A 55373-nucleotide genomic window follows, 5' to 3' on the forward strand; every position below is an offset into this window, starting at 1 on the left:
TCCGCGCAGAGCGCGGCGATGGCATCGTCGATCACCGCCGCCAGCACCTCCTGCCCGGCAGCGTCGCCGGCCAGCCGCTCGGCCGGGGCGGCGTCGAGCCGGATGGTCGCGACCGGAATTCCGTCATAGCCGACCACCCCGTCTCGCGTGACGCCGGCCGCCGCGCCATCGACCAGGAACAGCGCGGTGCCCCGATCGGTCGCGGCACTCACCACCAGTTCGTCGGCATCGGCCCCGTGCAGCACCGCGATCTTGGTTCCGGTCAGCGACCAGCCGTCGCCTTGTAGCGCGGCGATCGTGCCGCTGGCCTCCAGCCTGTGGCGCGGCGCGTCGGGCTCGGCATGGGCCAGCGCCATGACATGCTCGCCCGCGACGATCGCCGGGATGCGCGCCGCCCGTTGCGCGGCATCCGCGCCGCGCCGCAAAGCGCCGCCCGCCAGCACGGTCGTCGCCAGCCAGGGTTCGAGCGACAGGGCGCGGCCCAGCGCCTCGGCCACGATCATCGCCTCGACGCCGCCTCCACCGAAGCCGCCATCCTCCTCGGCGAAACCCAGGCCGAGCAGGCCGAGATCGGCCATGTTGCGCCACAGCGTCCGGTTCCACCCCTGCCCTTGGCGCAGGATGTCGGTCCGCGCCTCGAAACCGCCGTGATCGGCCATCAGCCGCCCGACGCTGTCCGCCAGCAATCGCTGATCGTCGTTCAGATCGAAATCCATGCCGTCACAATCCCAATACGCTCTTGGCGATGATGTTCTTCTGGATCTCGTTCGCGCCTCCGTAGATCGAGACCGCGCGCTTGGAGAAGTAGAAGGGAGCGGCCGTGCCGATCCAGCTATCCGGGGCACCCGCGCCATGATCGCCCGCGCCGAAGCCGGGGGGCACGGCGAGCCCGGCCGGGCCGGCCAGTTCGAGCAGCAATTCGGTCATCCGCTGTTGCAGCTCGCTGCCGCGGATCTTGAGGATCGACGCCGCCGCTGCCGCCCCGCCCCCCTGCGCATCGGCGGCGACGACGCGAAGCTGGGTCAACTCCAGCGCCCGCAACTCGACCTCGACCTCGGCGAGTTTCCACGCCAGCCTTTGTTGTTCGGCGGTGTCGAGCATGCCGCGCGCCGTCAGGTCCGCCTGGACTTGCCGCAACTGAAGCAGCCGCTCCTTCGACAGGCCGATGCGCGCGATGCCGCTGCGTTCGTTGCCGAGCAGGAACTTGGCATAGTCCCAGCCCTTGCCTTCCTCCCCGATCAGATTGGACACGGGCAGGCGCACATCGTCGAAGAAGACCTCGTTGAGATCCTCGACCCCGTCGATCGAGCCGATCGGGCGCACGGTGATCCCCGGCGTCTTCATGCCGAGCAGCAGGAACGAGATGCCCTGCTGCTTCTTCACGTCCGGGTTCGTCCGCGCGAGCAGGAACATCCAGTCGGCATATTGCGCCTGCGTGGTCCAGATCTTCTGCCCGTTCAGCACATAGTCGTCGCCGTCGCGCACCGCCCGCGTCTTCAGGCTGGCCAAATCCGAGCCCGATCCCGGCTCCGAAAAGCCCTGGCACCACCAGATGTCGAGATTGGCCGTCGGGGCCAAGAACCTGGCCTTTTGCGCCTCGCTGCCGAAGCGGCACAGGATCGGGCCGATCATGTTGATATTGAACGGCAGCCATTCGGGAGCGTGGGCCAGCGCCATCTCCTCCTGGAAGATGTAGCGCTGCGCCGGGGACCAGCCCATGCCGCCATATTCGACCGGCCAATTGATCGTCGCCCAACCCTGGCGGTTGAGGACCCGCTGCCAGGCGACATAATCGTCGCGGGTCAGATGCCCGCGATCAATCATCTTGGCGCGAAGTTCGGGGGTGAGGGCCGACGCGAAGAACGCGCGGATCTCGGCGCGGAAAGCGCGCTCTTCGGCGGTGAAGCTCAAGTCCATGACAGCGGCTGTGCCCGCACGCGGCGGGGGAATCCATCGCCCGCCCCATTCCATCGCATCCGTGAAAAGAGCGCGTGGCGGTTGCCGAGCCCCAACGAAAGGCGGACGGTGCGCGCTCCAATCATGGGAGAGGCTCGTTGACCGATACGGCGCAACCGCAGGATCTGGCCGCCTTCGTCCGCGAGATGAAGGACCGGCACGAGATCGGGGAATGTCTGCTGCGCTATACGCGCGGCGTCGACCGGTTCGACTGGGACCTGATGCGCTCCGCCTATCATGACGATGCGTGGGATCAGCATGGAGTCGCCTCGGGCGATCCCGACAGCTTCTGCCGGTGGGCGATAGATTTCCATGACAAGGCGCAGACCAGCCATCATCACATGGTTTCGAACATGGTGATCGACCTCGATGGCGATACCGCGCATGTCGAAAGCTATTATCTGTTTGTCGGCGACAATCGCAGCGGCCCGCCGACCCTCTCCTATGGCCGCTATGTCGACCGGTTCGAACGGCGCGCCGGCGACTGGCGGATCGCGCACCGCGTCTGCATCATCGAATATTCCGGCTTCTTCGGCGAGACGCGCGTGCCCGATGCGGTGCAAGCGCGCATCGCGCTGGGCCCGCCCAGTCGGGATCGGAACGATCCGTCCTATCACCGGCCGCTCGGCCGCGTGCCCGAACCCGCCGGATGACGGCTTGCCGCACGAGAAGGCGCGCCGCAGCATGACCGGCAAGGACGGGGGCAGAGAAGGACGGGAATGACCATCGCATATTCGGTTCAGGACGGGATCGCCCGCCTGGTCATCGACCGGCCGGAGCGGCGCAACGCACTCGATGCGGAGATGCGCGTCTGGATGGCGGGTCGCATCGACGAGGCGGCGGGCGACCCGAATGTCCGCGTGCTGGTCATCAGCGCGAGGGGGGACACCTTCTGCTCCGGCGCGGACCTCAGCCAGTTCAAGGGCGAGTCGATCCCGTCGTCGCGCCGCCGGATGCTGCATGGCGGCCTGCGACTGGTGCGCGGGTTGTGGGAGATGGATAAGCCCGTGGTGGCGGTGGTCCGCGGCGCGGCGGTCGGCCTGGGCGCGGCGATCGCGCTCGCCTGCGATCAGATCGTCGTCGATTCCACCGCGCGTTACGCCTTCACCTATGCACGGGTCGGATTGGTGCCCGATACCGGCGTCGCCTATCTGCTGACGCGGCAGATGGGGCTGCTGCGCGCCAAGTCGCTGCTGTTCTCCAGCCGCTTCGTCGATGCGGCGGAGGCGCTGTCCCTGGGGCTGGTGAGCGAGGTCGTCGCGCCGGAGAATCTGACCGCTCGCGCCGACGCCATCGCACAGGAACTGGCCGCCGGGCCGACCTTCGGATTGGGCATGATGAAGCGGCTGCTGCACCGCTCGGCCGATCCGTCGCTGGCCGATTTCATGGAATATGAAGCGCTGATCGCACCGCAGATGCGCTTCACCGAGGATTATGTCGAAGGCACGAGCGCCTTCCGCGAAAAGCGGGCGCCGCAATTCAAGGGATATTGACGATGGGTGTGCGGATCGAACGCGATGGCCGGGCGGTGATCGCCACGCTCGACTGGCCCGAGCAGCGCAACGCGATGGGCCCCGACGAATGCCGCGAACTGACCGAGGCGCTGACCGGCATCGCGGACGATCCCGACATCCACGGCGTCGTCATCACCGGCAACGGCGCCTTCTGCGCGGGCGGCAACATCAAGGGCGCGGTCGCCCGGCGGGACATGTCGCCCGAGGAACGCAAGTCGATCGTCTATGCCGCCTATCAGGGCATGATCCGTTCGATCATCGCCATCCCGGTGCCCACCGTCGCGGCGGTCGACGGTGCGTGCGTCGGCATGGGGCTGGACATCGCGCTGGCCTGCGACAGCCGCTTCTTCGGCCCAAAGGGCTGGTGCATCCAGGGCTGGGGTCGCGTCGGCCTGATCCCCGGCACTGGCGGCGAATGGCTGTTGCGTCTGAAGGCACCCGGCCTGTTATGGAAGTTGCTGGAGGAACAGGAACGGCTCTACGCGCCTGAGGCCGCCGCCCTCGGCCTCGCCGAGATCGCGGGCGAGGCTGGCGCGCTGCCTCGTGCGCTGGCGCGGGTGGAAAAGCTGGCCAGCATGGGCCGCCGTCCGCTGGAAGGCTATGTCGACCTGTATCGCGGCGACCTGCGGGACGGGCTGGAGGCGCATCTCGAAGCCGCGGTCGATCGCCAGATCGCGCTGCTGCAAAGCCCCGGCATCACCGACCGCGTCGAAGCGATATTGGGCCCCGTCGGCTAGGTCCGGCGCGGGCGGCGGCGCTACAGCGTCGCCGCCGTTCCCAGCACGACCGTCGCCTGGCTGGACAACACGCCGCCATTGCCGTGCGCCAGCGCGATGTCGGCATTCGCGACCTGCCGCTCGCCAGCCTCGCCACGAAGCTGTCGCGTCGCCTCGACCAGCAGGAACAGACCGTACATCCCCGGATGGACGCAGGACAGGCCACCGCCATTGGTATTGACCGCCAGCCGCCCGCCCGGCGCGATCGCCCCGTCGGACACGAAGCGACCGCCCTCCCCCTTGGGACAGAAGCCCAGATCCTCCAGGAACAGGATCGGCGTGATCGTGAAGGCGTCGTAGAGCATCACGACGTCGATATCGGTGATGTCGACGCCCGCCTGCGCGAAGGCCTGCGGCCCGGTGATCGCCGCGCCGGTCACGGTCAGGTCGGGCATCGAGCTGATCTCGCGATGCGTCACGGTGCTGGCCGCGCCGAGCACGAAGACGGGCGGCCGGGCAGCATCGCGCGCCCGGTCCGCGCGGGTCATGACGATCGCGGCGGCACCATCGTTGAACAGGCACGCGTCGCGCACGCTGAGCGGGTCCGACAACATGCGCGCTCCGAGCACGTCATCGATCGTCAGGGGATCGCGCACCGCCGCCTCGGGATTGCGCTGCGCCCAGCGTCGGGCGGCCACCGCCACCTCGGCCAGATCGCGGCGCTTCGTGCCGTACAAATGCATATGGCGACTGGCGGCGAGCGCATAGGAAGAGGCCGGGGCGATCGGCCGATAGGGTGCCTCCCACTGGCTTTGCCGCGACATGCCGACGGACCCCGGCGGATTGCTGGCGGGGTTGGAGCCATAGGCGATCACCGCGCAGTCGATCAGGCCCGCGTCCAACGCCAGCGCCGCCTGCTGCGCATAGACCTCGAACGCCGATCCCCCGGTCCGATTGCAGTCGGTCACGCGCGGCCGGATGCCCAGATACTCGGCAAGTTCCATGCCGCCCAGCGCCTCATAGGGGGCCGAGGTGTAGAGCGCATCGACATCGGCAAGCGAAAGTCCGGCATCGTCCAGCGCCATCAGCGACGCCCGCGCCGCCATATCGACGGCCGACACGCCCGGACAGCGACCGATGCCATAGGTCGCGGCCCCGACGATCGCCGCACGGCCACGGGGAAAGGCGTCAGCCATCGATCGCCTCCCGCACGAAGACGAGGCGTGGCACGGGCCCGTCGCGATCGATCCGGGCACGGACGGCCATGCCGATCGCCACCGCATCGGGCGCGGTGTCGACCACCTCGCTCATCAACCGGACGCCCTCCTCCAGATCGACGAGCACCACATTATAGCTGGGCTCAGGGGGCTTGCGCCGCACCACTGTCGTGGCGTGCACCGTCCCCCGCCCCGACGCCCTGACCCATTCGAGATCGCGGGCACCGCTGCCCGGCGCGGCGATGCGGGGATAGAACAGGAAGCGCCCGGTCGAACGGCTGCGTTGCAGCATCAGCCGCCCCTCCGCAAGATGCGCCTGCCACTCCTCGACCGGTCGTGGAAACTCGCTCATGCCCTGCCCTTCCGCCGTTCGCGCGATGATGGAACGCCGCGCTTCCTTCACCCTGCCGCATCCGGCGTCAAAGGCGACGCGCGCGGCATCATGGATGCGATAGTCGCGCCCGTCGCCGGGTTCGGGGGCGCGCAACGCTTGGCAGCCGCTCAGTACCGCCGATAGTCGCAGGCGATATTCCTCCATCGGGACAGCATCGACCATGAAAGAAGCCGCGATCGTCGCCACCGCGCGCACCCCTATCGGCAAGGCGTTCCGAGGCGCGCTGAACAACGTCCATGGCGCGACGCTCGCCGCCCATGTCATCCGCGCCGCCGTCGAGCGGGCCAGGCTGGACCCCGGCGAGGTCAGCGACGTGCTGCTGGGCGCGGCGCGGATAGAGGGGGCGGTCGGCAACAACATCGCCCGTCAGGCCGCGATCCGCGCCGGCCTGCCCGACAGCGTGCCGGGCGTATCGCTCGATCGCAAATGCTCCTCAGGGCTTCAGACCATCGCCATGGCCGCCCAGCGGATTCGCGCCGGCGAAGGCGGCATCATGGTGGCGGGCGGGCTCGACTCGGTATCGCTGGTCGAACCGCACCGGAACGTCTTTCGCTTCGAGGACGAATGGCTCGCGGCCGAGCGGCCCGACGTCTATCTGCCGATGATCGACACCGCCGATATCGTCGCGCGGCGCTATGGCATTTCGCGCGAGGCGCAGGACGAATATGCGGTCGAAAGCCAGCGCCGCACTGCCGCCGCCGTCGAGGCGGGTCGGCTCGATGCCGAGATCGTCCCGATCACCACGACCAGGAACATCGTCGACAAGGCGGGACAGATCGTCGGGCAGGAGGAGGTCACCCTGACCCGCGACGAAGGCAACCGGCCCGGCACGACGATCGAGGACCTCGCCCGGCTGAAGCCCATTCGCGACAACGGCTTCGTCACGGCGGGCAATGCCAGTCAGTTGTCCGACGGGGCCAGCGTATGCGTGGTGATGGACGCGGACGAGGCGAGTCGGCGCGGGCTGCCCATATTGGGTCTCTATCGCGGGTTCGAGGCGGTGGGCTGCGCGCCCGACGAGATGGGGATAGGCCCGGTGCTGGCGGTGCCCAAACTGCTCGACCGGCTGGGCCTCGGCATCGACGATATCGATCTGTGGGAGTTGAACGAGGCGTTCGCCAGCCAGGTCCTGTATTGCCGCGACAGGCTGGGCCTTCCTCAGGATCGCTTCAACGTCGACGGGGGCGCCATCTCGATCGGCCACCCCTATGGCATGTCGGGATCGCGCCTGACCGGCCATGCGCTGATCGAGGGCAAACGGCGCGGGGCGAAGCGGGTCGTGACGACCATGTGCGTCGGCGGCGGCATGGGCGCGGCGGCGGTGTTCGAGATCGCCTGACGGGGCCCCCGCGTCGGTCCGTCCGCATCGGGGGCGCCCCCTCCTTCATCACGCATGGGATATGACACGGCGACCCGCACATCCGCTCCGCCCGCGTGTAGGATCGCCCGACAAGACCGACGCAGGAGAGGAAGTCATGGCATCACTTCCCGAGATTCGCGACTTCGACGATCCGACCTATGATCCGATGGACCTGGACGCCCTGTCCTTCGGCCGACACGAAGACCCCTATCCGCTCTATCACCGGATGCGCGCCGCGGGGCCGGTTCACGAGATCGGCTTCCGCGAGGCGGTGGGGTTGCAGGACAAGGTGTTCGGCGGGCGCAAGTCCTTCTGCGTCGTCGGGCATGACGAGGTGGGCAAGGTGCTCGTCGATCCGGTCCGCTTCTCGAACAAGGCTTATGGCGAGAATCTGGGCCGCGCCTTCGGCCAGTCGATCACGATCATGGACCCGCCCGACCATACGCGCTGGCGGCGCATCTTCCAGAAGATCTTCCTGCCGCAATATGTGATCACATGGGGCGAGACCATCGTCGATCCGGTGGTCGACGATCTGATGTCCGCCTTCGAGCCGAGCGGACGCGCCGATCTGGTCGCGCAGTTCACGCACCTCTATCCGTTCCACGTCATCTACCGGCAACTCGCCTTGCCGGAACGGGACATCGGCCTGTTCCACAAGCTGGCGATCGCACAGACCGACTATGTCAACATGGACAAGGCGGTCGAGGCGGGCGAGAAACTGGGGGCCTATTTCGCCGCGATCGTCGCGCAGCGTCGCGTCCAGCCGGGCGACGACCTTATCTCCCGGCTGGCGCTGACCGAACAGGATGGCGAGTATCTGCCGGAGGACGTGCTGATCTCCTTCCTGCGGCAATTGATGAACGCGGCCGGGGACACGACCTATCGCGGGACCAGCGTCCTCCTGACCGCCCTGCTCCGGAACCCGGACCAGATGGAGGCCCTCCGCCAGGATCGATCCCTGATCCCCGCCGCCATCGAAGAGGCGCTGCGCTGGGACGGGCCGGTCGGCATGCAGACCCGCATGGCCACCACCGACGTCGAACTGGGCGGGGTGTCTATTCCGGCGGGCTCGATGGTCTTCGTGCTCGCCGCCGCCGCGAACCGCGATCCGGCGGTCTGGCCCGATCCCGACCGGTTCGACATCTTCCGGCCGAAAAAGCCGCACTTCTCCTTCGCGCGCGGGCCCCACATGTGCGTCGGCCAGCATCTGGCGCGGGTCGAGATGACGCGCGCCCTCCATGCCGTGCTCGATCGGCTTCGGGCGTTGCGGCTCGACCCGGACCGACCGCCGCCGCGACTGCACGGCGCGATGATGCGCGTACCCGACCATCTTCACGTCCGCTTCGAACCGCGCTGACGCCCCCCCCGCTCGGTCAACTCAGGAGGATATCCATGGCCCGTACACACGTGCTCGACCGCATCACCGTTCCGAAACCCGACCATGTCCCGGCGGACCGGGTGGTCGATTTCGACTATTACAACCATGTCAGCGGCGACGACGACGTCCATCTGGCATGGAAGCGCCTTCACGACGGGCCGGATATCGTGTGGACGCCGCATAATGGCGGCCACTGGATCTTCACCCGGTTCGAGGACATCAAGGCCGTCCAGATGGATCACGCGCATTTCTCGATGCGCAACACCGCCGCGCCCTATTCCCCGTTGAACTTCAAGCCGATCAATCTCGATCCACCGGAGAGCGCCCCCTATCGCCGCCTCATCACGCCGCATTTCATGCCCAAGCAGGTGGACCGGCTGGAGGGCGTGGCGCGCGAGACCGCGATCAAACTGATCGAAGGGTTCATCGCGGACGGCGAATGCGACTTCATCCCCGCTTTCGCCAAGATCCTGCCCGTCACGATCTTCCTCGGCCTGGTCGACCTGCCCGCGTCCGATCGCGCCCGGATCCAGCCTTATGCCGACCAGGTGACGCGCGGCACGCAACAGGAGCGCGCCAACGCCCATCGCCAGATGGCGGCCTATCTGAGCGAGAAGCTCGACGAGCGCATCGACAACCCCGGCAACGACCTGTTCGGACAGATCATCAAGTCGGAGGTCAACGGCGCACCGATCACGCGCGAGGACCTGATGAGCGTCTGCCTGCTGCTGCTGTTCGGCGGGCTCGATACGGTGGCGTCGATGCTGGGGTTCATCGCGCGCTTCCTCGCCATGCATCCGGACCATCGCCGTCAGTTGGTCGAGCGCATCGACGACGTCCCCTTCATCCGCCACGCGGTCGAGGAACTGATCCGCCGCCACGGCGTCGCCAACACCAGCCGCCTCGTGACGATGGATTATGAGTATAAGGGCGTCCTGCTGCTGGAGGGCGACATCGTCCAGGCGCCCAATCCCTTTGCGGGGCTGGACGACCGGGTGGTGCCCGATCCGCTGACCGTCGATTTCTCCCGCAAGTTTCCCATACCCCATGCCGCCTTCGGCAACGGGCCGCACACCTGCCCCGGCGCGGTCCTGGCGCGGCGTGAGATCGAGGTGTTCCTGCAGGAATGGTTGCGCCGCATCCCCGATTTCGAAATGGCGGGCCCGGCGCGGATGGCGTCGGGCGCGGTGAACGGCGTGGAGTCGCTTCCGCTGCGCTGGCCGTCGCGACGCGACTGACGGATCAGACCGTGCTGGACGGAACGCGGAACCGGGTTTCGCCATAGCCCGCCTCCTCGGGGATCGTGATCTCGATCCCCCCGTCCACCGGCGTCAGGATCGGCCGCACGGCAAAGGGTTCCCGCAGGCGCGCGCGGGTCATGGCCTCCTCGACCGAACCGCTTTCGGCCAATCGCCGAAGGTTCATCAGCGTGGGGAACAGGAGTTCGCGCTCGCCACGCGCGACGCCCTCCAGCAAGACGCGCGGCGCCACCCATTCGAAGGCCACCGTCTCGCGGCCATCGGCGCGCGGCTGCTGCCCGGCGGGCATCCGGGCGAGGAAGAAATGCGTGTCGAACCGCTTGGGCCGATGCGCCGGGGTGATCCAGTGACCGAAATGCACCAGCCGGTCGAGTGCCAGCGGTTCGCGGCCCGCCGTCACCAGGGCGCGAAAGTCGACCGAGTCCGCCGACGGCCCGGCGCGCGGCCCCAGCAGGACGCCGCATTCCTCATAGACCTCGCGCAGCGCCGCGATCCGCAGTGCCCGTTCGTCGACGTCCAGATCGGCGGGCGCCACCCAGGCGCGCCACCCTTCCGAGGCGTCGGCGGGATCGACCGTTCCGCCGGGGAAGACCAGCGCGGACGCGAACGACTGGGCCGCATGGCGGCGCACCATCAGCACCTCGAACGGATCGTCGCGCAGCACCAGCACAGATGCCGCCCGTCGCATCGCCTTGGCGTCCACGCCGCTCACCGCGCCAGGGCCGCCACCGGCACGGGACGGGTGGTGAAGCGGTTCAGGCGATCGGCGATGATCGCCTCGGCCTCCGCGACCATGCGCGATACCAGTTCGGCGCATGTCGGTATGTCGTGGATCAGTCCCTGCACCATGCTGGCCCAATAGACGCCCGCATCCAGGTCACCGGTCTTCAGGACGATCCGCCCCGCCGCCCCGGCGACCAGCGGCGCGACGTCCTGAAACGTCGACTCGGGCATGTTCAGCCGCTGGACGACCTCGTCCGACACCGCGCTCTTGGCGACGCGGGCGGTGTTGTGGAACTTGCGCAGGATCAGGTTCGTGCCGCGCTCGTCATTGGCGAGCATCGCCCGCTTCACATTCTCGTGAATCGGCGCCTCCACCGTCGCGCAGAAGCGGGTGCCCATATTGACCCCCTCCGCCCCCAGCGCCAGCGCGGCCACCAGTCCCCGGCCATCGCCGATGCCCCCGCTGGCCAGCATCGGAATCTTGACCCGATCCGCCGCCGCCGGGATCAGGACCAGCCCGCCGATGTCATCCTCGCCGGGGTGCCCGGCGCATTCGAACCCGTCGATCGAGATGACGTCGACACCCTTGCTCTCCGCCGACAGGGCGTGGCGCACCGAGGTGCATTTGTGCAGGATGCGGATGTCCGCCGCCTTGAACATCTCCCACAATCCCGCGACGGCGGAGGTGCCCGCGGTTTCGACGACGCGGATGCCCGCGTCGATGATCGCCTGGGCATAGGCCCGGTAATCGGGCGAGTTCATCGTCGGAAACACCGTCAGGTTCACCCCGAACGGCCGGTCGGTCATGCCACGACAGCGTTCGATCTCGTCCCGCAACGCCTGCGGACTGGGCTGGGTCAGCGCGGTCAGCATACCCAGCGCGCCCGCGTTGGAGACCGCGCTCGCCATCTCGGCCAGACCGACCGACTGCATGCCCCCCTGGACGATCGGATGCTCGATGCCCAGCATTTGCGTGATACGTGTCGTCAATGCCATGCTGCCAACCACCCCGTCATTAACCGCCATTGTCGATGGGGTTGATGCCAGACTGGCCGGTCGCCGTTAACGTCCGACGGCCCGGCGCAACGCGTTAGCACATATTTGATGACGTATCCGACGCGCTCGCTTCGCTTGCATCGGCGCGTCACCTTCGTTGCAACCGGAGCGACATGCGGGAATGAAGGTGCCATGACCAAGGTTGAGTTCGTCGAGCCCGACGGCACCGTGCGCCGCATCGACGGCCGTGAAGGGCTGACCGTGATGGAGACCGCGACGCGCAGCGGGATCGCCGGTATCGAGGCCGAGTGTGGCGGCGCATGCAGTTGCGCGACCTGCCATGTCGTCGTCGATCCCGACTGGTTCGCGCGCGTCGGCCCGCCGGGGGAGGATGAACGCGAACTGCTCGCCTTCGCCCGTCACGTCACGCCGACATCGCGCCTGTCCTGCCAGATCCGGTTGACCGGCATGCTCGACGGCTTGCGCGTGACGGTGCCGCGCTCGCAACGCTGACCCTTTCCGGGAGTCCCCATGCCTGCCCATTATGCCGATCGGCATGACAGCATCGCGTTCCGCTACGAGGACGGCGTGCTGGAGATGCGTCTCTACACACGGGGCGGGCCGGCGCTCTGGGCCCCCTGGGGTGGACTGCACCGCCAGCTTGGCACCGCCTTTCACGACGTGGCCAGCGATCCAAACGTCCGCGCCGTCATCCTCGCCGGCACGGGCGACGATTTTTGCAGCGGCTTCGACGATCGGGGCGAGGCGATGCCCGCCATGGGGCCGTCGACCTGGGACATATTGTTCACCGAGGGACGGCGCATGGTGCGCGAACTTCTGGCGATCGAAGTGCCGGTGATCGCCGCCGTCAACGGGCGCGCCGTCATCCATGCCGAGCTTCCCCTGTTATCCGATATCGTGCTGGCCTCCGATACCGCCATATTCGCCGACAAGACGCATGCGATCGCGGGGGTCGTACCGGGCGACGGAGTGCATACGATATGGCCGATGCTGCTGGGGCCGAACCGGGGCCGCTACTTCCTGCTGACCGGGCAGGAGATCGATGCGGCCGAAGCGCTGCGGCTGGGGATCGTCGGCGAGGTGCTGGCGACCGACGCGCTGTTGCCGCGCGCCTGGGACCATGCCCGGCGGATCGCCGCGCTTCCGGCGCAGGCGATGCGGTACAGCCGCATCGTGCTCACCGAACGCCTGCGCGCCGAGGTAGCGCGCGACCTGGGATATGGCCTGATGCTGGAGGGGATGGCGATCCTCGGCGCGCGCGAGGCGCGGGGGACGGCGTCCGCCCCCTGACGCCCCGCGCCGCCGCGTCGCCCCCTAGCCTCGCGCGTTGAGCGACACGATGCTGTTGCCGAACGGCTCGTCGCGGTTCTTCAATGCCTGCTTCAACCCGAGCTCGGCCACGTCCTTGCGGAACTGAACGCGGCGCGGCCCCTGCGCCAGATGGGCGCGGGCGTCGAGTTCGGCGGTCAGCCGCATCGCGGTCTTCGCCCCCATCAATTCCATCTGCACGTTGATCGCGCGCTTGTGGGCGGACAGGATCTCCGCATCGACGTTCGAGATCCGTCGCGCCATCTCCGCCACCGCCTCGTCGAGTTGGTCCGCCGGCCAGGAATCGAGCACCAGCCCGATCCGTGCGGCATCGCGTCCCATCAGCGTGTCGCCGGTGAACAGCATCCGCTTCGACCATTGCGGCCCGACATGGTAGAGCCACATGTTGGTCGGCGGTGTGCCGTTGGCGCGGGCGGCGGGGAAACCGATCTTCGCATCGTCCGCCGCCATCACCAGATCGCAACTGAGCGCCAGGTCCGTCCCGCCCGCCAGGCAATAGCCCTGGACCTTGCAGATGAGGGGCTTGTGCAGGTCGAGCAGGATCGCCGTCAGCGCCTGCTGCCGCTCCAGGTGCCAGCAATCATTGTCGATCGTGCCCGACCGGGTGCGATAGCGTTCGGCGTCGAAGTCCGGCTCCGCATCCTTGCCGCCGCCATAACTGCCGGTCAGGTCATAGCCGGCGCAGAAGTCGCGCCCCTCGCCCTGCAGGACGATGACGTTGACCTCGGCCAGATCGTCCGCCTCCAGCAGCGCATCATGGATTTCGCGCAGCATCGGCGCATTGAGCGTATTGCGCTTGTCCGGCCGGTTCAGCGTGATCCACGCCACCCGGTCACGCACCTCGAAGCGCAGCGTCTCGCTGGTCTTCAGCCATTTCGCGCCATGCGTCATCATCTTCTCCTATCGTCGGACCCCATCAAGCGTGAGTCGACGCTGCTATTTTGTCAAACGGTCGCTTAGTTAATCAGTGGGCCATCGTGCCGCGCGGCAGGAACCGGTTCACGATATCACCCACCAGATATTCGCCGCTCCCCGGCGCATCCAAAGCGTCGAGCGTGAAGCCCTCGGCCGCGAAGATCGCCCGGTGGAGTTCGCGCTCCGGGAACACGCCGATCTCGTCGCCCTGCACGAAGAAGTCGCGACCGGAGACATGCGCCGCCGCATCGCTGCACAGCCACACCGCGAGCGCGGCGACGCTGTCGGGCATAGGCATCATCCGGCGAAGCGCCAGCCGACGGTTCCAGTTATAGGTCTGGCCCAGCTCGCGGGAGCGCTGGATGGTCCGCATCACCCCCTCGGTCCGCGTCGTCGTCTGCGCCGAGATCGGCCGGATCATGTTGCAGCGGACGCCGAATTCCCCGAGATCGCGCGCCACCGTGCGGGTCAGTCCGGCGATGCCCTCCTTGGCGGCGGAGTAATTGGCCATGCCGTAATGGCCATAGCCGGAGGTCGAGCCGGTATTGACGATCACTCCGCTCCGCTGCGCGATGAATACGGGCGCGGCGGCGCGGATCGTCGCGAAGCTGCCCTTCAGGCTGACATTTACGACAAGGTCCCAGTCCTGTTCGGTCAGTTCGTCGATACGGCCCGCGCGGAAGATCCCCGCATTGTTGATGAGGATGTCGATCCGTCCCCATTGGTCCATCGCCCTGGCGACGATCGCGGCGCCACCGTCGATGCTGGCGACGATCGCCCCCTCCGCAACGGCTTCCCCACCGGCGGCGACGATCTCGTCGACCACCTGTTGCGCGATGCCTCCATCGGCCACCTCGTCGCCATTGGGGCCGCCGCCCAGGTCGTTGACGACGACCCGTGCGCCTTCCCTGGCCAGCAACAGCGTCTGGGCCCGGCCGATATTGCGCCCCGCCCCCGTGACGATGGCGACCTTGCCCGCGAACCGACCCGGCATGATTGCTCTCCACGCGAAATTCCCGTCAGCGACACGATGCCCGGCACCGAACGCCATGGACACTGCCCAGGCAAAGGCGAGCCGCGCTCATCATGAATGTGGATTTTGGCATGGGACGCTTCGGTTTGCGCCGGAGCCGTCGCAAGGTCATAGGGGTCGCGAAGGAACACGCGACGAACCGCGCGGAAGGGTTAAGGCTATGGGTGCCAGCTTCGACATCGTCATCGTGGGGGCGGGCCATGCCGGGGCGCAGGCGGCGATCGCGCTGCGACAGAACGGCTTTGCGGGGAGCATCGCCATGATCGGCGACGAACCGGACCTGCCCTATGAACGGCCGCCGCTCAGCAAGGACTATCTGTCGCGCGACAAGCCCTTCGAGCGAATCCTCCTGCGCCCGGCGGGTTTCTGGCACGAGCGTGCGGTGACGATGCTGCTGGGCGAACGGGTCGAGACGGTCGATGCCGCCCGCCACCTCGTCACCCGCCGCGACGGCGAGACGATCGGCTATGGCACGCTGATCTGGGCGACGGGGGGCGCGCCGCGCCGGCTGACCTGCCCCGGCCACGACCTGGCCCGCGTCCATTCGGTGCGGACCCGCGCCGATGTGGACCAGATGATGGCCGAACTGGACGACGTGACCCGGGTCGCGGTCATCGGCGGCGGCTATATCGGGATGGAGGCGGCCGCCGTCCTGACGAAACTCGGCAAGTCGGTCACGCTGATCGAGGCGCTCGACCGGGTGCTGGCGCGCGTCGCGGGCGAGCCCGTCTCGCGCTTCTTCGAACGCGAACACCGGGCGCATGGCGTCGATGTGCGGCTGGGCTGCGCGGTGGCCTGTATCGAGGGGAAGGCGGGCGCGGCCTCGGGCGTGAGGCTGGCGGATGGCGAGGTCGTGCCGTGCGACATGGTGATCGTCGGGATCGGCATCATCCCGGCCGTCGCCCCATTGGAAGCGGCCGGCGCGCGGTGCGGCAACGGCGTGATCGTCGACGGGTCCTGCCGCACCATCCTGCCCGACGTCTACGCGATCGGCGACTGCGCCGCGCATTCCAATCGCTATGCCGACGGCGCCGTCATCCGGCTGGAATCGGTCCAGAACGCCAACGACCAGGCCGGGACCGTGGCGCGCGCGATCCTGGGGTCGACCGACGCCTATGACGCCGTGCCCTGGTTCTGGTCCAACCAGTTCGACCTCAAGCTGCAGACCGTCGGCCTTTCGACCGGACATGATCAGGTGGTGATACGGGGCGATCCGGCCACGCGCGCGTTCAGCGCCCTTTATCTGAAGGATGGATGCGTGACCGCGATCGACGCGATCAACAGCGTGAAGGACTATGTCCAAGGCCGCGCGCTGGTCATGGCGCGTGCGCGGATCGACCCCGCGCGTCTGGCCGATACAGACACCCCACTCAAGGCACTGCTGACCGGCTGACCGGCGGCGCGCTCATTCGTTCCGGCGGATCGGCCCGATCTCCGCCTTGCCGATGAAGGTCCGCAGGATCTCGTCCGATCCTTCGAGGATGCGGGCGACGCGCAGGTCGCGCAACCATGCCTCCAGCGGCAATTCCTTGGACAGGCCCATCGCCCCCATGATCTGGATCATGCGGTCCACGGTCACGGCGGCCGCCTCGACCGCCTTCAGCTTGGCGATATTGGCGGCGGTCCGCGCATCCTCGCCCTGGTCGTGCTTCCATGCGGCTTCCCAGGTCAGCCAGCGCGCGGCGTTGATCGCGGCACGACTGTCGGCGATCGCGAACTGCGTCGCCTGTTGCGCGGCGAGCGGCTTTCCGAACAGGTCGCGCTCGCGAGCCCATTCGGTGCCGATCCGAATCGCCTCCTCCGCCACGCCGATCGCCCGCGCGGCATAGAGCAAGCGCGCGCGCAGCACCCACGCCCCCGCCAGCGCCAGTCCGCCACCATCGGGACCGATCAGATTTTCGGCCGGGATACGGACATCCTCCAGCCGCAACTCGGTCGGCCAGTGATCGCGCAGCACCGGGAGTTCGCGGACGACCCCCAGCCCCGGCGTATCCGCCTCGACGAGAAACGCGCTGATCCCCGCCTCGGTCCGGGCATAGACGACGCCGTAATGGGCATATTGGGCATGGGTGATCCACATCTTGGTGCCGTTCAGCACCCAATGGTCACCGTCGCGCACCGCCGTCGTCCGGATCGCACGCATCGGATCGCTGCCGCCGGTCGCCTCGGCGATGGCGGTGAAGCCGTACCAGCCATTCTCGATCGACGGACCGACGAAGCGCGCGATCTGTTCGGGATTCGCCTGATACATCACGATTGGGGGCGGGTGGCCGAAGACGCCGCCGCCCGGCTGGGGAAAGCAGAATTTATGCTTGCTCGCCTGCTCGACCACCACGACGAAGGCGAAGGACGACAGGCCCGCCCCGCCGAACGCCTCGGGCGCGTCGAAGCACCAATAGCCCGCCTCCTTCGCCTTGCGCTGGAGGGGGGCGAGCCGGTCGGGCGGGATATGCCGCGCCTCGGGCGGGAGCGCCGCCTCGACCGGGCGAATCTCCTCCCGCACGAAGCGCTCCACCGCGTCCGAGATCATCGCGAGATCCTCGGGTAGTGCGAAGCCATCGAAACTCATGCCGCTCGTCTCCGAAAGAAGCTGTCGGCGTCTTTCTAAGGCGCGGGACCGAAGGCTGGCCATGCCCGGCGCATGGCCAACGGGGTCTCTCGCCACGCTTATCATATCCACGATCAGGCGCGGCGGGCTCTGGTGCGATCGCGATCCCACTCTATCCCGGACCCGTTCCCCCGCACGATTGCATGGAGATGTGCGTGTCCAACGGCCTCGAAACCCTCATGTCCGCGCGATCGATCGCGATCATCGGCGCGTCGGACGATCCGCAGCGGATCGGCGGCAAGCCCCTCGCCTATTTGTTGCGCGCGGGCTTCAACCGGCCCGTCTATCCGGTCAATCCGCATCGCGCGACGGTGCAGGGCGTCCCCGCCTTCCCCTCGGTCGCCGCGATTCCCCATCCGGTCGATCTGGCGGTCCTGGCGATCCCGGCGGCAGCAGCGGTCGGCGCGGTGCGCGAATGCGCCGAAAAGGGGGTGCGCGTCGTCGTGGCACTGACCGGCGGGTTCGCCGAACTAGGCGAGGCCGGACGCCAGGCGCAGGACGAGATGGTGGCGATCGCCCGCGCCCATGACATGCGCATCCTGGGGCCGAACGTGATCGGCGCGTTCAACCTGGCCGACGGCACCCTCGCCACCTTCATCGGCACCTTTCCCGAACGGCATGGCGACCGGTCGATCGCGCTGGTCAGCCAGTCGGGCGGCTATGCCAGCCATGTGCTGTGGATGGCGCGGCAGCGCGGATTGTCGGTCGACCAGCTCGTCAGCACCGGCAATGAATGCGACATCGATGCGGGCGAGGTCATCGAATGGATGGCGACCGCCCCCGGCGTGGGCCCGATCATCGCCTATGTCGAGGGGGTCCGCGATCCCGTCCGCTTCCGGCGCGCACTGGCGGCGGCCAAGGCGACGCGCAAGCCGGTCATCATACTGAAGGTCGGCGCGACCGAAGCGGGGGCCCGCGCGGCGGCCTCGCACACCGCCGCCCTGGCGGGGGCCGACGGGGCCTATCAGGCGGTCTTCGACGCATATGGCGTCTACCGCGCGCGCACGACGGAGGAGGCGATCGACATCGCCCTGGCCGTCAGCATCGCGCCGCTGCCGCGCGGGCCCCGTGTCGCCGCCATCTCCATGTCGGGCGGCGTCGCGGTCCAGTTCGCCGACGCGATCACCGAAGCAGGGCTGATCATCGCGACGCTGACCGACGAGACGCGGGCGACGCTGTCGCGACTGATCCCGGCATGTTCCCCCGACAATCCCATCGACACGACGGCGCAAATCCTGAACGAACCGGCGAAGTTCCAGGCGTTCGTCCGCGCGATCCTGGCCGATCCGGGAGTGGACGCGCTGGTCGGCTATGTCGGCGTCGCGGTGGACATGGAGAATTCGCGCGCGCTACTGCGCGACTCGCTGCGGCTGTTGCGAACCGAGTTTCCCGATACCCCGATCGCGCTGTCGATGGCCGCGCGGGACGAGATCGTCAGCCCCTATATCGACATGGGGGTGATCGCGGTGGGCGATCCGGCCCATGCGGTGCGCGCGATCGCGGGGCTGGCCGCGCTGCGCACCGGCTTCGACGCCCCCGCCGCTGTCGAGACCGATCCAGACTTCGCCGTCGCGCTCCCCGCCCAGGCGGCGCTCAACGAGCACGCGGCCAAGGCGCTGGTCGCGCAGGCAGGCATCCGCAGCCCCCGCGAGGAGATCGTCGCGACCGCCCAGGCCGCCGGGGAGGCCGCCGACCGGATGGGCTGCCCCCTCGCCATCAAGGTCGTCTCCGCCGATATCGCGCATAAGAGCGATGTCGGCGGCGTGGTCCTCGACATCCGGGGCCGGGCGGCGGCGGCGGAGGCGGTGACCGCCATCGCCGCCTCGGTCGCGGCCCATGCGCCGAACGCGCGGATCGAGGGCTATCTGCTGTCCGAGATGGTGCGCGGCGGCACCGAATTCCTGCTGGGCGTGACGCGCGGCCTGTTCGGACCGATGGTCATGGTCGGCGCGGGGGGCGTCACCACGGAACTGGTCAAGGACGTCGCGTTCGCGCTCGCCCCGGTCGATGTGGAGGGCGCGCGCGACCTGATCGCCCGGCTGAAGACCGCCCCCCTGCTCGACGGCTATCGCGGACGGCCCAGGGGCGATGCGGCGGCGCTCGCGCGCGCGATCGCCGGCCTGTCTCAGCTCGCCGCCGCCAATCCCGCCATCGACACGATCGAGGTGAACCCGGTGCTGGTGATGCCGGACGGCGAAGGCATCGTCGCGCTGGACGCCGTGGTCACGATGACCCCTTAGGTTCTGTCTGCATTCATCGCAACCAGATCATGGCGCATACGAGATGGACGAAGCCCATGAAGGCGGAGATGGTTTTCTCACAGCGCCGGGCGATACGATGGAAGCGTTTGAGCCTGTTGAAGAAACACTCGACTTGATGGCGCTCCTTGTAGATGCGCCAGTCGATGGGAGGCTTGGCGGTGCGGCTGGGATTGGCCTTGATATGGGCGGTTGCGCCAAGGTCGTCGGCGATGAAGCTGCGTAGCGGATCAGCGTCATAAGCGGCATCGGCGATAACGTGGCCGATGCCCTTCAAGCCTGTCAGTAGTGCTTCGGCTTGCGGACGATCGCCCCATTGGCCGGGCGTCGGATGGATGCGGATCGGCAGGCCGATGGCATCGACCGCCGCATGCAGCTTGGTCGTCAGGCCACCGCGCGAACGACCGATCGCGGCAGCTTCAGCCCCCCTTTTGCGCCGGTCGCATCAGCGTGAACCTTCGAGATCGTGCTGTCGATCAGGACGTATTCGAAGTCCGGGGTGTCTGCCATCGCGTGGAACAACCGTTCCCAGACACCCGCATGCGACCAGCGTCGAAACCGCGCATGCACCGCCGTCCATTTGCCAAACACCTCAGGCAGGTCACGCCAGTGCGCGACATTGCCCGCCATCCACAGGATCGCATCCACGAACAGCCGGTTGTCCACCCCACTGCGTCCAGGCAACCCGGCTCGGCCAGGCAGATGCCCCTCGATCCGCTGCCACTGTTCGTCCGTCAATGTCCGTCTGCTCAAGGCTTGGCTCCCTTCGCCAACCTTGAATCAAATCTTCAATTCAAACGGAATCCCTTGAATGCAGACAGCGCCTAGGGCGCGCAGGGCCGACCGGCGGCATCATGCTCTTGATGACCGCGCCCGCGCCCTTGCCGCATGCCCGCCCCGCCGCGCACTCTTCAGCCAAGACGAGGAGCGAGCAACGACATGGGCCAGAGCAAAGCCATCGACCTGCGTATCGACGTTTCGGAGGCGACCGGGTTGGACGACGCACACGTCGCGGTCAGCCTGTTCCTGCCCGATCCCGCCGAGCTTGGCGATATTCCGATCATCCTGTTCGCCGGTCCGGGTGGCGGCTATTCGCGCGGCTATTTCGACATCCATGCCGAGGGTCATGACGGCTATAGCGAGGCCGAATTCCATACCGCCCATGGCTTCGTCTACGTCACCATCGACCATCTCGGCGTCGGCGACAGCACCACCCGCCACAATGCGAAACTGCGGATCGAGACGATGGCCGCAGGTAACGACGCGGTGGTGCGCGAGCTGGTCGCGCGCCTGCGCGACGGCACGCTGGCGCAGGGCTTTCCCGCCGTCCCCGATCCGTTCGTCGTCGGATGCGGCCAGTCGCTTGGCGGCGGCATCACGATGATCATGCAGGGACGGCATCGAACCTATGACGCGATCGCACCGCTCGGCATCAGCGCGATCCATACCCAGTTGCCCCAGCCCAGCCGCGACCTCGAACGAATGACGCGCGCCACCTATTGCTTCACCCGCGCGACCCCCAATCAGGAAATGGTCACAGCGCGGTCGCAACGCGGCCATCCTGACTGGGGCTATGCCTTTCACTGGGAGGAGACGCTCGGAGACATCATCGCGACCGATATGAAGGGCGGCTATCCGAAGCGGGAGACGACCCCGCATTGGGGCAGCCTGACGCTGCCGCCCTGCGCGATCGGCTGCAACTCGCCGCATTTCTTCGCGGCCGAAGTGGCGATGATCGACGTCCCCGTGCTGCTCGCGATGGGTGAGCGCGACGTGTGCCCGGACCCGCACCGCGAACCGGCGGAGTTCACGTCGAGCCCCGACGTGTCGCTCTATATCGTGCCCCGCATGGCGCATATGCACAATTTCGCGCCGACTCGGGCACGGATGTGGCAGCGGCTCAATCGCTGGGCCCGGATGGTGGCCGCCGACGTCCGCGCCGCATCCTGATCGCGCCGCGATCGGCATGGCGGTGCATCATTCACAAGTGTGATGGCGCGGAAGGGTCCATTGCCTGATCGCGGTGCAGCGTAAATAGCCGGGGCCGCATCCATGCCCAGCCGGGCGCGACACCGATCACGGTCAAGACGTCGTGGCGATGCCGAGGCGAAGCGGACGCGGGGGGCGGATCGGGCCCGAGCAGACGAGGTGAGCAAAATGATGAACGATGTTTTCCTGATGTCCGGCGCGCGGACCGCGATCGGCAGCTTTGGCGGCGCGCTCAAGGACGTTCCCGCTTCCACCCTGGGCGAAATCGTAATCCGCGAGGCGCTCGCCCGCGCCGGTTTCGCGCCGGAGACGGTCGGCCATGTCGTGATGGGGAATGTCATCCCGTCCACGCCCGCCGACGCCTATATCGCCCGCGTCGCGGCAGTGCGCGCCGGCTTGCCGGTCGCCACTCCCGCGCTGACGGTCAACCGGCTGTGCGGCTCGGGCCTCCAGGCGATCATCTCGGCGGCGCAGGGGATCATGCTGGGCGAATATGACGTCGCCATCGGCGGCGGCACGGAAAGTATGAGCCAGGCGCCCTTCTACGCCACCGACCTGCGCTTCGGGCGCAAGATGGGCGATGCGACGATGCTCGACGCCCTCACCCGGTCACTCTCCGATCCGTTCGAGGGATCGCATATGGGCGTGACGGCGGAGAATGTCGCAGTCGAATGCGGCATCTCCCGCGAGGCGCAGGATGCGCTGGCGATCGAAAGCCACCGGCGCGCGGCCCATGCGATCGCCGACGGCCGCTTCGCGGACCAGATCGTGCCGGTCCCGGTCCGCAAGCGCGGCCAGACGACGATGTTCCAGGTCGACGAGCATGTCCGGGGCGACACCTCGCCACAGGATATCGCCGGTCTGCGCCCGGTCTTCCAGAAGGACGGCAGCGTGACGGCGGGCAACGCCTCCGGCATCAACGACGGCGCGGCGGCGGTTCTGCTCGCCTCGGGCGCGGCGGTCGAGCGCCAAGGGGCCAAGCCCTGGGCGCGCATCCTCGGCTGGGGCCATGCCGGTGTTGAGCCCCGCGTCATGGGGCTGGGGCCGGTTCAGGCAGTGCCGATCGCGCTGGCGCGGGCGGGGGTCGCACCGGACGCGATCGACGTCATCGAGTCTAACGAGGCATTCGCAGCGCAGGCCTGCGCGGTCGCCGATCAACTTGGTTTCGATGCGGCGCGGACCAACGTCAATGGCTCGGGCATCGCTCTGGGGCATCCCGTGGGCGCGACGGGGGCGATCCTGACGGTCAAAGCGCTTTACGAACTGGAGCGCAGCGGCGGTATGCTCGGCCTCATCACGATGTGCATCGGCGGCGGACAGGGCATCGCAATGGTGATCGAGCGAATCCGATAGCAGCGGTAAGCGAGCTGAGGCTGACGGCAGGGGTAAGGATCCCGCCCATGGGTCCGTGGCTCGTCGGATGTTTGATCGCGGCATTTGATGGTGCATCATCGGCGCAAGCCTGGAAGGATGCATCATGGGACAGGTTCTACACGGGAGCGCCGCACGACAGAGGCAGTCCCCCGGCCTTCGTCGGGGCAGGGTCTGCATCGTCCACCTGTTGCGCAACCCGATGAGCTTTGTGTCGTGGAAGGGCTGCAAGCCGATCGCGCAGGCGCTCCGCAGCGTCTACCGGGCCGAGACGGCCGAGGCCGGCCGGGCGGCGCTGGACGCCTTCGAGGCCAGTCCCTGGTGCAAACACCACCCGGCGATCGCGCAGAGATGGCGGCGCCATTGGGATCATGTGATCCCGTTCTTCGCCTTCCCTGAGGGTGTGCACCGGATCATCTACACCACCAACGCCATCGAGGCGCTGAACTCGAAACTGCGCCGGGCGGTACGAACCCGCGGCCACTTCCCCGGTGCCGATGCCGCGATGAAGCTGCTATACTTCGTGCGCAACACCGCCGCTCAGGAGTGGAAGCGTCCATACCGCGAGTGGTCCGAGGCAAAAACCCAGTTCGCCATCATCGTCGGCGAGCGCTTCGTCATCAGATGCCGGTCATGGCCTACAGCCCGGTCGAGCAAGGCCGCTTGGTGGCCCATCCCGGCCTGCCCAAATGGCCTCGAGCGCGACGCCACGCCCGCGCAACTCGCTATCGCCTGGCTGCTGACGCGGGACGGCATCCTCCCCATCCCCAAGGCCGGGTCCGTCGCCCATGTGCGGGATAACCGGGCGGCGTTGGACCTCACACTATCCGAAGCCGAGCTACGATGCTTCGACGACCTGTTCCCGCCGCCACGCGGCCCCGAGCCGCTCGCGATGCTCTAACCGCAGATGAAGTCGAGGAACGCGCGTAACGGCGGCGGCACGAGACGGCGGCCGGAATAATAGAGGAACGGGCCGGAGAAGGACTGCCACCAGTCGGGCAGTACCGGTTCGAGTGCGCCGCTCCCCAACGTCGGCGCGAGCCAGTCCTCGAACAGGTGGATGATCCCACCGCCTGCCACCGCCACATCGACCAGCAGTTCCACTGCACCGGCGACACCGGCGATCAGCCGCTCGTCATAGCGGATGCTGGCATCGCAGCCCGATGCCACCATATCGACGAAACCGTCCTCGGCGACGATCTCGACCTGAATGTCCGGATATGCTTCTGCGCTTGTCGCGGGGCAGGCAGAAGTCGGCTTTTCTTCGCCCGCGCTGGATCGCTCCGCCGCGGCGATCGCCGAACTGGTGGCAGCAGACATGCTGGTTATCGGCACCCCGATGCATAACTTCACCGTGCCCGCCGCCCTGAAAGCCTGGATCGACCTTGTTGTCCGCCCCTTCCACACCTTCGCACCGGGCGAGAACGGCAAGGTCGGATTGCTCCCCGACAAGCCAGTCTTCATCGCCATCGCGTCAGGCGGACATTTTCATGGCGAGGGCGCAGCGCAGCCGGGCTTTCTGACGCCCTATCTGTCGGCGGTGCTGGGCTGCATTGGCGTCCGCTCCGTCCACTTCCTGCCGTTGCAGCGCACCGCCAGAGCCACGGCGAGCGACCTGGGGCAGCAGACCCATGCGCTCCTCAAACGGGTCGACGACATCCTGCGTCACATGGGAGCGTAGCGACATTGCGCGTGCTACGCTCCCCGGCTTTGCGGCGCGGGCCCAAAGTCATTCCTGATCAGGGACAGCAGGCGCGCAGCATCGCTCGGCATAGTTTCGGCGGCCGCATTGGTGAGGATACGCAGCCGCCTGCGGCGAAGGCGACGGACTTTGACCGGGAACCCGTGATGCGCCGCGTCCATCAGGGTCTCGACCCGGCGGTTCACGCTCATAACAGCGCGAGCTGGCGATCCCGGACGTCGACCAGCGTCGCACGCGCCTGGTGGGCGGCGTCGACAGCCTGACGATAGTGGACCGTCCGGCAGCGCTCGGCCTCCTCGAAGCCGACGGGTGCCCAGTTCTCGGTTGGATAGACCGTGTCTTATATCGCGCATGCCGTCGCACGAAGCGCTGCGTCGTGTGCGAGCTGCATTGATCCTTCCTCGTCTTCGTGGTCATCCCGAATCAGCACTGCGACCCGGCAACAAAGGGGTGGAACAAATAAAGAACATGGTGTAAGGTGCGTGTCGTCGGACGGCATCCTGGTCGGGGTGAACCGCGCTGAGCGGCGACGACCAGCCTTGATCGTGCCGAAATGTCATGCGATCGACTGGGCTGTGATTGTCGTAACGCCGCCAGTTCGGTCTTTAAGGGGTTTTGATCGTGCGAAGCGTCGAATTGTTCACCGGATGCGGAGGCCTCGGCCTCGGACTGGCTCGAGCGGGCTTTCACCATGACCTGATGGTCGAGTGGAACGCAGACGCCGTCGAGACGGTGCTTCACAATCGCGCGAAGGGCGTCGAGCACGTGGCCGACTGGCCGATCGTGCGCAGCGACGTCCGCGAGATTGATTGGCACGCGCACGCCGGCGTCGACCTGGTCGCAGGCGGTCCGCCGTGTCAGCCGTTCAGCATCGGCGGCAAGCATCGCGGCAACGACGACCATCGCGACATGTGGCCGCAGGCGATACGATCGGTACGTGAGATACGACCGCGCGGCTTCATCTTCGAGAACGTGCGTGGCCTCGCTCGGGCCAAGTTCGCCCCGTACCTCCAGTCGATCGTCGATGGCCTGACGCGGCCGGGCGAGGACCTCGCCTACAACGTGCGCGTGACCCTGGTGAACGCTGCCGACTACGGCGCGGCCCAGAAGCGCCACCGCGTCATCATCGCCGGCGTCCGCTCGGACGTGCTGACCAGCCCGGTCGCCGCCCTAAAGCCGACCCATTCGCGCGACCGACTTCTCTGGGAGCAGTTCGTGACAGGCACGTACTGGGACGAACATGGTCTGCGTCGGCAGAAGGAGCCGACCGACTATCTCGACGTCCACACGGTTCGGAAGCTGCGTGCCGCCGGCGTCGAGCCGACCGGGCCGCGCTGGGTGACCGTCCGAGACAAGCTGAAGGGCCTGGGCGAGCCGACCGGCCGCAACAACCACATCTTCCAGGCCGGAGCGAAGGCGTACAAGGGCCACACCGGCAGTCCGCTCGATCAGCCGGCGAAGGCGTTGAAGGCCGGCGACCATGGCGTCCCCGGGGGCGAGAACATGATGGTACTGCCCGGCGGCGGCGTCCGCTACTTCACCACCCGCGAGGCCGCGCGCCTGCAGGGTCTGCCAGACGACTACGACTTCCCGCGCAGCTGGACCGAAAGCATGCGCCAGCTCGGCAACGCCGTTCCGTCCGAACTGGCCGAAGCCGTCGGTCGCTGGATGAGCGGCATCTTGACCAGAGGTGCGGGTGCGTTGCCAATGGCGGCGTGACCGAATCGCAGACACCCGCCGCCACCGTAATCGAGCCCGCGCTTGCGGGTTACAAAGAGTACGAGATCAACATCGAGCAGGTCATGCGCAATGATCTGCCCGGGGTGGTCGCCGACATTCACGCCGCGCCGTTGACCGCCGCGTCGGTCAACGCGATCCCGGAAGGGGCGAAGGGCGCCTATGTCCTCCTCGTCGACGGGTATCCCGTCTACGCGGGCAAGACAGACACGCGGCACGGCTTCCGGGATCGCCTGAACCGGCATGCCTTCTCGATTCAGAACCGGAAGAATCTCGATCCGGCGACGATCACATTCAAGGCGATCCGTATCCTCGTGTTTTCCAACTTCGACGTCGAGGCGATTTTGATCGACGAGATGCGGAAGGCCGACAAGGACGCCCTACGGTGGAATTACAGCGGGTTCGGCTCCAACGATCCCGGGCATCGCCGCGAAGGCCAGCGACCGGCCGAGTTCGACGTGAAATACCCGGTCAATATCGATCGCCCGCTGCATCTGGTGAAGCCTGGCCAGTATCAGCTTCTGTCGCTGCTCGTCCGCCTGAAGGAACATTTGCCGTTCGATCTCAGATACGAAACCGATCTGCAGCCCGGATCCGACGACAAGTACATTGACTACCGGAAAGGGCATGCAGATCAGCGCGAGGCCGGGCCGGTCGACGTGGACGATGACGACACCACCCGTACCCTGCTGCAGAAGATCATGGCCGCGCTTCCGCCAGGCTGGCGGACGACCGTCTTCCCGGGCAGGGTGATCCTTTACAAGGAATCGAACACCTACCGCTACGCGCTGGAGAGCTTCACGGCGTGAAGGCGAAGCGGGCGCCGCTCACGCGCTCGGAGGTCATGTCGCGAGTTAAGGGGCGCGATACGCGACCCGAAATGCGGCTCCGACGCGCGTTGCACGCCGCCGGGCTGCGCTATCGTCTGCAGGCGCGCGAACTGCCCGGCCGGCCGGACATCGTCTTCCGCAGGGCCAGGCTGGCGATCTTCGTCCACGGCTGCTTCTGGCACCGCCATCCCGGCTGCGAGCACGCGCGGATGCCGAAGAGCAGGCTCGAATTCTGGACCGAGAAGCTGGATGGCAACGTCGAGCGCGATGCGCGGCAGCTGGCGCTGCTCAAGGAGGCCGGCTGGACGGTGATGACGTTATGGGAGTGCGAAAGCCGGGATCCGGCCGCGATCGACGCGTTCGTCGAGGCAGTGCGTGCGCGCGTCGTGGACGCGCGTGGCGCCACCGTGGCGCCCTGAGGATCGGCGGGGCGATCGCGCTTTCGTGGGCGTTTCTAAGCGGAGGCGAGTCGAGCGCGGTCGCGCAGCATGGCGGCTGTACGGTCTTCACGATCTGCCACGCCAGCGGCGGGACGAACTGCGTCGTCGAGGGCGACACGGCGTGAGTCGTAGGTGCGACGCGGGCGGTGGCGCAACGCCAAGATCATGGCTTTTCGGCCTCCTCCGGCACAAGTGCGGTGCGGGGAACGAGATACCGAACCCCCGGCACAGGGGACGCGAATAACGGAAGTGCGCGCCAGTCGAAGAGTCGCTCTCTGAGCCAGGCAGGCTGTAGCCATTCGTCCGTGACGTGCCGGCCGACCAGCAGGAACAGCCAGCCGTTGATGAGGTCGTCGTTGATCGGATCGTCTGCCAGATGATAGTCGTGCTGTTGGGACAGGTAGCCGTTGATTGCCCAATGCCGCTCTGCCCAGTGCCACCAAATGCGGCAGCGTTCGTCGTCCTGAAGGATGTCGTAATCCCGATCGATCAGCCGCGACAAGTCGTGGTCGGGCAGGTCCGCGCCGGTCTGGGCGACGATCCTTGCATAGGCGCGGTCGGCCCATTGCCACGTCTCCTCTTCGGCATCGCGTGGGATGTCCCGCATCATCCGGACATGCATTGACAGGTTGGTGAAGCGTTGCTGCGCCTCATTCGCCCAAAAGGCGAATTTTGCGTCCCGCGCGATCATCAGGTCATAATTGCCGAAGCGCGGCATGGGATTGTCCTCCCACTCGAATTCCGACCCGTCGCCGACTGGCAGGTCTAGCGGGCAGTGAAAGGGGTAGGCCCGGACCGCATCCCAATATGGGCGCGGGATCGGCCGGCCGGACCGTTCGAAATCGGCCGGCGGCAGGACGAACCCCGTCGTCAGCGCGCCCAGCGCTCCATCGGTCTCGTCAGCCATCGGCGATATCGACATCCTGCTCGAGCAGGTGCGTGGCGAAACTGTGCCGTAGGGTATGCGGGCTGACCCGCTTGCGGATGCCCGCGGCTTCGGCCGCCTCGTGGACCGCGCGGTGCAGCTGCCGCGTCGAGATCGGGTCGGTGTAGCTGCGGCCCGGGAACAGCCATCCGTGCGGCAGCAGGACGCTACGCCGCTTGCCCTCGCGCCACCAGACCCTGAGCAGTTCGAGCAGTTGCGGCGAGAGCATCGCGTTGCGGTCCTTGCGCCCTTTGCCTTCCTCGATACGGATGAGCATGCGCTTGCTGTCGATATCGTCGGCCTTGAGGTGGGCGACCTCCGACACGCGCAGGCCGGCACCGTATGCCACGCCGAGCGCCGCGCGGTACTTGATGCCCGGTGCCGCCTCGAGCAGTCGCGCGACCTCATCGACGCTCAGCACGTCGGGCAGCTTGCGAGGCCGCGGCGCCAGCACCAGCTTGCGCGACAGATCCGGCCGGTCGAGCGTCACCCCGAACAGGAAGCGTAACGCCGATACCGTCGCGCCGATGACGGACTCGCTGACGCCGTGCTCGCGCTGGTGAACCTGGAAGCACCGCACGTCCTCTGCCGTCGCGGTGGCCGGCGAGCGCTTGAGAAAGGCCGCGAAGGTGCGGACGTGGCGGACATAGTCGTGTTGCGTCCGCGCCCGCATCGAACGCATCGCCATGTCGTCGAGCATCCGCTGGCGCAGCGGGGTGACAGGTGCTTCGGTCGGTGACGTCGTCATGACAAAGTTCCTCTTGTTGAAGGAACCCCATCGTCTGCCTCCGCTGCCGCAGGACAAAACCTCAGCGCTGACGCGTTATCTCACCGCGAACCCCAATGCCGCGCAGCGGCTTCGTGCGTTGGGTCATTCCGCCGGTAGCGGGAAAATGGATGTCGACCGGAGGGAAGTGATTACGGGCCGAGCGCGTGAACGTCAGCTATTGCCATAAATCGCCGTTTCGCGAGCCGGATCGGAATGACAGCTTTGTCCCAATGCCCGTCGCCTTCGCTCCAACGCAGAGCGACATCGGCCAACTACGGCTTCCGGTATCGGGCAGGTGCGCGGCTATGATAGAACCCTACCGGCATCCTCCGGCGCTGGAAGCCAGCACGTCGACCGCCTGCCGAAGAAGCGATAGCGGTTACGGGCGATCCATCGGTAAGCCCGGTCGCGCAACCAGTTCGGCACCAAGCGGGCCACTCCCGCGACGCGCCACGGCCAGCCCAGGCCTGTGTAGATTGCGATCACCGCGTCACTGTCCCGCAGGATATTATCGCCATCGACAACGAGGATCGTGTCGGGATCTGTCGGGTCTATCCCGTGCCGACGGAACAGCGCCGCACCGGCTGCACCCTGCATCGCCGCCAGTCGGAAACGGTGCCGGCGATCGTGGCGTAGGATGAACTGGGCATTGGCCGAGCACAGGACGCATTGCGCGTCGAACAGGATGATGGGGCCGTCAGTCATCGATCCGCTCCATCTGGCCGGTGTAGTGGATGATCCGGCCGAAGGGCCAGAGGTCGACGGGCACGTCGAAGACATAGCACCCGTCGTTTCCATGTTCGCGGGCGTGACAATGCGGGCGCAGGGCGGAAGGCAGCGGGACGCCGAGGAACCTGAAGCCAATCAGGTCCAACCGGAGTGCGCCGTCCTCCACCGACACGCGGAAGATGTTGGTCGCCATGCCCATCCGCTCGATCATCAATCCGTCACGCTCGACCAGCGTGCTGCCATAGCGACGTCCGGCGAAATCGCGGTGCCAGTGTTCGGCGGTGCCGCGCCTCTCGAACCAGACCGTGACCGGGATGGCCGTCCCGGCGGGGGGCAGGCGCATCATGCGGCAGAGCAGCCGCGCCAGCGGGTTCGGGTGCGCCTCGACCTGCGCCACGCCGCGCCAGCGCTGGTCGATCCGTCTGTCATGCGCCTCGCGCAGCACGGGCGGCAGATCATCGATCGGGGCCCCGAGGAGACGACGGAACAGGGGCTGGGTCACCACACGAACTCCGGCTTGGTCACCATCAGCCAGAAGATGACGATCACCCCGATAAACGCCGGCCAGCCGAGCAGGAACCACGTCCGCGACAGCTGGAAATAGCGCGCCGGCAGCGGCATCTCCGCCGGGGTGGCATCGGCGATGCGGCGCATCCGGATCTGGATGCCGACCACCGGCAGCCAGCAGGCGCCGACCATCAGATAGAGCGCGATCGACGCCGCCAGCCAGCCGGTCGTCAGCGAAAAGCCCGCGAGTTGCGCCAGCCACACCCCGGTCACCGGCTGAACGATGACGGCGGGGGTCGTGAATAGCCAGTCGGCGAGGACGACGTTGCGATTGACCACCCGGCGCGCGCCCGCGTCGCCGGAGCGGTTCGCCATCCAGCCATGGAAGGCGGTGCCGAGCCCGGTGCCGAACAACAGGGTCGAGCTGAGGATATGGACGGTTTTCAGCAGCAGATAATCAGCCACGACGGATCTCCAGCGCGTTGACGGCGAGCGACAGGGCGAAGACGGCGACGTTCTTGACGAGCGGACCGAAGGGATCGGCCCAGAGTTCGGGCGCGATATGGGTCAGGATCAGCGTGTAGGTCGCCATCAGGGCGATCCCCGCAAGCGCCGCGCCGCGTATCCTCAGGAGGAGCGCAGCGCCGACCGCGATGTCGGCCAGCGCGCCTGCGCATAAGGCGATCGTCGCCGCACTCCCCGACAGGCCGACCCGCGCCAGCCACGCCATGTTCGTCGCCGCCGGAGTGACGAACAAGGGTATTGCTCCACCGGCGAACCAGACCAGCGCGAGCGCAGTGCGCAGGATCGGCGCGACAGGGGCAAATCGTGCCGTACGCAGGTCGGCCCAATTCGACGGGCGGCGGGCCAAGGCCTGGGCAATCGGTGCCGGACGGAAACCGGTGATGGCGATCAGCGGTTCGACGGACGTCGTGTTGCCCGCCGCCAGCATCGCCAAGCCCTCGCGCGTCACCGGCCCGATACCGAGGCGAGCGACTCCCGCGATCAGCCAGCGCGGCATCGTGACCCGCATCGTGTCCGGCAGGCCTAGCCAGTTGCGCAGGATCGTCACCAGCGCCGACGTGCTCATCGCCTCCGGCCCGACCGCATCGATCCGGACGGCCAGCGGCAGCGGAGCGCGAAGCAGGCGAATCAGTATCCCGACCAGATCGTCGACATGGATCGGCTGCACCAAGCCATCGGCGCGACCGAGGTCCGGCGTGACCGGCAGCGCGGCGAGCGTGGTGAACAGCGCGCTGCTCTGCCCGCCACGGCCGAGGACGAGCGACGGCCGGACGATCGCCCAGCCGATCGCGTCCCCCATCCCCGCCAGATGGTCGTCAGCGGCGGCCTTGCTGCGGTGATAGGCGTTGACGGCATCGGCCGCCGCGCCCAGCGCGGAAATCTGGAGCACGCGGCCAACTCCGGCGGCGCGGCAGGCGTCGAACAACGCGATCGCCCCACCGGCATGGACGCGCGCATAGCCCCGTTCGTCGCCGAACAGCCCTGCGCAGTTGACCACCGCGTCGACTCCCGCCAGCCGCTCGCGCCAGTCCTCCAACCCGTCAGTGGCAAGGTCGCAGCGGATCGCCGCCGCCCTCGGCAGGCACCGCCTCAAGCGATCCGGCGCGCGACCGGCGGCGGTGACACAGGCGCCCTCCGCCACCAGCCGGGCGGCAAGGTGCCGCCCGATAAAGCCGCTCGCGCCCACGATCAGGACATGCATGACGTCTCGCTCCCGTCAGGCATCGGCGCGAGGGCTGCGGCTCCACACCGCCATGCCCATGCCGGCCAGCGCCATCAGGACACCAAGCAGCGCACTGGTCATCGTGCCCTGCACCAATTGGGTCGGCTCCGTGGCCACGCCGCGCCAGGACACGAACAGCATCGGCGTCACGACCATCATCACGGTCGACCACACCGTCCAGAAGCGTGACCGCTCCTCGGTTCCGCAGAGCTCGGCAAGCAGGATTGCCAGCGGGCGCCAGAGCACGACGGCCGCGAGCAAAGAGATGAGCGCGGTCAGCGCATAGGTCAGCAGCAGGGCTGCGATCGGCAGCAACATGGTTCGGTCTCCCTTCGAGTACCTGGCGACGATCGCCCGGCTCGGAAGGAGCATTGCGAATGGCATGCCAATTGCCACGATCGACGGAAATCCGTGCATTTCACCCTTCGGAATTGCGCGCGATGTTTACACCGTGAACGGAAGATGCTGCGATGCTGTCAACGATGGATATAGCTGTTGGCCTCTTCGCCTATATCGGTGCGCTGTCGCTGACCGCGATCGCCAGCGCGTTATTGGCGCTGTTCGTGGCGCTCCGTGCCAGGGCCGTGCCGGGATCGACGCTGCTGGCGGTGTTTCTGCTGGGCGTCGCCCTGTGGAGCATCGCGCAGGTCCTGCCCGCAATCTTCGGCCCGGCCGTTGGGCCGGTGACGACGACGCTGATCGCGCTGTCGCCGCTGCCGGCTGCGGGGTTCGTCCATCTCGCCTTCGCCTTCGCGCTATGCGGCGCGTTGCGGCCCGTCGCCATCGCGGCCTATGCGACCGCCGCCTTCACGACGCTGATCGGGCTGATCTTTGATGTCGGCACGGTCGCGCCCTGGCGCGAATTTCCGGGCATGTTCGTGCCCTCGACGATCGGCTGGTGCGTGCTGGCGGTCGCGGCCATACTGTCCATCGCCGGGCATCTGCGGCTGGCGCAGACCTGGCGCGAGCAGGACGGCCAGCACCGCAGGCAGGCGGGCGCGGTGTTCGTCTCCAGCCTGATCGGGCTCGTCGCGCTGACCGGCTTCGCCTTTCCGGCGTTGGGGATCGACGCCTATCCGTGGCCGGTCCTGCTGCTGCCCTTCTACTCGGTCGCGCTGGTCTATGGCATCGTGCGGCACCGCTTCATGGCCGCGGATGTGTGGGCGCGCCGGGGGCTGGTATGGCTGATGCTCGTCGCGGGCGCGGGCGCGGCGAGCGCGCTGATCGCCTCGCTGCCGCTAGCGCTGGCGGGGCGTCCGGCGGGGCTGTTCGCCACTTGGGCGGCGCTAGCGGCGACACTGGCGCTGGGACTCGCGATCCTTGCGCCATTGAAGCGACTGGCTGACAGGATCGTCTTTCCGGGCGGGCGGATCAGCGAGGCGGACCTGGCCGAATGGCGGGACCAATTGGCGGAGCCCACCGACGAAGCGGCATTGGGTGAGACGGCGCGTTCGCTCCTTCGACAGCGCTTGAGCCTGCCGGCGGATGGCCCGACGTTGTCGATCGACGGCGAGACGGTGACCCTCACCGGCTGGGACGACGCGCCGATCGCCACGCGGCATGTCGCTGAGCGCTTCGCCGGATTGGTGACGGAGAGCGCCCGCCGCCTGAACGTCGCCCGCCAGTTGGTTGAGGCGGAGCGGGAGGCGCGGCTGGCCGAACTCGGCGCGCTGGCGGCAACGGTCGCGCACGACCTGCGCAACCCACTCGGCATCATTCAGATGGCCGCCACCGGCGCGCCGCCCGAGGTGCGAAACGAGGTCGGCGAGCAGGTGGCGCGGATGAACCATCTCGTCACCGACATCCTCGATTATGCCCGTGCCTGGGCGATCGTGCCGCAGCCGTTGATCGTGGCGGACGTGGTCGCGTCGTTGGGCGTGGAGGTCCATGTCCCGGACAGCCTGATGGTGGCGGCGGACCGCCACGCGCTGCTGCGTGCACTCACCAACCTCGTCGACAACGGCCGCGCGCTCGGCACGCGCGTTGCCATCTTCGCGGAGGTCGGGCCGCCGGTCACCATCGACATCTGCGACGACGGCCCCGGCATCGCGCCCGAAATCGCGGACAGCCTGTTTCGCCCCTTCGTCTCGCGCCGTCCCGGCGGCACCGGCCTCGGCCTCGCCATCGTCCGGCGGATCATGGAGGCGCATGGCGGCTCGGTCACCTTGGCCGAGCGACCCGGCTGGTCGACCTGTTTCCGCCTGACCTTCGGAGCATCCCGATGATCCTGCTCGCCGATGACGAACCCGCCTTCCAGCGGCTGACCGGGGCGTGGCTGCGTGGCCTCGGCCACGACGTGGAGGTCGTCGGCGATGGCGACGCGGCGGTGGCGGCGTTCAGGGCCAATCCCACCGACCTCGTCTTGCTCGACCTCGCCATGCCGCCGCACCATGACCCGGTGGCGGGGTTAGCGCTGATCCCCTCCTTCGCCCCCGCCGCGGTGGTGGTGATGACCGGCCATGCCGATCACGCTCTGGCGCTGAAGGCGGTCGAGGCCGGGGCGTGGGACTTTCTCGCCAAGCCGGTCGATCCCGACATGCTGCGCGTCGTCGTCGCCCGCGCGCTGGAGCGGGCGCGGCTCGCGCGCGAGGTTGCCACTCTGCGGGCGCAGGCGGGGGCGGAGGAGGATATGGGACTGGTCGGCACCTCGCCGACAATGGCGGGGTTGCGCGACCTGATCCGCCGCGTCGCGCCGACCCGGCTCCCCGCGCTGGTGCTGGGGCCGAGCGGCACCGGCAAGGAACTGGTCGCCCGCGCGATCCACGCCGCCTCGCCGCGCGCCACCCGGCCGCTGGTTCCGATCCACTGCGGCGCGGTACCGGCCGAATTGCTGGAAAGCGAGTTGTTCGGGCATCTGAAGGGTAGCTTCACCGGCGCCACCGTCGATCGGCCCGGCCTGATCGAGACCGCGCATGGCGGCACACTGTTCCTCGACGAGATCGGCGAGATGCCCGCCGCCATGCAGGTCAAGCTGCTGCGCTTCCTCAACGACGGCAGCTATCAGCCGGTCGGCGCCCGTGCCCCGCGCGAGGCAGATGTGCGGATCGTGGCCGCCACCCATCGCGACCTCGCCGCCGCCGTGGCGGAGGGTAGTTTCCGCGAAGACCTGTTCTACCGGCTTAAAGGCGTGGTGCTGCGCACGCCCTCGCTGGCCGAGCGGGCGATGGATGTGCCGTTGCTGGCCCGCCTGTTCCTGCGGCGGGGTAGCGAAGGCCGAGCCAGCTTCTCGCCGGACGCGCTGGATTGGCTGGCAAGCCGGGCATGGCCCGGCAACGTCCGCGAATTGCGCTCGGCCGTCGAATGCGCCGCCGCGCTGGCGATCCCGGGCGCGGCGGGCACCATCGTCACCGCCGCCGACCTCGCCTTCGCGATCGGCGATATCCCGTCAGAAAGCGTCGTATCCGCCGCCCCTCAAAGTCTCGAAGAGGAAGTCGCCGCGCTGGAACGCCGCCGCATTGTCGAGGCACTGGCGCGCACTGGCCACAACCACACTCATACCGCCCGCGAACTGGGCCTGTCGCGAGTCGGCCTGCTCAAGAAGATGGATCGGATGGGGCTGCGCTGATTCCGTCCTGTAACCACGCCGGTCAGCCTCTCGTCCTCCGGCCCGCCGACTCACGCGTCGGGCGCGCACAGCGCAGATGCTTCGGAAGGAGGTTGATGGTTTCGGGCGAGGGCAGATGCCCAGTGACGATGGGCAGGCGGTCCACGACATCCGCCAGGATCTCCAGCCGCGTCGCTCCCGCATAGCGAACGGCATTTTCGCCGCCGATCTGCTGCCCGAGGAGGTCGGCCCGCGTCTCTTCGAAGGTCTGCAACGCCTTCAGCTCGGTGCTGACCATGTGTCGACCGCTATGTACGGCCTGGCCCGGCTTGATGAGCGTCAACAGCGGCTTGATCTTCAGCCAGATGGTGTTGAAGAACACATCGCCCAACGGTCGGCCGCCCTTGCCGGGCACGATTTCCGGAAAGAGATATTCTTCGCCTGCCGCCCGCATCGCGGCGACGTAGTCCAGCAGGCCGAGCCGACGAAGTTCCGCGCAGATGGGAACCTTCCGAGTGCTCTTGGCGGTCTTGACCCGCCCGGCACGGGTATTGCGGATGTCGAAATAGGGGACGCCATCTTCCTCGCCGATGTCCTCGACGAGCAGCTTGCACGCTTCCTCACGCCGCATACCCGAGTACCAGACGATCGGCATGATCCAATAGGCCGCATCATGCCAGATCCGGCCGCCACTGCCCTTCGCGAACCGGTCGTCCAGCGTCATGCTGCCGGTCCAGATCCTGAGCGCGAACAGTTCCTGACCCTGCTGGATGGTGTAGGGATCTCGCTCCGTCCGTTCGTCGCGCTCCTCTTCCACCAGAATGTAGTCGGAAAAATCGAGCGCCCGCATCGTCGTCTTGCTGGCAAGCCATGTGCACAGCTTTTTCAGGTTGGCGAAATGCCTGTTAATCGTACCGACATCCAAACCAATCGTGAAAGTGATGCGTTCTTTGTGCTTCTCCGCTTCCTCCACCCGGTCGGCGGCCTCGACGCAGATGTCCTCGATCGTCATAGGCTCGTGCCGCGATGACTTGTGGTGCGTGGAAGGCATGCGGTTGAGTTGGTCGTAGAACCGGTTGAGATCCTCCTGCCTCGTTCGCGCCAGCGGCTTGCCGCCATTCGACTTACCGAACAGGAAGGCGGCCGCCTTGAACTGACGCCGTTGACTGTCGCCCCAGGTCTTAGCCTGTGACTTCGATCTGTTAACGCCCGCTTTGGTCGTTGCGACGCGTCCTCGGGCCTTTGGCTTGAGGCTCATATACGCCTCGACGACCTCCAACGGGGTCATGCGCGCATAGCGCTGCCGTTCGGCTTTCTCGTCCTCCCCATCCTCCTCATCCCATTGCTCGGGGTCTGCCGCTACATTCGCTGCGGTGGGCACGGACGTGACACCGGCTGTCGGGGCCACGGTCTGTGAATGGGAAGGAGCCACCATGCCCAGGGGCCGTATAATGGCCGCCGCAACGGCCATCCGGTTAGCCATATCCTGCAACACTGGATCGGCGTACGACGACGCGGCCGCCGCTCGTGCCTGGCACATGATCTGACGGGCCGCCTCACTCCGACCGTCGGAGTCGTCGATCCCCACGCGACGCAACAGGTCACGCGCCTCGTTCCGCAGGTGCTCTGGCAGGTCAGGCGCTCGACCGAGCATCGCGTAGAGGTGGCCGCGCGCTTCGTCGTCCAAGTCGGCGAAGCGGCGATCGAAACCGCCGACATAATCGATCCCCAGAAAATCGCCGAAGCCGTTGGCGGCAAAATCGCGGTTCACCGCGCCATAAATGGCCCGCATCTGCGCGAAGCGTTCCGCGACATCTCCTTCGCCGTCCTGTTGAATCGACTGGTGCTGATAGGCAAGCATGTTCCGGTAGCGGACCATCTCCTCCTGGAACACCGCACTGGCCTGTTCCGCGGTCAGGCCGTCACGCTCGATCTTTTCGTACAGGCTCATCCGTACCGCCTCGCTCCGCCCGGTCATCGCGACCGCGCGTCGACGCGCGACCGGCTGATCCTTCGTCAGAAGGCTGACCATCGTCACAACGGTTATAGGATTTGCGCTCGCGGGCGCCAAACGCAGCCTTCGACGCCACCAATAGACCGCGCTGCGGCGGGTGACGTTCTCGATCGCTGGCATCAGGGACTGGCTCCATCGACTGGCGTCAGTTGACGCCACTGCGATGGTCGAAGTCCCGCTAAGTTACCGAAAACCGCAGTTTTAGGTCCCCTTAGCTGGGGCAATCAGTGACTGGCTGGGGCGGCAGGATTCGAACCTGCGTATGACGGTACCAAAAACCGTTGCCTTACCGCTTGGCGACGCCCCAGTGGAGAGGCGCGCTTATAACCGGCGCGCCGCTCTTGAAAAGCCCTATTCAGTCGAATCTTCAGCCCAGGCGGCGCATCCAGCCATGGGGATCGGGGGCCTGGCCGCGCTGGATCGAGACCAGCTGCTCGCGAAGACGGGTGGTCAGCTGGCCGGGGCCGCCGCTGCCGATGGTGAAGCGGCCCGCCGGCTCCGCGACGCTGCCGATCGGGGTGACGACCGCCGCCGTGCCGCAGGCGAAGGCTTCGACCAGGCGACCGCTGGCGGCGTCGGCGCGCCACTGATCGATGGCATAGGGCTCCTCGCGCACCGTCAGGCCCTGCGCGCGGGCGATGGTCAGGATCGAGTCGCGCGTGATGCCGGGCAGGATCGTGCCGGTCAGCGGCGGCGTCACCAGCGAGCCGTCATCGAACACGAAGAAGACATTCATGCCGCCCAGTTCCTCGACCCAGCGGCGCTCGACCGCATCGAGGAAGACCACCTGGTCACAGCCGTTCGCGATCGCTTCCTTCTGGGCGAGCAGGCTGGCGGCGTAATTCCCGCCGCACTTGGCCGCACCGGTGCCGCCCGGCGCCGCGCGGGTATAGCCCTGGCTGACCCAGATCGACACGGCGGGCGCCCCGCCCTTGAAATAGGCGCCAACCGATGAGGCGATGACCATGTAGAGATATTCCGCAGACGGCTTCACGCCCAGGAACACCTCGCTCGCGAACATGAAGGGGCGCAGATAGAGCGCGCCGCCATCCTGTTCGGGAATCCAGTTCCGCTCGATCTCGACCAGCCGCTCGACCGATTCGAGGAACAGATTCTCGGGCAGTTCGGGCATCGCCATGCGACGCGCCGAATCCTGAAAACGCCGCGCATTCGCCTCGGGCCGGAACAGCGCGGTGCCGCCATCGGCCAGGCGATAGGCCTTCATCCCCTCGAAGATTTCCTGCGCATAATGCAGGACCGAGGCCGCCGGATCGACGCTGAGCGGTGCGCGCGCGGTGATCTGTGCATCGTGCCAGCCCTTGTCGTCGCTATAGCGGATCAGCGCCATGTGATCGGTGAAGACGCGACCGAAGCCCGGATCGACCAGACGCGCCGCCCGCTCGCTCGCCGCAACCGGAGTCGCGCAAGGATCGAACCGAAACGTAAGGGATTGTGCCGCGTCCATGATCATCTCTCTGTTTTGGGTTGCCGTGGCCTAGGCCCTGTGTCTAGACGGGTCAACATGGCTGCCTCTAACCAGTCCGCGTCGGCACAATTTCTCCGCGAGCCCGAACTCCGCAGGGGCATGGAATTGCTGTATTTCGGCAATAGCCACCTCGTGCGATCCATCGACCGCGGTCTCGCCGCGCAAGGGTTGGGCCGTGCCCATCACCGCGCCCTGTACTTCATGGCTCGCAAGCCCGACATGACGGTCAGCGAGTTGCTGTCGCTGCTCGCGATCACCAAACAGTCACTGGGCCGCGTGCTCAACGAACTGGCAAGCCGCGACCTGATCGAGACGCGGCCGGGCGATCGCGACCGGCGGCAGAGGCTGCTGCGTCTGACGCCCGCCGGCGCGAAGATGGAAGCGGAGTTGTTCGACGCGCTGCGCGAAAAGCTTTCCAAGGCCTATGCGCGGGCCGGGCAGCAGGCGGTGACGGGGTTCTGGACCGTGCTGGAGGGGTTCATCCCCGAGCAGGAACGCGCCCGGATCGAGGATTTGCGGACCAACGACGGCTGATTTAGCGCGGCGGCGTGGCGAGGGAACAGAGCCGCTTTAATCTTAGAATCGCTAGAAGGCGACAGGGGGTGAGGCAACGCTCCCCCAAGCTGCACAGTTCTTCGCCTCTGCGCGAAACACGTCCTCAGCCCCGAGCGGCGGCCGCCATCTCGCGATTGCGTCGCTCCGAAGCGGCCAGGGTCTCGGCGATCAGCCGCAATAGCGCGTCATCGGCGTCCAGCACATTTAAGCCCGCACGGGTAGAGCCCCCGGGGCTCGCCACCCGGTCGGCGAGCGTGGCGGCCGATACGTCGGCGGCCATGGCCATCGCCCCTGCCCCGTCGACCGTCGCGAGCGCCAATCGCTGCGCCAGTTCGGGTGCGAGACCCAGGGCCGCTCCGGCCTGCGCCAGCGCGTCGATAAAGCGAAAGACAAAGGCCGGACCACAGCCCGCCAGCGCGGTGACGGCATCGAACCGCGCCTCGTCCTCGACCCAGGGCGCGATTCCCAGCGGCGTCGCCAGCGCTTCCGCCGCCGCACGGACGGCCGGATCGGTCGAACTCGTGTAAAGCGCCGTCACCCCCTGCCCGATCGCGACCGGCAGGTTTGGCATCATCCGCACCACCGAATCGGCGGGAATACGCGACGCCAGGGCCTGTTCCTCCACCCCCGCCAGGATCGAGAGAAGCAAGGCGGGACGCAGATGCGCCAGGGTCGGGGCGATATCGTCCAGTTGCTGCGGCTTGAACCCGAGCATCAGGATCGCGGGCGTCTCATCGGTGGGCAGCGCGGTCAGCGAGCGAACGCCCTCCGGCGCGGCGCGCCCGCTGCGGGTGATGACGGTGACCTGTCGGGGGTCCAGCCCGGAGGACAACCAGCGCCGCAGCATCGCCCCGGCCATGTTGCCGCAGCCGATCAGCCAGATGGGACCGTCAGGAAAGCTCACGTCCAGCCCCTCAGGCCTCGCCCTGCGTCTCGATCAACGCGGCGGCCAGTGCCTCGCGCGGGGTCTTGCCGCCCCACAGGACGAACTGGAACACGGGATAGAAGCGCTCGCACTCCTCAATCGCCGATTCGACCAGCAATTCGGTCGCCGAGAGCGAGATGGTGCCGTCCTCCCCGCCATCGACCATCGCGGCGTGGCGATAGAGCAGGATGCCGCTGTTCGACCAAAGCTCGAAATGGCCGATCCATAGCTGTTCGTTGACCATTGCCAGCGCCTCATAGATGCTGGCGCGGCGATCCTCGGTCACCTTGATATCGGGAAAAGCCAGGAATTGCAGGACGCTGTCGTCATCACGCCACAGCGCGCGGAGTTCGTAGCTGGCCCAGCTGCCCTTAACCGTCGCGACGATTTCCTCGTCATGACGCTCATGCTCCCACCCATGGGCGGCGAAATACGCCTCCAGCATATCGATGGGGGCCGAATCATCGGCTTCATGATCGGTCGATTCAAGCATCACAGGCCCTTGCGAACAAACCCAGACCGCCGCAGGTTGCACCGCGCGCGGTCAAGCTGCAAGCAGCCGGATGCCGAAATCTGTGGATAGCTGTCCGGCGACCCGCGCCGGACCAGCGATCGGAACGACTTAGGGAAGTCAGGATTCGACCCCGGTCGTCGCCGTCGCCGAACCACCCAGCCGCGCCTCCAGCGCATCCAGGCGCGCCTTCAGCGCATCAGCCTCGTCACGTGCGGCGACCGCCATCGCCTTGGCGACCTCGAACTCCTCGCGGCTGACGAAATCCAGTCCGCCGATCCACTCGCGCGCACGCGAACGGGCGCTCGCCTCGGCCTCGCGGCCCATGCCGGCGACGGTACCGGCCAGGCCGTTCATCACCTTGGCGAAATCGTCGAACAGCTTGTTATCGGCCTGCATGATCAAATTCCCAAAATTCGTTTCACAGCATTTGGGAGGTCTGGGCGCTCGGCACAAGCCTTTCCGCATCGGGATTGAGCTGGCCGATCCGCCAGTTGAGCACCCCGGCGAAAGACAGCCACACCAGATAGGGCAGCATCAACCACGCCGCCCCGCGCCGAATCCGCGAAAAAGCGACGGTGGTGACGATCGACAGCAGCAGGATCGCGATCAGCACGACCAGCGCCGTACCGACCTTATGCGCGCCGAAAAACAGCGGGGTCCAGGCCAGGTTCAGCGCGAACTGGGCCACGAACAGGCCGATGGCGACGCCCCGCCCCCGCGCACCCCGCGCATGGACGATCATCGCGAGCGCCAGACCGATCAGGACGTAGAGCGTCGTCCAGGCCACCGGGAACACCCAGCCGGGCGGAGTCAGCTCGGGCTTGGTGAGCGCCATATACCAGCCATTCTCGCTGCCCGCGGGCACCGAGCGCCCCGATGCGAAACCGATCAGCAGAACAAGGGGCACGATGACGACCGCCCAGCGCAGGAAGGACATCCGCAACTGACCCTTCGACGCGATCGTACCCAATTGACCCTCTTTCGCCATGATGCCCGTGGGTGTGCCGCACCTGCCACAGACAGTAAACGGATAAGGTGAATTTTATATGGGCCGAGCCGTTCAGTTTCGGGATGCGGCGATCAGAAACTCGATATTTCCCTCGGGTCCGGTGATGGGACTTTGGGCCACGCCCGCGACCTGCCATCCTGCCTCGGTCAGCCAGGCGACAACTTGATCGCAGACGCGTGCGTGGACGGCAGGATCGCGGACCACCCCGCCCTTGCCGACCTCCTCACGCCCCGCCTCGAACTGCGGCTTGATGAGCGCGAGCAGCCGCGCGTCCGGGGCGGCGAAGCTCAGCGGGCGCTCCAGCACCTTGGCCAGCCCGATGAAACTGGCATCGCAGACGATCATGTTCACGGGTTCGGGGATATGCGCATCGGTCAGGATGCGGGCGCTGGTCTGTTCATGGACGATGACGCGCGGGTCCTGCCGCAGCGACCAGGCAAGCTGGTTGGTGCCGCTATCGACCGCATAGACCCGCGCCGCCCCCTTTTGCAGCAGCACGTCGGTAAAGCCCCCGGTCGAACTGCCGACATCGATCGCCACCGCATCGGTCACGTCCCAACCGAAATGCTCCAGCCCGTGCGCCAGCTTGATGCCGCCGCGCGACACCCAGGGATGGTCGCGCCCGCGCACGTCGAGCGCGGCATCCTCCGACAATTGCTGGCCGGGCTTGGCGATCTTCGTCTCGCCCGAAAAGACCAGGCCCGCCATCACCAGCGCCTGGGCGCGCGAACGGGATTCCACGAGTCCGCGGTCCACGAGCATCTGGTCGACACGCAGCTTGGCCATGCCCGCCCCTACCCCCCGGCTCGGCCCGTCGCAAGCCACGATCCACTGGGCTCGAAAGCTATTGCCTATCTTTTTAGTGGGAATAGATTGACCACATGGATCGGGAGTCGACCCGACCCGGAATCGAGGAGACGCCATATGGGTTCGTTCGCATCCTATGAGGCCCGCAAACCGACGGTCCTCACCGTACCCGGGCTGGGCGGCTCGGGCCGCTCGCATTGGCAGAGCCTGTGGGAAGAGGCGCGACCCGACACGATCCGGGTCGAACTGGGCATGTGGTCGACGCCGCACCGCAATGCCTGGGTCACGCGGCTCGATCAGGCGATCCGCCAGGCGCAGGCGCCGGTGATCCTGGCGGCGCATTCGCTGGGCTGTCTGGCCGTCGCCTGGTGGGCGGAATTGTCCCCGCAACCCTATGGCTGGCCGGTCGCGGGCGCATTGCTGGTCGCGCCCGCCGATGTCGACCGGGCGGATGCGCCGGACGCGTTGAAGGGCTTCGCGCCGTCGCCGCGCACGCCGCTGCCCTTCCCCTCGATCCTAGTGGCCAGCCAGGACGATCCGTGGATCTCGATCGAGCGAGCGCACAGCCTGGCGGTCGATTGGGGTAGCCATTTCGTCGATGCCGGGCACCAGGGGCATATCAATGCGGCCAGCGGTCTGGGCTGGTGGCAGGAAGGTCAGGAACTGCTCGACCGGGTGATCGCCGCGAGCGGCACGGATCGCCCAACGCCTTCGGGGCCGTTATCGCCGGGCGATGCGCGCGCCGTGCTGGCGGTCAACGCGACGGACGCGGCGCAGGCGCATTATCTGGGGCGATAAGTATAGCCCGTTGCTCGGGGCCGATGGTCGGGCATGTGCTTCGACTTCGCTCAGCGCGAACGGAGGTGAGACGTCCCCTCCCCCTCCTCCGTTCAGCCTGAGCGAAGTCGAAGGCTACGCCCCGCCATCCGCCACGTACACCATCTCGGCTTTGTCGGAGTGGGATTGAAGGCACGGGGTTTCCCTTGGCCTTCGACTTCGCTCAGGCTGAACGGAGGTCTGTGCGCTCGTCCGATGGAGCCGCCTCGACCTCATGCCGAGCCGCCTCCGCCTTCGCCGCCGCCGTGACGGCCTTCATTCGCCGCCACATGCGGACATTCAACCCGATCATCATGACCACCGCCAGCGTCGTGAAGACGATGACCGCGGTCCAGCCGCGGATCACGCCCGCGCGCCTTCGGGGACGTTGGCGCTGTTGTGGCGTAGCGCCTTCAGCACCGTCTCGACGATCGCATCGGCGTCCAGTCCGGCCTGGGCATATTGCACCTCGGGCTTGTCCTGATCCTGGAAGATATCGGGCAGGCGCATGGTGCGGAGCCTGAGGCCGCCGTCGATCAGCCCCTCGTCCGATGCCATGGTCAGGACATGCGCGCCGAGGCCACCGATCGCATTCTCCTCGATCGTCACCGCCACTTCATGCGTGGTCAGCATCCGGCGGATCAGCGCCTCGTCGAGCGGCTTGGCGAAGCGCAGGTCGGCGACCGAGGTCGACAGCCCCTTGGCCTCCAGCGTGTCGGCGGCGCGCAGGGCCTCCGCCAAACGGGTGCCGAGCGAGAGGATCGCGACCTTCTTGCCCTCGCGCACGACGCGGCCCTTGCCGATCTCCAGCAATTCGGGCGTCTCGGGCAGCGCCACGCCGACGCCGTTGCCGCGCGGATAGCGAACCGCGATCGGCCCCGTGTCATGGTTGACGCAGGTATGGACCATATGGACCAGTTCCGCCTCGTCGGCGGCGGCCATCACCACCATGTTGGGCAGACTGGCCAGATAGGTGACGTCGAACGACCCCGCATGGGTCGCCCCGTCCGCCCCGACCAGCCCGGCGCGGTCGATCGCGAAGCGGACCGGCAGATTCTGGATCGCGACGTCATGGACGACCTGGTCATAGGCGCGCTGGAGGAAGGTCGAATAGATCGCGCAGAAGGGCCGCATCCCCTGCGCCGCCAACCCGGCCGCGAAGGTGACCGCATGCTGCTCGGCGATGCCCACGTCGAAGAAGCGGTCGGGATAGGTCACGGCGAATTTGTCGAGTCCGGTGCCCGACGGCATTGCGGCGGTGATGGCGCAAATACGCGGATCGCTCTCCGCCTCGCGGGCCAGCGCCTCGCCGAACACATTCTGATAGGCGGGCGGTCCCGGAGGGGCCTTGGCCTGTGCGCCGGTGATGACGTCGAACTTCTGGACGCCGTGATATTTGTCCGCCGCCGCCTCAGCCGGGGCATAGCCCTTGCCCTTCTTTGTGACGACATGGATCAGGATCGGGCCTTCCTCGGCGTCGCGGACATTCTCCAGCACCGGGATCAGATGGTCCAGATTATGGCCGTCGATCGGGCCGACATAATAAAAGCCCAGTTCCTCGAACAGCGTGCCGCCCATGGTCATACCGCGCGCGAACTCGTCGGTCTTGCGCGCCGCCTTCTGGATGGGACGCGGGAAGCGCTTGGCGAGCTTCTTGAGCACGTCGCGCACGCCCAGGAACTCGCGGCTGGACACCATGCGCGACAGATAGGCCGACAGGCCGCCCACCGGCGGCGCGATCGACATGTCGTTGTCGTTCAGGATGACGATCAGGCGATTGCCCGCCTGCTCGGCATTGTTCATCGCCTCATAGGCCATGCCCGCCGACATCGCGCCGTCGCCGATCACCGCGATGCCCTTGCCCGGCGTGCCTGCCAGCTTGTTGGCGATCGCAAAGCCCAGCGCCGCCGAGATCGAGGTCGAGCTATGCGCCGCGCCGAAGGGGTCGTATTCGCTCTCGGTCCGCTTGGTGAAGCCCGACAGGCCGCCGCCCTGGCGGATGGTACGGATGCGATCGCGCCGCCCGGTCAGGATCTTGTGCGGATAACATTGATGGCCGACGTCCCAGATCAGCCGGTCGTCGGGCGTGTTGAAGACATAATGGATCGCGACCGTCAGCTCGACCACGCCCAGCCCGGAACCGAGATGACCGCCGGTGGTGCCGACCGCCGAGATCGTCTCGGTCCGCAATTCGTCGGCGAGTTGCCGCAACTGTTCGGGAGCCAGCCGACGCAGATCGTCGGGGGTATGGACCGTGTCGAGCAGCGGCGTCTGAGGAATGTCTGCCATCTGACCGGCTTATCCCAGCTAATCACGGGTGTCGATTATAACTGTTCACCGGGCCGTCATTGATGCGAAGCAATTTTCAATTGGCGGAGGTGCTGCTGGACGGCGGCGGCCGGGTTGCGACCATCAATCGAATCGGCCGCGCCCCGGCAACAAAAGGTCAAAGCGGCGGCAATGCCCGCAGGCGGGGGAACACATCCTCCAGCGACTTGGTGTCGGGCAGGATATAGACATAGCCGCCCTTTTTCCGGAACGTCGGGCGCAACTGCCGGGCATAGAAGGCCTGGGGCACGTTGATGCAGCCGAAGGTGATGCGGTTGTCGTCGGGCGTGGGGGACAGCATCCGTTCGCGCCGCTTCTCCTTCGCTCCGGCATCCTTGGGGATCGGATGCAGCGCCACCGAGGTCGCATAATCGACCCACAGCACCCGCTCGCCCGCGACCGGCAGGCCGAACTTGGCGAGATAGCGCCCGGCGGGCGTGGTCTTTTCCGCGGGGCCGAGCGCGGCCAGTGTCTTGGTCCCGACGCCGGGGCTCGCCTCGTCACCCGGCGCGATCCCGATCAGCACCGGCACGGCGGCCAGCGGCTTGCCATCGGGGGCGAAGAGGAACAGCGCGGCATGGGCCTTGTCGACGACCGCCCAGGGCAGGCCGCGATTGTCGCCCGAGCCGCTGACCCACGACATCACCCGCTGGACATCCGGCGAAGGGAGGATCGGAGGCGCGGCATCCGCCTTGGTCGGCGGGGCCTTTCGCGCCGTCTTGGCGGGCGCGGCGCGGACCGTCTTGGGGCGGTGGACATCGGTCACGGCCGGGGTGGCCAGGGCAAGACCGATCAGCGGCGCCAATATGGGGATCATCGGCAAGAGGGACTCGACAAAAATGGCCGGTCCTCCGCGATGGGAAGACCGGCACAGCTAAGGGGCTTCAATTTATCGGATCGATGCGCAGTCGATCAATGGCGTCGGGATCAATGACGGGGGCGCCGTGCGGGCTTCTGTTCCTGCACGGTCAGGCGCTGTTCGACACCGTCGACGCGACCGCCGAGTTGATCCAGCCGCTGGCCATTGGCCTGGGCCTGACCCGACGCGGCCTGCGCTTCCGCCAGCGCCGCCTTGGCGGTGCCGTCGGTCTGCTGGAGCCGCTGCTCCAGCGAATCCACGCGTTGGCTGACCGGAGCGATCTGTTCGCGGACAAAGGACTTGGTGGCGCAACCGCTAAGGCCGACAGCGCCAGCCAGGGTCACCACCGCGAGAAGGGATTTGGAGGCAAAAGCAGACATAACAGTTCTTTCAGTCGTTAACCAACCGCAACAACGAAGCTGAGCGAAAAAGGTTCGACAATCCAATTCTGTTCGACCGTGCCAGTTTTTCGACCAAGCGTTTACTGCAAAATAATCGCCAAGACTTGCCAAACAACTCGACCTGTTAAGTCTTGGTTCAGAATTCAGCGCCTGCGATCCGACTGCTTGGCGAAGGGGTCGCGCGGGATGCCGTCATTACCCCGGTCTTCCCTGGGAGCCTTTCTCTGTGCGCTCTTTCGGGCGGCAACGCAATCGCGCAGAGCCGCGATCGCCGTGCCGCTGCCGTCCATCGCCAGCCGTTCGACGGGCACATCGCCCCGCGCGATATCCAGTCGCTGCGACCGGGCGAGATAGGTCGGGAAGGCCTTTTCGAAGCTGGTGACGAAGCCCGGCTTTCCGTCCGAGTTGAGGCCGACCGCGAAATGCTTCGGATAGCCGCCACTCGTCAGCCGGAAGTCGAGCGCCAGCCGCTCCTTGGGCTTGATCGACCAATTGTCGTTCAGCACCGTCAGATGATTGGACCCGTCCCGGTCCAACCCCAGCAGCAGCGTGGTATCGCCCGGCCTTTTGTAGACGCGGGTCAGGAAACACCCCTGCCCATCCTCGCTCGGCGCCAGCGTCCAGTCGCCCAGGTCGCGCGATGGCCCGTCCGCCGCGCTCGCCGCACCACCACCGAAAGACAGGGCGGCGAACAACAACGTCAGGGCGGCAAGATACGGGCGTGGCTTGGTCATCATCATTATCCTCCGCCACGACCCTATCCGCGACCAGGGCGATTGGCCAAGCGTTACGCCATCCGCTCCCGCACCACCCGCTCCAGCACGTCGAGCGGCATCGCGCCCAGCGTCAGCACCTCGTGGAACCGCCTGGGATCCCATCCCGCCCCCGCCTTGGCCTTGGCGGCGTCGCGCAGGCGGGTCCAGACCGTGTGCCCGATCTTGTAGCTGCACGCCTGTCCTGGCCAGACGGTATAGCGGTCGATCTCTCCCTGGCTGCGCCCGCGTGCGATGCCGGTGGTCGCGATCAGATAGTCGGTCGCCTTCTCCCGGCTCCAGCGCTTGGCATGCATCCCCGAATCGACGACCAGCCGGGTCGCGCGGAACAGCAGCGATTGCAGATAGCCGATCTGCCCCAGCGGATTGCCCTCATACATCCCCATCTCGTCGGCAAGCTGTTCGGAATAGAGCGCCCATCCTTCGGAATAGCCGGAATAAAAGCCCCGGCGACGGATGAGCGGGATATCCTGGCTCTCCAGCGCCGACATGACCTGAAGATGATGGCCGGGCACCGCCTCATGATAGGTCAGCGTCGCCAGACCGAATTTGGGCCGGTCGAACGTGTCGCGCAGGTTGATGAAGTAGATGGCGGGCCGCGATCCGTCGAGCGAGGCCGACTGGTAATAGCCGCCCGGCGCACCCGCCTGGATCGCCTCCGGCACCCGGCGGATTTCGACCGGGGCCTTGGGCAGCGTCGCGAACTGCTCGGGCAGGCGACGGGTCATCGCCGCGACCTGCGCACGAAGCTGCTCCAGCAGGGCTTCGCGGCCCGGATCGGTGTTGGGATAGAGCTGATCGGGCCGCTTGTTCAGCGCGACCAGCCGCTCGCCCACGCTGCCCTGGGTCAACCCCTGCGCCTTCAAGAGCCCGTCGAGCCGCGCGCTTATCTCGGCGACCTGCGCCAGCCCCAGCCGGTGGATTTCATCGCCCGCCATATTGGTGGTCGTCGCGGCGGCGGCAGCGGCGGTGTAATAGGCCGCACCGTCCGGCAAGCGCCAGACGCCCGCGTCATGCACCGCCTTGGCGCGGAGTTCGGTGACCAGCGCCCGCTGGCGGTCGAGCGCGGGGAAGACCCGCTCGCCCATCAGCCGCGCGACGGTGGCGGCACGCTCGGGCGGCAGTTGCGCGGCCTTCAGCTTGGCCGCCAGGTCCATGGCGGGGCCGGTCGCCTCGGGCGCCTTGTCGCGCACCGCCGCCAACTGCTTCAGCGTCGTATCGAGGATATAGTCGGGGGCGAAGACCCCCCGCCCCGCATCCTCGCGCTGCCGCGCCGTCTCGGCATCGATCGCATTCGCGAAGGCCTCGACCCGCGCGACATAGGCGTCGGCATCGGCGGCATGGGTGACCCGGTGCTGGCTGGACAGAAAGTCGGGCACGTCGCGATAGGCGCCAGACAACTGGCTGAGCACATAAGGGGCATAGCGGCCCGCGCTCGATCCATAGGCGAAGCGCTCGCCCGCGATCACCCGGTCCAGGCCATAGGCGACGATGTCATAGTCCAGCCGCGCCGCCGGCCCCAGCGAGGTGCGAGGGATGGTGCGCAGCGCCGCCCGTTCCTGCCTGGCGCGGGCGAATTGCCGCGCCTCGCCCGCGCGGGAGGCGTCGCCGAGCCTGCTCTTCAACGCCGCGCGCGGGCCGGTATCGAGCCCCAGCGAGGTCGCCTGTTCCGGGCTGTCCTCCAGCCGGGCGTAGAAGAAGCGGTCCAGCATCGCGCGCAATTCCCCGTCGCGCGATCCCTCCGCTCCGCGCGCCATTCCCGGCAAGGCGGCGGCGACCGTGGCAAGGCTGGCGGAGGCGAGGAACTGGCGACGCTGCATGGATACTCCCGTGTCGGATGGCATGAGGCACGAACGCTAAGATGTTGAAGCGGCTGTGCAAAGCGAATTATCGGCGCATCCACCGTCGTGATCCCCGCCGTGCCCCTGCACCGTTTCTGCACGGGATTCGGACAGGATGATCGCCGCGCCGACCGCCCCGTCTCGATGGCCGACCGGCACAAGGCTCCCATCGAGGGAGATCGGCATGACCGCATATATATCCAGACACCATGGCTTTCACGTCAAGCTGATCGGCGCGGGCACGCTGATCGGACTGGCGCACCTGTTCTTCTATGGCGAAGAGCCCGGCTGGACGCTGGGCGGCTTCGCGCTGGCGTGGAGCGTGATCCTGACGCTGACCCGCGTCGATGTCCGCGCCAGCCGGGCGGCACGCGTCGCGCTGGCGATGGCGACGCTGTTCGGGGTGATGCTGGTCGACGATCCGGGGCCCCTCAAGTCCCTGCTGTTCCTCGTCGCCATCGGCTCGGCGACCTTATTGCCGCTGCGACGGTTCGACGACGCGATCCGATGGGCCGCGCGGCTGTTCGCCCATGGCGTGCTGGGCATCGTCGCACCGCTTCGCGACGCCCGGCGACTGGCGCGGGCGGAGGGACGGCGCGATCACCGCCGGATCGTCAAGGTGGCGGCGGTGCTGGTCCTGCCGATGATCGGCAGCGCGGTGTTCCTTACCCTGTTCGCACAGGCCAATCCGGTGATCGCCAACGCCTTTGCCGCGATCCGCTTTCCCGATCTGTCGACCCTGCTGCTCCGGCTCATCTTCTCGGGTTGCTTCCTCATTCTGGTCTGGTCCAGCCTGCGGCCGCGTCGGACGCTGCGACAGACCGGAGTTTTGCAGTGGGACGCCGCCGCGATGCCGCACCTCGCGCACGGCACGCTGATCCTGTCACTGGCGGCATTCAATCTGATCTTCGCGATCCAGAACGCGCTAGACATCGCCTTTCTCTGGAGCGGCGCCCCGCTGCCAGAGGGCGTGACGCTGGCCGATTATGCGCATCAGGGGGCCTATCCGCTGATCGTGACCGCCCTGTTGGCGGGCGGGTTCGTGTTGCTCGCCGCGCGCCCCGATGGCGCGGCGCGTGAGAGCCGGACGCTGCGCCGTCTGATCCTGTTGTGGGTCGCTCAGAATGTCTTGCTGGTCGCATCCAGCATCCTGCGGACGCTCGACTATATCGCCGCCTATTCGCTGACCGGATGGCGGATCGCGGCGCTCGCCTGGATGGCGCTGGTCGCGGTCGGGCTGATCCTGATCGGCTGGCGGATGCTGTCCGGATATTCGGCACGGTGGCTGGTCAACGCCAATGCGCTGGCGGCGGGCGTGGTGCTGACCGCCGGATGCGCCAGCGACCCGGGCGGCATCGCGGCGCAGTGGAACGTCGCCCATGCCCGTAGCGTCGCCGATCTCGACCTCTGCTATCTGGAGTATCTGGGGCCGTCCGCGCTGCTGCCGCTGATCGCGCTGGAACGCCGCGCGGCGGGGCCGGTGCTTCGCCAGCGTACCGCCAATCTCATCGGCCTGACCATGTCGGAAACCGCACGCCGGCAGGCCGACTGGCATAGCTGGACCTGGCGTGATGCACGACGGCTGTCGGCGGCCCATGCGCTGGTCGGGAAACGCCCTGCCCCGCATGTCCTGACCGTCTGCGGCGAGCCGCTGAAAACCGAAGCGGCGGAGACCCCGTTGACGAAGGCGGCCCGGTCATGATCCTGTGCCCCATGCCGCGCACGATCCTGGTCGCCGACGACGATCCCAATATCCGCCAATTGCTGGTCTTCGCGCTGGGCAAGGCGGGACTCGACACGGTCGAAGCGGCCGATGGCGAGGCGGCGCTGGTCGAGGCCGCCGCGCGACGGCCCGATCTGGTCGTGCTGGACATCAACATGCCGCGCATGGACGGGCTGGAGGTCTGTCGGCGGCTGCGGGCCGAGGGGGAGACGCCGATCCTGTTCCTGTCGTCGCGCGATGACGAGATCGACCGGGTGCTGGGGATCGAACTGGGCGCGGACGATTATGTCGTGAAGCCCTTCTCCCCGCGCGAGGTGGTGGCGCGGGTCATGGCGATCCTGCGCCGGACCCATGCCCATCCGCCCAGCGTCGATCATGCCGGGTCGGTCATCCGACACGGATGCCTAACCCTGGATATCGAGGGGTGGCAGGCGCGCTGGGCCGGGGCGGACGTGCCGCTGACCGTCACCGAATTCTCGATCCTGCGCACGCTGGCGGTGATGCCGGGCAAGGTGTTCGGGCGCGACGCGATCATCGACCGGCTGCACGGGCCCGGCTTCGCGGTAACCGACCGCACCGTCGACAGCCATATCCGCAACCTGCGCGCCAAATTCGCCGAGCGGGGCGGCAGCGACCTGATCGAGACGCGCGCGGGCATCGGCTATCGCCTGGGGGCTTGCACCGGCGCGGGCGCGTGATCGCGCGGCTGAAGGCCTGGGGCAAGCGGCATTGGCCCCGCCTGGCGCTGCGGACCTATTTGTTCGCCAGCTTCTTCCTGGTCGCCGCGCTGCCGGGTGTGGGGGCGGTGGCGCTGCGCGTCTATGAGAACACGCTGGTTCGCCAGACCGAGGCGGAACTGGTGGCGCAAGGGGCGGCGCTGGCGGCCAGTGCCGGGGCGCTCTGGCCCGCCGCCGTTCCGGAACGCGCCGTCCGGCGCGGGGGGTCGGTCTCGCCAGGTTCCTATGGCACCAACGCCAGCTCGGTCGATCTCAGCGCGACGCCGATCCTGCCCGAACGCCCCGTCCCGGTCGCTGCGCCGCCGCCCGCCCCCGATGCCCGGCAGGCAGGGATGCGGCTGACCCCGGTGCTGGCCGACACCCGCGCCGCGACGCTCGCCTCGATCATCCTGCTCGACCGGTATGGCCGGATCGTCACCGGCACCGCGCGGCGGGGGAGCTATGCCGATCTGCCGGAGGTCGAGGCGGCCCTGGGCGGCACGCCCCGCACCGTCCTGCGCCGTGACGGACGGTACAAGGCGATCTACCGCTTCGACTGGCTGTCGCGCGCGGCGGCGACGCGGGTGCACCATGCGCGACCGATATGGGTCGACGGCCGGGTTGTCGGGGTGCTGCTGCTTTCGCGCTCGGCACGGTCGCTGTTCGTCGGGCTCTATCAGGATTGGGGGAAGATCGTCATCGGCGTGCTGGCGATCCTCGGCACGCTGATCCTGTTGTCGGGGGTGCTGTCCCGCGCCATCGCCCGCCCGATCGAGGAGTTGCAGGACGCCAGCCGCGACGTGGCGGCGGGGCGCGGCACGGTGCCCGCCATCCCCGCCACCGCCGCGATCGAGATCCAGGACCTCTACCGCGATTTCGCCGCCATGGCGCAGGCGATCGAGGCGCGGTCGCATTATCTGCGCAACTTCGCCCATGCGGTCAGCCATGAGTTCAAGACGCCGCTGACCGGCATTCGCGGCGCGATCGAACTGCTGCAGGATCACGGCGGCACCATGTCCGCGACCGAGCGCGCGCGTTTCCTCGCCAATGCGGATGCGGATGCGCAGCGACTGACCCTGCTCGTCTCGCGCCTGCTCGATCTCGCGCGGGCGGATATGGGCGGGGCGGGCGCGAATGACGCCAGCGATGCGGTGGCGACGGTGCGAAAGCTGGCCGATGCGCATCGGCGGGAGAGCCTGACCATCACGGTCACGGCATCCTCCGCCGCCATCTCCATCGCCCTCGCTGCGCAGACGCTGGAGGCGGTGCTGACGACGCTGATCGAGAACGCGGTCCAGGCGGGGGCGGATAGGCTGACCATCCATGTCGAGCGGGGCGAGCCGGTCGTGATCACCATCGCCGACAATGGCGGCGGCATCCCGCCGGGGGATCGCGAACGAATCTTCGAACCCTTCTTCACCTCCCGCCGGGCGAGCGGCGGCACCGGCCTGGGCCTGCCCATCGCGCGGGCGCTGCTGGTCGGGGCGGGCGGGACGCTGGAACTGGTCGAGGGCGAGGCCGGCACCACCATGCGGCTGACCTTACCGGGCGTGACGTAGGGCCGATCGACATTCATGTGAGCAATCCCGTCCGCTTTAGCGATAGCGACCCATCGTCACCTTCAGCACCACGGGGCGGTCGACGATGTTGATGCCATAATCGGTCTGATCGCCATTCCACACCCGGTCCATGACCCAACGGCCATCGGCATAATGGCCTTCCTCAACCCGGACGACCATCGCCTTGGGATCGGGTTGCGCGGGCTCCAGGCGGATGCGGACATGGTCGCCGGTCAGCAGGAATTCGTCGCGCGACAGATGGATGACCGCGACGCCGCCGACCGGCTCCGCCTTCCACGGCGCGGGTTCGGACTTCAGCCAGGTCCAGCTTTTCTCGCCGAACTGCCACTGGCCGAACTCGGCCCGGACGCGCCAGTCGCCCATCACCGTCTCGCGGTCGCCGCCATCGTCGGGCCTTGCCGCGCCCCATGTCGGATGCTCGAACGCCGCCTGCGCCCAGTCGCGCATCACCCCGGCCACCGCGCCATAAGGCCCGGCAAAGGCATCGAGCGTCCCCGCATCCAGCACCCGCGCGCCCAGCGGATAGTTGAAGAAGCCGGTATCATCCATGCCGAACGGCGCGAAGCCGATCGCCCCGCGCCCCAGCGCCTCGTAGAAATAGCGGGCGAACTCGCGCGCATTGCCGATCTCGGGCACCAGCAGCGGATTGTCCGCCCGCGCATAGGCGTTCAGATACAGCCCGACATTCCCGCTCGCCCGGTCATAGATGTCGGGCGCCTCGGCATCGAGCGACGGCGCGGCGACCTTCCATATGTCGAGCACGTCCTGTTGCGGCCCGCCGCTCGCCACGCCATCGGGATCGGGCACGTTGGAGGGCCCCGCCAGCGCGGCGTTGACGTACATGGGCAGCGGCTTCACCGCCTTGCCCGCCGCCGCGATCTCATCGATGTAGCGCGCCGTGTACCAGGTGTTGAAGGCCCGGTCCGCCTGCGCTCCGAACACCGCCTGCCAATGGCCTGGGTTCTTGCCGAGCTTTCGGACCAATTCGCCCGGCACCGGTTTGTCGAACAAGGCCTGCGCCGCGACCGAGAAATCGCGCGGGTTGCGATAGCTGCCGAC

General features: G+C 67.4%; 56 protein-coding genes, 1 tRNA gene and 1 pseudogene (2 of these 58 cut by a window edge). 25 read left to right on the forward strand and 33 right to left on the reverse strand.

What is annotated here, in order from left to right:
• Positions 1 to 716, reverse strand: partial view of an acyl-CoA dehydrogenase family protein gene (locus tag SM191_RS06815; RefSeq protein WP_341505525.1) — the 5' portion only. 412 nt of this gene lie to the left of the window's left edge; the window shows 716 of its 1128 coding nt (coding positions 1-716); its start codon is at positions 714 to 716; the stop codon falls past the left edge of the window.
• Positions 717 to 720: 4 nt separating this feature from the next.
• Positions 721 to 1917 (reverse strand): acyl-CoA dehydrogenase family protein, encoded by a 1197-nt coding sequence (locus SM191_RS06820; RefSeq protein WP_341505526.1) that lies wholly within the window; start codon positions 1915 to 1917, stop codon positions 721 to 723.
• Between the two features lie 137 nt (positions 1918 to 2054).
• Here SM191_RS06820 and SM191_RS06825 point away from each other — a divergent pair, with 137 nt between their 5' ends.
• The 3 genes from SM191_RS06825 (at position 2055) to SM191_RS06835 (ending at position 4207) form a co-directional block, all read left to right on the forward strand.
• On the forward strand, positions 2055 to 2609 hold the full coding sequence (locus SM191_RS06825) for a nuclear transport factor 2 family protein (protein WP_341505527.1): 555 nt from the start codon (positions 2055 to 2057) through the stop codon (positions 2607 to 2609).
• A gap of 66 nt (positions 2610 to 2675) precedes the next feature.
• Positions 2676 to 3449, forward strand: a complete 774-nt coding sequence (locus tag SM191_RS06830; protein WP_341505528.1) for an enoyl-CoA hydratase/isomerase family protein — start codon at positions 2676 to 2678, stop codon at positions 3447 to 3449.
• Between the two features lie 2 nt (positions 3450 to 3451).
• Entirely contained in the window at positions 3452 to 4207 is a 756-nt protein-coding gene (locus tag SM191_RS06835; protein ID WP_341505529.1) for an enoyl-CoA hydratase/isomerase family protein, read from the forward strand.
• Positions 4208 to 4227: 20 nt separating this feature from the next.
• Here the strand turns inward: SM191_RS06835 and SM191_RS06840 are convergent, their stop codons facing one another.
• Together SM191_RS06840 and SM191_RS06845 are read right to left on the reverse strand one after the other, a co-directional pair.
• Positions 4228 to 5382 carry an acetyl-CoA acetyltransferase gene (locus tag SM191_RS06840; protein WP_341505530.1) on the reverse strand — a complete coding sequence of 385 codons (1155 nt, stop codon included), beginning with the start codon at positions 5380 to 5382 and terminating at the stop codon, positions 4228 to 4230.
• Complete coding sequence (locus SM191_RS06845) at positions 5375 to 5959, reverse strand: Zn-ribbon domain-containing OB-fold protein (protein WP_341505531.1); 585 nt, start codon at positions 5957 to 5959, stop codon at positions 5375 to 5377. The genes SM191_RS06840 and SM191_RS06845 overlap by 8 nt, the downstream gene beginning before the upstream one ends.
• On the opposite strand from SM191_RS06845, the gene SM191_RS06850 reads away from it, so the two are divergent.
• The 3 genes from SM191_RS06850 (at position 5958) to SM191_RS06860 (ending at position 9773) form a co-directional block, all read left to right on the forward strand.
• The gene (locus tag SM191_RS06850) at positions 5958 to 7136 is read left to right on the forward strand and encodes an acetyl-CoA C-acyltransferase (protein WP_341505532.1); all 1179 of its coding nucleotides are present in this window, start codon (positions 5958 to 5960) and stop codon (positions 7134 to 7136) included. The two genes, SM191_RS06845 and SM191_RS06850, sit on opposite strands and share 2 nt — an antisense overlap.
• Before the next feature lie 136 nt (positions 7137 to 7272).
• Complete coding sequence (locus tag SM191_RS06855) at positions 7273 to 8514, forward strand: cytochrome P450 (RefSeq protein ID WP_341505533.1); 1242 nt, start codon at positions 7273 to 7275, stop codon at positions 8512 to 8514.
• 35 nt (positions 8515 to 8549) lie between these two features.
• Positions 8550 to 9773: a cytochrome P450 gene (locus SM191_RS06860; protein ID WP_341505534.1), complete on the forward strand. Its 1224-nt coding sequence runs from the start codon at positions 8550 to 8552 to the stop codon at positions 9771 to 9773.
• 4 nt (positions 9774 to 9777) lie between these two features.
• Here the strand turns inward: SM191_RS06860 and SM191_RS06865 are convergent, their stop codons facing one another.
• Both SM191_RS06865 and SM191_RS06870 read right to left on the reverse strand, forming a co-directional pair.
• A complete protein-coding gene (locus SM191_RS06865; protein WP_341505535.1) occupies positions 9778 to 10506 on the reverse strand; it encodes an NUDIX hydrolase in 729 nt (242 codons plus the stop codon).
• Positions 10503 to 11513: an NAD(P)H-dependent flavin oxidoreductase gene (locus tag SM191_RS06870; RefSeq protein WP_341505536.1), complete on the reverse strand. Its 1011-nt coding sequence runs from the start codon at positions 11511 to 11513 to the stop codon at positions 10503 to 10505. The genes SM191_RS06865 and SM191_RS06870 overlap by 4 nt, the downstream gene beginning before the upstream one ends.
• Positions 11514 to 11705: 192 nt before the next feature.
• Between SM191_RS06870 and SM191_RS06875 the strand changes: the two genes are divergently transcribed.
• Positions 11706 to 12026, forward strand: a complete 321-nt coding sequence (locus SM191_RS06875) for a 2Fe-2S iron-sulfur cluster-binding protein (RefSeq protein WP_341505537.1) — start codon at positions 11706 to 11708, stop codon at positions 12024 to 12026.
• Between the two features lie 18 nt (positions 12027 to 12044).
• Positions 12045 to 12824, forward strand: a complete 780-nt coding sequence (locus tag SM191_RS06880) for an enoyl-CoA hydratase/isomerase family protein (RefSeq protein ID WP_341505538.1) — start codon at positions 12045 to 12047, stop codon at positions 12822 to 12824.
• A 24-nt stretch (positions 12825 to 12848) separates the two neighbouring features.
• Here the strand turns inward: SM191_RS06880 and SM191_RS06885 are convergent, their stop codons facing one another.
• Both SM191_RS06885 and SM191_RS06890 read right to left on the reverse strand, forming a co-directional pair.
• Complete coding sequence (locus tag SM191_RS06885; RefSeq protein ID WP_341505539.1) at positions 12849 to 13754, reverse strand: crotonase/enoyl-CoA hydratase family protein; 906 nt, start codon at positions 13752 to 13754, stop codon at positions 12849 to 12851.
• A 73-nt stretch (positions 13755 to 13827) separates the two neighbouring features.
• Positions 13828 to 14772 (reverse strand): SDR family oxidoreductase, encoded by a 945-nt coding sequence (locus tag SM191_RS06890; RefSeq protein ID WP_341505540.1) that lies wholly within the window; start codon positions 14770 to 14772, stop codon positions 13828 to 13830.
• A gap of 199 nt (positions 14773 to 14971) precedes the next feature.
• On the opposite strand from SM191_RS06890, the gene SM191_RS06895 reads away from it, so the two are divergent.
• On the forward strand, positions 14972 to 16204 hold the full coding sequence (locus tag SM191_RS06895; protein WP_341505541.1) for an NAD(P)/FAD-dependent oxidoreductase: 1233 nt from the start codon (positions 14972 to 14974) through the stop codon (positions 16202 to 16204).
• A 12-nt stretch (positions 16205 to 16216) separates the two neighbouring features.
• Here SM191_RS06895 and SM191_RS06900 read toward each other — a convergent pair whose 3' ends face one another.
• Positions 16217 to 17380, reverse strand: a complete 1164-nt coding sequence (locus SM191_RS06900; RefSeq protein WP_341505542.1) for an acyl-CoA dehydrogenase family protein — start codon at positions 17378 to 17380, stop codon at positions 16217 to 16219.
• 194 nt (positions 17381 to 17574) lie between these two features.
• On the opposite strand from SM191_RS06900, the gene SM191_RS06905 reads away from it, so the two are divergent.
• Positions 17575 to 19659 (forward strand): acetate--CoA ligase family protein, encoded by a 2085-nt coding sequence (locus SM191_RS06905; protein ID WP_341505543.1) that lies wholly within the window; start codon positions 17575 to 17577, stop codon positions 19657 to 19659.
• Positions 19660 to 19672: 13 nt separating this feature from the next.
• Here SM191_RS06905 and SM191_RS06910 read toward each other — a convergent pair.
• Positions 19673 to 20430, reverse strand: a protein-coding gene (locus tag SM191_RS06910) for an IS5 family transposase (RefSeq protein WP_341505544.1) whose coding sequence is annotated in 2 segments (ribosomal slippage) — positions 19673 to 20112 and positions 20112 to 20430 — 759 coding nt in all. Because the reading frame shifts where the segments join, the coding sequence is not laid out codon by codon here.
• A 186-nt stretch (positions 20431 to 20616) separates the two neighbouring features.
• Between SM191_RS06910 and SM191_RS06915 the strand changes: the two genes are divergently transcribed.
• From SM191_RS06915 to SM191_RS06930, 4 genes and pseudogenes are all read left to right on the forward strand, one after another.
• The gene (locus SM191_RS06915; RefSeq protein ID WP_341505545.1) at positions 20617 to 21627 is read left to right on the forward strand and encodes a hypothetical protein; all 1011 of its coding nucleotides are present in this window, start codon (positions 20617 to 20619) and stop codon (positions 21625 to 21627) included.
• Positions 21628 to 21837: 210 nt separating this feature from the next.
• Complete coding sequence (bktB, locus tag SM191_RS06920) at positions 21838 to 23019, forward strand: beta-ketothiolase BktB (protein WP_341505587.1); 1182 nt, start codon at positions 21838 to 21840, stop codon at positions 23017 to 23019.
• A gap of 187 nt (positions 23020 to 23206) precedes the next feature.
• Positions 23207 to 23653, forward strand: a pseudogene (locus SM191_RS06925) (transposase); the annotation flags it as partial.
• Positions 23654 to 23791: 138 nt separating this feature from the next.
• Positions 23792 to 23938 carry a hypothetical protein gene (locus SM191_RS06930; RefSeq protein ID WP_341505588.1) on the forward strand — a complete coding sequence of 49 codons (147 nt, stop codon included), beginning with the start codon at positions 23792 to 23794 and terminating at the stop codon, positions 23936 to 23938.
• Here SM191_RS06930 and SM191_RS06935 read toward each other — a convergent pair.
• A complete protein-coding gene (locus SM191_RS06935; protein ID WP_341505546.1) occupies positions 23935 to 24357 on the reverse strand; it encodes a hypothetical protein in 423 nt (140 codons plus the stop codon). The genes SM191_RS06930 and SM191_RS06935 overlap by 4 nt on opposite strands.
• On the opposite strand from SM191_RS06935, the gene SM191_RS06940 reads away from it, so the two are divergent.
• From SM191_RS06940 to SM191_RS06955, 4 genes are all read left to right on the forward strand, one after another.
• Complete coding sequence (locus SM191_RS06940; RefSeq protein WP_341505547.1) at positions 24356 to 24718, forward strand: NAD(P)H-dependent oxidoreductase; 363 nt, start codon at positions 24356 to 24358, stop codon at positions 24716 to 24718. The two genes, SM191_RS06935 and SM191_RS06940, sit on opposite strands and share 2 nt — an antisense overlap.
• A gap of 642 nt (positions 24719 to 25360) precedes the next feature.
• Positions 25361 to 26458: a DNA cytosine methyltransferase gene (locus SM191_RS06945; RefSeq protein WP_341505548.1), complete on the forward strand. Its 1098-nt coding sequence runs from the start codon at positions 25361 to 25363 to the stop codon at positions 26456 to 26458.
• Complete coding sequence (locus SM191_RS06950) at positions 26455 to 27285, forward strand: hypothetical protein (protein ID WP_341505549.1); 831 nt, start codon at positions 26455 to 26457, stop codon at positions 27283 to 27285. The genes SM191_RS06945 and SM191_RS06950 overlap by 4 nt, the downstream gene beginning before the upstream one ends.
• On the forward strand, positions 27282 to 27725 hold the full coding sequence (locus SM191_RS06955) for a very short patch repair endonuclease (RefSeq protein WP_341505550.1): 444 nt from the start codon (positions 27282 to 27284) through the stop codon (positions 27723 to 27725). The genes SM191_RS06950 and SM191_RS06955 overlap by 4 nt, the downstream gene beginning before the upstream one ends.
• A 184-nt stretch (positions 27726 to 27909) precedes the next feature.
• Here SM191_RS06955 and SM191_RS06960 read toward each other — a convergent pair whose 3' ends face one another.
• From SM191_RS06960 to SM191_RS06990, 7 genes are all read right to left on the reverse strand, one after another.
• Entirely contained in the window at positions 27910 to 28653 is a 744-nt protein-coding gene (locus SM191_RS06960; protein ID WP_341505551.1) for a hypothetical protein, read from the reverse strand.
• Complete coding sequence (locus tag SM191_RS06965) at positions 28646 to 29419, reverse strand: tyrosine-type recombinase/integrase (protein WP_341505552.1); 774 nt, start codon at positions 29417 to 29419, stop codon at positions 28646 to 28648. Before SM191_RS06965 ends, SM191_RS06960 begins: the two co-directional genes overlap by 8 nt.
• Positions 29420 to 29743: 324 nt before the next feature.
• Entirely contained in the window at positions 29744 to 30145 is a 402-nt protein-coding gene (locus SM191_RS06970) for a thiol-disulfide oxidoreductase DCC family protein (RefSeq protein ID WP_341505553.1), read from the reverse strand.
• Complete coding sequence (locus SM191_RS06975) at positions 30138 to 30671, reverse strand: DUF4166 domain-containing protein (RefSeq protein ID WP_341505554.1); 534 nt, start codon at positions 30669 to 30671, stop codon at positions 30138 to 30140. Before SM191_RS06975 ends, SM191_RS06970 begins: the two co-directional genes overlap by 8 nt.
• Positions 30668 to 31141, reverse strand: a complete 474-nt coding sequence (locus tag SM191_RS06980) for a DUF2269 family protein (protein ID WP_341505555.1) — start codon at positions 31139 to 31141, stop codon at positions 30668 to 30670. The genes SM191_RS06975 and SM191_RS06980 overlap by 4 nt, the downstream gene beginning before the upstream one ends.
• Positions 31134 to 32402 (reverse strand): SDR family oxidoreductase, encoded by a 1269-nt coding sequence (locus tag SM191_RS06985; RefSeq protein WP_341505556.1) that lies wholly within the window; start codon positions 32400 to 32402, stop codon positions 31134 to 31136. Before SM191_RS06985 ends, SM191_RS06980 begins: the two co-directional genes overlap by 8 nt.
• Positions 32403 to 32417: 15 nt before the next feature.
• Positions 32418 to 32741, reverse strand: coding sequence for a hypothetical protein (locus tag SM191_RS06990; protein WP_341505557.1), 324 nt, complete (start codon positions 32739 to 32741; stop codon positions 32418 to 32420).
• Between the two features lie 152 nt (positions 32742 to 32893).
• Here SM191_RS06990 and SM191_RS06995 point away from each other — a divergent pair, with 152 nt between their 5' ends.
• Together SM191_RS06995 and SM191_RS07000 are read left to right on the forward strand one after the other, a co-directional pair.
• Entirely contained in the window at positions 32894 to 34648 is a 1755-nt protein-coding gene (locus SM191_RS06995) for a sensor histidine kinase (protein WP_341505558.1), read from the forward strand.
• On the forward strand, positions 34645 to 35988 hold the full coding sequence (locus SM191_RS07000) for a sigma-54-dependent transcriptional regulator (protein WP_341505559.1): 1344 nt from the start codon (positions 34645 to 34647) through the stop codon (positions 35986 to 35988). Before SM191_RS06995 ends, SM191_RS07000 begins: the two co-directional genes overlap by 4 nt.
• A gap of 22 nt (positions 35989 to 36010) precedes the next feature.
• Here the strand turns inward: SM191_RS07000 and SM191_RS07005 are convergent, their stop codons facing one another.
• From SM191_RS07005 to SM191_RS07015, 3 genes are all read right to left on the reverse strand, one after another.
• Positions 36011 to 38101: an integrase gene (locus SM191_RS07005; RefSeq protein WP_341505560.1), complete on the reverse strand. Its 2091-nt coding sequence runs from the start codon at positions 38099 to 38101 to the stop codon at positions 36011 to 36013.
• Positions 38102 to 38213: 112 nt separating this feature from the next.
• Positions 38214 to 38288, reverse strand: a tRNA-Gln gene (locus SM191_RS07010).
• Positions 38289 to 38348: 60 nt separating this feature from the next.
• Positions 38349 to 39446 (reverse strand): branched-chain amino acid aminotransferase, encoded by a 1098-nt coding sequence (locus tag SM191_RS07015; RefSeq protein WP_307001200.1) that lies wholly within the window; start codon positions 39444 to 39446, stop codon positions 38349 to 38351.
• 57 nt (positions 39447 to 39503) lie between these two features.
• Here SM191_RS07015 and SM191_RS07020 point away from each other — a divergent pair, with 57 nt between their 5' ends.
• Positions 39504 to 40001 carry a MarR family transcriptional regulator gene (locus SM191_RS07020; protein ID WP_267435189.1) on the forward strand — a complete coding sequence of 166 codons (498 nt, stop codon included), beginning with the start codon at positions 39504 to 39506 and terminating at the stop codon, positions 39999 to 40001.
• Positions 40002 to 40125: 124 nt separating this feature from the next.
• Here the strand turns inward: SM191_RS07020 and proC are convergent, their stop codons facing one another.
• The 5 genes from proC to SM191_RS07045 form a co-directional block, all read right to left on the reverse strand.
• Entirely contained in the window at positions 40126 to 40926 is an 801-nt protein-coding gene (gene proC, locus SM191_RS07025) for a pyrroline-5-carboxylate reductase (RefSeq protein ID WP_445949824.1), read from the reverse strand.
• 10 nt (positions 40927 to 40936) lie between these two features.
• Positions 40937 to 41440 (reverse strand): YbjN domain-containing protein, encoded by a 504-nt coding sequence (locus SM191_RS07030; protein WP_267435190.1) that lies wholly within the window; start codon positions 41438 to 41440, stop codon positions 40937 to 40939.
• Between the two features lie 138 nt (positions 41441 to 41578).
• A complete protein-coding gene (locus SM191_RS07035; protein WP_267435191.1) occupies positions 41579 to 41857 on the reverse strand; it encodes an accessory factor UbiK family protein in 279 nt (92 codons plus the stop codon).
• Positions 41858 to 41879: 22 nt separating this feature from the next.
• The gene (locus SM191_RS07040) at positions 41880 to 42449 is read right to left on the reverse strand and encodes a TspO/MBR family protein (protein WP_445949825.1); all 570 of its coding nucleotides are present in this window, start codon (positions 42447 to 42449) and stop codon (positions 41880 to 41882) included.
• Positions 42450 to 42521: 72 nt separating this feature from the next.
• Positions 42522 to 43256, reverse strand: coding sequence for a TlyA family RNA methyltransferase (locus tag SM191_RS07045; protein ID WP_341505562.1), 735 nt, complete (start codon positions 43254 to 43256; stop codon positions 42522 to 42524).
• A gap of 138 nt (positions 43257 to 43394) precedes the next feature.
• Between SM191_RS07045 and SM191_RS07050 the strand changes: the two genes are divergently transcribed.
• The gene (locus tag SM191_RS07050; protein ID WP_341505563.1) at positions 43395 to 44075 is read left to right on the forward strand and encodes an RBBP9/YdeN family alpha/beta hydrolase; all 681 of its coding nucleotides are present in this window, start codon (positions 43395 to 43397) and stop codon (positions 44073 to 44075) included.
• A gap of 202 nt (positions 44076 to 44277) precedes the next feature.
• Here SM191_RS07050 and SM191_RS07055 read toward each other — a convergent pair whose 3' ends face one another.
• From SM191_RS07055 to SM191_RS07080, 6 genes are all read right to left on the reverse strand, one after another.
• Positions 44278 to 44460 carry a hypothetical protein gene (locus tag SM191_RS07055; RefSeq protein WP_341505564.1) on the reverse strand — a complete coding sequence of 61 codons (183 nt, stop codon included), beginning with the start codon at positions 44458 to 44460 and terminating at the stop codon, positions 44278 to 44280.
• Entirely contained in the window at positions 44457 to 46382 is a 1926-nt protein-coding gene (dxs, locus tag SM191_RS07060; protein WP_341505565.1) for a 1-deoxy-D-xylulose-5-phosphate synthase, read from the reverse strand. Before dxs ends, SM191_RS07055 begins: the two co-directional genes overlap by 4 nt.
• A 157-nt stretch (positions 46383 to 46539) precedes the next feature.
• Positions 46540 to 47238 (reverse strand): hypothetical protein, encoded by a 699-nt coding sequence (locus SM191_RS07065; protein ID WP_341505566.1) that lies wholly within the window; start codon positions 47236 to 47238, stop codon positions 46540 to 46542.
• 110 nt (positions 47239 to 47348) lie between these two features.
• The gene (locus SM191_RS07070) at positions 47349 to 47660 is read right to left on the reverse strand and encodes a hypothetical protein (protein WP_267435198.1); all 312 of its coding nucleotides are present in this window, start codon (positions 47658 to 47660) and stop codon (positions 47349 to 47351) included.
• Between the two features lie 164 nt (positions 47661 to 47824).
• Positions 47825 to 48415, reverse strand: coding sequence for a hypothetical protein (locus tag SM191_RS07075; RefSeq protein WP_341505567.1), 591 nt, complete (start codon positions 48413 to 48415; stop codon positions 47825 to 47827).
• Positions 48416 to 48468: 53 nt separating this feature from the next.
• Positions 48469 to 50274: a DUF885 domain-containing protein gene (locus SM191_RS07080; protein ID WP_341505568.1), complete on the reverse strand. Its 1806-nt coding sequence runs from the start codon at positions 50272 to 50274 to the stop codon at positions 48469 to 48471.
• Between the two features lie 205 nt (positions 50275 to 50479).
• Between SM191_RS07080 and SM191_RS07085 the strand changes: the two genes are divergently transcribed.
• The 3 genes from SM191_RS07085 to SM191_RS07095 are packed head-to-tail and all read left to right on the forward strand — an operon-like array spanning position 50480 to position 54293.
• Positions 50480 to 51997: a DUF4153 domain-containing protein gene (locus SM191_RS07085; protein ID WP_341505569.1), complete on the forward strand. Its 1518-nt coding sequence runs from the start codon at positions 50480 to 50482 to the stop codon at positions 51995 to 51997.
• Positions 51994 to 52716 (forward strand): response regulator transcription factor, encoded by a 723-nt coding sequence (locus SM191_RS07090; RefSeq protein WP_341505570.1) that lies wholly within the window; start codon positions 51994 to 51996, stop codon positions 52714 to 52716. Before SM191_RS07085 ends, SM191_RS07090 begins: the two co-directional genes overlap by 4 nt.
• Positions 52713 to 54293: a sensor histidine kinase gene (locus SM191_RS07095; protein ID WP_341505571.1), complete on the forward strand. Its 1581-nt coding sequence runs from the start codon at positions 52713 to 52715 to the stop codon at positions 54291 to 54293. Before SM191_RS07090 ends, SM191_RS07095 begins: the two co-directional genes overlap by 4 nt.
• A 36-nt stretch (positions 54294 to 54329) precedes the next feature.
• Here SM191_RS07095 and SM191_RS07100 read toward each other — a convergent pair whose 3' ends face one another.
• Positions 54330 to 55373, reverse strand: the 3' portion of a protein-coding gene (locus tag SM191_RS07100) for a DUF5597 domain-containing protein (RefSeq protein WP_445949826.1). Its footprint extends 573 nt past the window's final position; only the last 1044 of its 1617 coding nucleotides appear in the window; its start codon lies beyond the right edge, outside the window — the gene reads right to left on this strand; it ends in the stop codon at positions 54330 to 54332.

It is taken from the genome of Sphingomonas sp. 2378, assembly GCF_038084995.1.
Classification (GTDB): domain Bacteria; phylum Pseudomonadota; class Alphaproteobacteria; order Sphingomonadales; family Sphingomonadaceae; genus Sphingomonas.

Excerpts from the sequence above, each read along its gene's own strand:
- SM191_RS06935 (WP_341505546.1), bottom strand. The coding sequence starts at position 24,357 with ATGTCTGCTGCCACCAGTTCGGCGATCGCCGCGGCGGAGCGATCCAGC.
- SM191_RS06875 (WP_341505537.1), top strand. The coding sequence starts at position 11,706 with ATGACCAAGGTTGAGTTCGTCGAGCCCGACGGCACCGTGCGCCGCATC.
- SM191_RS07065 (WP_341505566.1), bottom strand. The coding sequence starts at position 47,238 with ATGATCCCCATATTGGCGCCGCTGATCGGTCTTGCCCTGGCCACCCCG.
- SM191_RS07050 (WP_341505563.1), top strand. The coding sequence starts at position 43,395 with ATGGGTTCGTTCGCATCCTATGAGGCCCGCAAACCGACGGTCCTCACC.
- SM191_RS06830 (WP_341505528.1), top strand. The coding sequence starts at position 2,676 with ATGACCATCGCATATTCGGTTCAGGACGGGATCGCCCGCCTGGTCATC.
- SM191_RS07070 (WP_267435198.1), bottom strand. The coding sequence starts at position 47,660 with ATGTCTGCTTTTGCCTCCAAATCCCTTCTCGCGGTGGTGACCCTGGCT.
- SM191_RS07040 (WP_445949825.1), bottom strand. The coding sequence starts at position 42,449 with ATGGCGAAAGAGGGTCAATTGGGTACGATCGCGTCGAAGGGTCAGTTG.
- SM191_RS06885 (WP_341505539.1), bottom strand. The coding sequence starts at position 13,754 with ATGACGCATGGCGCGAAATGGCTGAAGACCAGCGAGACGCTGCGCTTC.
- dxs (WP_341505565.1), bottom strand. The coding sequence starts at position 46,382 with ATGGCAGACATTCCTCAGACGCCGCTGCTCGACACGGTCCATACCCCC.
- SM191_RS07090 (WP_341505570.1), top strand. The coding sequence starts at position 51,994 with ATGATCCTGTGCCCCATGCCGCGCACGATCCTGGTCGCCGACGACGAT.
- SM191_RS06870 (WP_341505536.1), bottom strand. The coding sequence starts at position 11,513 with ATGGCATTGACGACACGTATCACGCAAATGCTGGGCATCGAGCATCCG.
- SM191_RS07045 (WP_341505562.1), bottom strand. The coding sequence starts at position 43,256 with ATGGCCAAGCTGCGTGTCGACCAGATGCTCGTGGACCGCGGACTCGTG.
- SM191_RS06880 (WP_341505538.1), top strand. The coding sequence starts at position 12,045 with ATGCCTGCCCATTATGCCGATCGGCATGACAGCATCGCGTTCCGCTAC.
- SM191_RS06970 (WP_341505553.1), bottom strand. The coding sequence starts at position 30,145 with ATGACTGACGGCCCCATCATCCTGTTCGACGCGCAATGCGTCCTGTGC.
- SM191_RS06850 (WP_341505532.1), top strand. The coding sequence starts at position 5,958 with ATGAAAGAAGCCGCGATCGTCGCCACCGCGCGCACCCCTATCGGCAAG.
- SM191_RS06835 (WP_341505529.1), top strand. The coding sequence starts at position 3,452 with ATGGGTGTGCGGATCGAACGCGATGGCCGGGCGGTGATCGCCACGCTC.
- SM191_RS07030 (WP_267435190.1), bottom strand. The coding sequence starts at position 41,440 with ATGCTTGAATCGACCGATCATGAAGCCGATGATTCGGCCCCCATCGAT.
- SM191_RS06845 (WP_341505531.1), bottom strand. The coding sequence starts at position 5,959 with ATGGTCGATGCTGTCCCGATGGAGGAATATCGCCTGCGACTATCGGCG.
- SM191_RS06940 (WP_341505547.1), top strand. The coding sequence starts at position 24,356 with ATGCTGGTTATCGGCACCCCGATGCATAACTTCACCGTGCCCGCCGCC.
- SM191_RS06840 (WP_341505530.1), bottom strand. The coding sequence starts at position 5,382 with ATGGCTGACGCCTTTCCCCGTGGCCGTGCGGCGATCGTCGGGGCCGCG.
- SM191_RS06855 (WP_341505533.1), top strand. The coding sequence starts at position 7,273 with ATGGCATCACTTCCCGAGATTCGCGACTTCGACGATCCGACCTATGAT.
- SM191_RS07080 (WP_341505568.1), bottom strand. The coding sequence starts at position 50,274 with ATGCAGCGTCGCCAGTTCCTCGCCTCCGCCAGCCTTGCCACGGTCGCC.
- SM191_RS06960 (WP_341505551.1), bottom strand. The coding sequence starts at position 28,653 with ATGGCTGACGAGACCGATGGAGCGCTGGGCGCGCTGACGACGGGGTTC.
- SM191_RS06985 (WP_341505556.1), bottom strand. The coding sequence starts at position 32,402 with ATGCATGTCCTGATCGTGGGCGCGAGCGGCTTTATCGGGCGGCACCTT.
- SM191_RS07035 (WP_267435191.1), bottom strand. The coding sequence starts at position 41,857 with ATGCAGGCCGATAACAAGCTGTTCGACGATTTCGCCAAGGTGATGAAC.
- SM191_RS06900 (WP_341505542.1), bottom strand. The coding sequence starts at position 17,380 with ATGAGTTTCGATGGCTTCGCACTACCCGAGGATCTCGCGATGATCTCG.
- SM191_RS06995 (WP_341505558.1), top strand. The coding sequence starts at position 32,894 with ATGCTGTCAACGATGGATATAGCTGTTGGCCTCTTCGCCTATATCGGT.
- SM191_RS07015 (WP_307001200.1), bottom strand. The coding sequence starts at position 39,446 with ATGGACGCGGCACAATCCCTTACGTTTCGGTTCGATCCTTGCGCGACT.
- SM191_RS06820 (WP_341505526.1), bottom strand. The coding sequence starts at position 1,917 with ATGGACTTGAGCTTCACCGCCGAAGAGCGCGCTTTCCGCGCCGAGATC.
- SM191_RS06990 (WP_341505557.1), bottom strand. The coding sequence starts at position 32,741 with ATGTTGCTGCCGATCGCAGCCCTGCTGCTGACCTATGCGCTGACCGCG.
- SM191_RS07005 (WP_341505560.1), bottom strand. The coding sequence starts at position 38,101 with ATGCCAGCGATCGAGAACGTCACCCGCCGCAGCGCGGTCTATTGGTGG.
- SM191_RS07020 (WP_267435189.1), top strand. The coding sequence starts at position 39,504 with ATGGCTGCCTCTAACCAGTCCGCGTCGGCACAATTTCTCCGCGAGCCC.
- SM191_RS06965 (WP_341505552.1), bottom strand. The coding sequence starts at position 29,419 with ATGACGACGTCACCGACCGAAGCACCTGTCACCCCGCTGCGCCAGCGG.
- SM191_RS06860 (WP_341505534.1), top strand. The coding sequence starts at position 8,550 with ATGGCCCGTACACACGTGCTCGACCGCATCACCGTTCCGAAACCCGAC.
- SM191_RS07085 (WP_341505569.1), top strand. The coding sequence starts at position 50,480 with ATGACCGCATATATATCCAGACACCATGGCTTTCACGTCAAGCTGATC.
- SM191_RS06890 (WP_341505540.1), bottom strand. The coding sequence starts at position 14,772 with ATGCCGGGTCGGTTCGCGGGCAAGGTCGCCATCGTCACGGGGGCGGGG.
- bktB (WP_341505587.1), top strand. The coding sequence starts at position 21,838 with ATGAACGATGTTTTCCTGATGTCCGGCGCGCGGACCGCGATCGGCAGC.
- SM191_RS06895 (WP_341505541.1), top strand. The coding sequence starts at position 14,972 with ATGGGTGCCAGCTTCGACATCGTCATCGTGGGGGCGGGCCATGCCGGG.
- SM191_RS07000 (WP_341505559.1), top strand. The coding sequence starts at position 34,645 with ATGATCCTGCTCGCCGATGACGAACCCGCCTTCCAGCGGCTGACCGGG.
- SM191_RS07075 (WP_341505567.1), bottom strand. The coding sequence starts at position 48,415 with ATGACCAAGCCACGCCCGTATCTTGCCGCCCTGACGTTGTTGTTCGCC.
- SM191_RS06915 (WP_341505545.1), top strand. The coding sequence starts at position 20,617 with ATGGGCCAGAGCAAAGCCATCGACCTGCGTATCGACGTTTCGGAGGCG.